This is a genomic window from Microbacterium sp. (assembly GCF_047972865.1).
Lineage (GTDB): Bacteria > Actinomycetota > Actinomycetes > Actinomycetales > Microbacteriaceae > Microbacterium.
Genome location: NZ_JBKEAY010000110.1, coordinates 1 through 52,423, shown reverse-complemented (window position 1 = coordinate 52,423; position 52,423 = coordinate 1). Strand labels below are relative to the sequence as shown.

General features: G+C 70.6%; 49 protein-coding genes and 2 pseudogenes. 25 read left to right on the top strand and 26 right to left on the bottom strand.

Translation table 11 applies throughout. The features are described from left to right. Positions 1–195: 195 nt before the first annotated feature. A pseudogene (locus tag ACK5KK_RS07080) lies at positions 196–384 on the top strand (IS1380 family transposase); the annotation flags it as partial. A 589-nt stretch (positions 385–973) separates the two neighbouring features. Here the strand turns inward: ACK5KK_RS07080 and ACK5KK_RS07075 are convergent. The 3 genes from ACK5KK_RS07075 to ACK5KK_RS07065 form a co-directional block, all read right to left on the bottom strand. Then, entirely contained in the window at positions 974–1,315 is a 342-nt protein-coding gene (locus tag ACK5KK_RS07075) for a hypothetical protein (protein WP_416889384.1), read from the bottom strand. Between the two features lie 218 nt (positions 1,316–1,533). Further along, positions 1,534–2,646, bottom strand: coding sequence for a hypothetical protein (locus ACK5KK_RS07070; protein ID WP_416889383.1), 1,113 nt, complete (start codon positions 2,644–2,646; stop codon positions 1,534–1,536). A 2-nt stretch (positions 2,647–2,648) separates the two neighbouring features. After that, complete coding sequence (locus tag ACK5KK_RS07065; protein WP_416889382.1) at positions 2,649–3,317, bottom strand: ATP-binding cassette domain-containing protein; 669 nt, start codon at positions 3,315–3,317, stop codon at positions 2,649–2,651. A gap of 1,014 nt (positions 3,318–4,331) precedes the next feature. Between ACK5KK_RS07065 and ACK5KK_RS07060 the strand changes: the two are divergent. Continuing rightward, positions 4,332–5,631: pseudogene (locus ACK5KK_RS07060) on the top strand (IS256 family transposase). A gap of 152 nt (positions 5,632–5,783) precedes the next feature. On the opposite strand, the gene ACK5KK_RS07055 reads toward ACK5KK_RS07060, so the two are convergent. Further along, entirely contained in the window at positions 5,784–6,281 is a 498-nt protein-coding gene (locus tag ACK5KK_RS07055; RefSeq protein WP_416889381.1) for a MarR family winged helix-turn-helix transcriptional regulator, read from the bottom strand. 63 nt (positions 6,282–6,344) lie between these two features. On the opposite strand from ACK5KK_RS07055, the gene idi reads away from it, so the two are divergent. From idi to ACK5KK_RS07015, 8 genes are all read left to right on the top strand, one after another. Next, positions 6,345–6,893, top strand: coding sequence for an isopentenyl-diphosphate Delta-isomerase (idi, locus tag ACK5KK_RS07050; RefSeq protein ID WP_416889380.1), 549 nt, complete (start codon positions 6,345–6,347; stop codon positions 6,891–6,893). Beyond that, the gene (locus ACK5KK_RS07045) at positions 6,890–7,954 is read left to right on the top strand and encodes a polyprenyl synthetase family protein (protein WP_416889379.1); all 1,065 of its coding nucleotides are present in this window, start codon (positions 6,890–6,892) and stop codon (positions 7,952–7,954) included. The genes idi and ACK5KK_RS07045 overlap by 4 nt, the downstream gene beginning before the upstream one ends. After that, positions 7,951–8,790 carry a phytoene/squalene synthase family protein gene (locus ACK5KK_RS07040; protein ID WP_416889378.1) on the top strand — a complete coding sequence of 280 codons (840 nt, stop codon included), beginning with the start codon at positions 7,951–7,953 and terminating at the stop codon, positions 8,788–8,790. The genes ACK5KK_RS07045 and ACK5KK_RS07040 overlap by 4 nt, the downstream gene beginning before the upstream one ends. Beyond that, positions 8,787–10,331 (top strand): phytoene desaturase family protein, encoded by a 1,545-nt coding sequence (gene crtI / locus ACK5KK_RS07035; protein ID WP_416889377.1) that lies wholly within the window; start codon positions 8,787–8,789, stop codon positions 10,329–10,331. Before ACK5KK_RS07040 ends, crtI begins: the two co-directional genes overlap by 4 nt. Before the next feature lies 1 nt (position 10,332). Further along, positions 10,333–10,647, top strand: a complete 315-nt coding sequence (locus ACK5KK_RS07030) for a lycopene cyclase domain-containing protein (RefSeq protein WP_416889376.1) — start codon at positions 10,333–10,335, stop codon at positions 10,645–10,647. After that, complete coding sequence (locus ACK5KK_RS07025; protein ID WP_416889375.1) at positions 10,644–10,952, top strand: lycopene cyclase domain-containing protein; 309 nt, start codon at positions 10,644–10,646, stop codon at positions 10,950–10,952. Before ACK5KK_RS07030 ends, ACK5KK_RS07025 begins: the two co-directional genes overlap by 4 nt. Beyond that, a complete protein-coding gene (locus ACK5KK_RS07020; protein ID WP_416889374.1) occupies positions 10,949–11,815 on the top strand; it encodes a prenyltransferase in 867 nt (288 codons plus the stop codon). The genes ACK5KK_RS07025 and ACK5KK_RS07020 overlap by 4 nt, the downstream gene beginning before the upstream one ends. A gap of 97 nt (positions 11,816–11,912) precedes the next feature. Then, positions 11,913–12,401: a hypothetical protein gene (locus tag ACK5KK_RS07015; protein ID WP_416889373.1), complete on the top strand. Its 489-nt coding sequence runs from the start codon at positions 11,913–11,915 to the stop codon at positions 12,399–12,401. Between the two features lie 72 nt (positions 12,402–12,473). Here ACK5KK_RS07015 and ACK5KK_RS07010 read toward each other — a convergent pair whose 3' ends face one another. Further along, positions 12,474–15,380: a UPF0182 family protein gene (locus tag ACK5KK_RS07010; RefSeq protein WP_416889372.1), complete on the bottom strand. Its 2,907-nt coding sequence runs from the start codon at positions 15,378–15,380 to the stop codon at positions 12,474–12,476. A gap of 42 nt (positions 15,381–15,422) precedes the next feature. Beyond that, positions 15,423–16,541 (bottom strand): PDZ domain-containing protein, encoded by a 1,119-nt coding sequence (locus tag ACK5KK_RS07005; RefSeq protein WP_416889371.1) that lies wholly within the window; start codon positions 16,539–16,541, stop codon positions 15,423–15,425. A 131-nt stretch (positions 16,542–16,672) separates the two neighbouring features. Between ACK5KK_RS07005 and ACK5KK_RS07000 the strand changes: the two genes are divergently transcribed. Next, on the top strand, positions 16,673–18,049 hold the full coding sequence (locus ACK5KK_RS07000) for a zinc-dependent metalloprotease (RefSeq protein ID WP_416889370.1): 1,377 nt from the start codon (positions 16,673–16,675) through the stop codon (positions 18,047–18,049). A gap of 757 nt (positions 18,050–18,806) precedes the next feature. Here the strand turns inward: ACK5KK_RS07000 and ACK5KK_RS06995 are convergent. Both ACK5KK_RS06995 and nudC read right to left on the bottom strand, forming a co-directional pair. Further along, positions 18,807–20,519: an ATP-dependent helicase gene (locus tag ACK5KK_RS06995; protein ID WP_416889369.1), complete on the bottom strand. Its 1,713-nt coding sequence runs from the start codon at positions 20,517–20,519 to the stop codon at positions 18,807–18,809. Beyond that, on the bottom strand, positions 20,512–21,405 hold the full coding sequence (gene nudC / locus ACK5KK_RS06990; protein WP_416889368.1) for an NAD(+) diphosphatase: 894 nt from the start codon (positions 21,403–21,405) through the stop codon (positions 20,512–20,514). Before nudC ends, ACK5KK_RS06995 begins: the two co-directional genes overlap by 8 nt. Positions 21,406–21,469: 64 nt before the next feature. On the opposite strand from nudC, the gene ACK5KK_RS06985 reads away from it, so the two are divergent. Beyond that, entirely contained in the window at positions 21,470–22,636 is a 1,167-nt protein-coding gene (locus tag ACK5KK_RS06985; protein ID WP_416889367.1) for a phosphotransferase, read from the top strand. Between the two features lies 1 nt (position 22,637). Here ACK5KK_RS06985 and ACK5KK_RS06980 read toward each other — a convergent pair whose 3' ends face one another. Together ACK5KK_RS06980 and ACK5KK_RS06975 are read right to left on the bottom strand one after the other, a co-directional pair. After that, positions 22,638–25,901 (bottom strand): UvrD-helicase domain-containing protein, encoded by a 3,264-nt coding sequence (locus tag ACK5KK_RS06980; protein WP_416889366.1) that lies wholly within the window; start codon positions 25,899–25,901, stop codon positions 22,638–22,640. Then, complete coding sequence (locus ACK5KK_RS06975) at positions 25,898–28,966, bottom strand: PD-(D/E)XK nuclease family protein (RefSeq protein WP_416889365.1); 3,069 nt, start codon at positions 28,964–28,966, stop codon at positions 25,898–25,900. The genes ACK5KK_RS06980 and ACK5KK_RS06975 overlap by 4 nt, the downstream gene beginning before the upstream one ends. Before the next feature lie 96 nt (positions 28,967–29,062). Here ACK5KK_RS06975 and ACK5KK_RS06970 point away from each other — a divergent pair, with 96 nt between their 5' ends. Together ACK5KK_RS06970 and ACK5KK_RS06965 are read left to right on the top strand one after the other, a co-directional pair. After that, positions 29,063–29,287, top strand: coding sequence for a DUF3107 domain-containing protein (locus ACK5KK_RS06970; RefSeq protein WP_416889364.1), 225 nt, complete (start codon positions 29,063–29,065; stop codon positions 29,285–29,287). 4 nt (positions 29,288–29,291) lie between these two features. Next, positions 29,292–29,579 carry a hypothetical protein gene (locus tag ACK5KK_RS06965; protein WP_416889363.1) on the top strand — a complete coding sequence of 96 codons (288 nt, stop codon included), beginning with the start codon at positions 29,292–29,294 and terminating at the stop codon, positions 29,577–29,579. A 111-nt stretch (positions 29,580–29,690) separates the two neighbouring features. Here ACK5KK_RS06965 and ACK5KK_RS06960 read toward each other — a convergent pair whose 3' ends face one another. Then, a complete protein-coding gene (locus ACK5KK_RS06960; RefSeq protein ID WP_416889362.1) occupies positions 29,691–30,410 on the bottom strand; it encodes a ferritin-like fold-containing protein in 720 nt (239 codons plus the stop codon). A 151-nt stretch (positions 30,411–30,561) separates the two neighbouring features. Here ACK5KK_RS06960 and ACK5KK_RS06955 point away from each other — a divergent pair, with 151 nt between their 5' ends. Next, positions 30,562–32,070, top strand: a complete 1,509-nt coding sequence (locus ACK5KK_RS06955) for a DEAD/DEAH box helicase (RefSeq protein ID WP_416889361.1) — start codon at positions 30,562–30,564, stop codon at positions 32,068–32,070. A gap of 10 nt (positions 32,071–32,080) precedes the next feature. On the opposite strand, the gene ACK5KK_RS06950 is transcribed toward ACK5KK_RS06955, so the two are convergent. Next, entirely contained in the window at positions 32,081–32,950 is an 870-nt protein-coding gene (locus tag ACK5KK_RS06950) for a PHP domain-containing protein (protein WP_416889360.1), read from the bottom strand. A gap of 61 nt (positions 32,951–33,011) precedes the next feature. On the opposite strand from ACK5KK_RS06950, the gene ACK5KK_RS06945 reads away from it, so the two are divergent. Together ACK5KK_RS06945 and ACK5KK_RS06940 are read left to right on the top strand one after the other, a co-directional pair. Then, the gene (locus ACK5KK_RS06945; protein WP_416889359.1) at positions 33,012–34,046 is read left to right on the top strand and encodes an endonuclease/exonuclease/phosphatase family protein; all 1,035 of its coding nucleotides are present in this window, start codon (positions 33,012–33,014) and stop codon (positions 34,044–34,046) included. Positions 34,047–34,077: 31 nt separating this feature from the next. Continuing rightward, positions 34,078–35,481, top strand: a complete 1,404-nt coding sequence (locus ACK5KK_RS06940) for an aminopeptidase P family protein (protein WP_416889358.1) — start codon at positions 34,078–34,080, stop codon at positions 35,479–35,481. Between the two features lie 61 nt (positions 35,482–35,542). Here the strand turns inward: ACK5KK_RS06940 and ACK5KK_RS06935 are convergent, their stop codons facing one another. Beyond that, complete coding sequence (locus ACK5KK_RS06935) at positions 35,543–36,847, bottom strand: flavin monoamine oxidase family protein (protein ID WP_416889357.1); 1,305 nt, start codon at positions 36,845–36,847, stop codon at positions 35,543–35,545. Positions 36,848–36,866: 19 nt separating this feature from the next. After that, positions 36,867–37,205, bottom strand: a complete 339-nt coding sequence (locus ACK5KK_RS06930; protein WP_416889356.1) for a cupin domain-containing protein — start codon at positions 37,203–37,205, stop codon at positions 36,867–36,869. A 101-nt stretch (positions 37,206–37,306) separates the two neighbouring features. On the opposite strand from ACK5KK_RS06930, the gene ACK5KK_RS06925 reads away from it, so the two are divergent. Then, complete coding sequence (locus tag ACK5KK_RS06925) at positions 37,307–37,879, top strand: TetR/AcrR family transcriptional regulator (RefSeq protein ID WP_416889355.1); 573 nt, start codon at positions 37,307–37,309, stop codon at positions 37,877–37,879. Between the two features lie 15 nt (positions 37,880–37,894). Here ACK5KK_RS06925 and ACK5KK_RS06920 read toward each other — a convergent pair whose 3' ends face one another. Further along, positions 37,895–38,572, bottom strand: a complete 678-nt coding sequence (locus ACK5KK_RS06920; protein WP_416889354.1) for an alpha/beta family hydrolase — start codon at positions 38,570–38,572, stop codon at positions 37,895–37,897. Then, positions 38,569–39,180: a general stress protein gene (locus ACK5KK_RS06915; RefSeq protein ID WP_416889387.1), complete on the bottom strand. Its 612-nt coding sequence runs from the start codon at positions 39,178–39,180 to the stop codon at positions 38,569–38,571. Before ACK5KK_RS06915 ends, ACK5KK_RS06920 begins: the two co-directional genes overlap by 4 nt. Before the next feature lie 65 nt (positions 39,181–39,245). On the opposite strand from ACK5KK_RS06915, the gene ACK5KK_RS06910 reads away from it, so the two are divergent. From ACK5KK_RS06910 to ACK5KK_RS06900, 3 genes are read left to right on the top strand one after another with little or no spacing between them, the layout of a single operon-like run. Beyond that, the gene (locus tag ACK5KK_RS06910; protein ID WP_416889353.1) at positions 39,246–40,505 is read left to right on the top strand and encodes a magnesium transporter MgtE N-terminal domain-containing protein; all 1,260 of its coding nucleotides are present in this window, start codon (positions 39,246–39,248) and stop codon (positions 40,503–40,505) included. Further along, on the top strand, positions 40,505–41,032 hold the full coding sequence (locus ACK5KK_RS06905) for a DUF1003 domain-containing protein (RefSeq protein ID WP_416889386.1): 528 nt from the start codon (positions 40,505–40,507) through the stop codon (positions 41,030–41,032). The genes ACK5KK_RS06910 and ACK5KK_RS06905 overlap by 1 nt, the downstream gene beginning before the upstream one ends. Next, positions 41,029–42,156 carry a P-loop NTPase gene (locus ACK5KK_RS06900; protein ID WP_416889352.1) on the top strand — a complete coding sequence of 376 codons (1,128 nt, stop codon included), beginning with the start codon at positions 41,029–41,031 and terminating at the stop codon, positions 42,154–42,156. Before ACK5KK_RS06905 ends, ACK5KK_RS06900 begins: the two co-directional genes overlap by 4 nt. A gap of 13 nt (positions 42,157–42,169) precedes the next feature. On the opposite strand, the gene ACK5KK_RS06895 is transcribed toward ACK5KK_RS06900, so the two are convergent. Further along, positions 42,170–42,544, bottom strand: coding sequence for a Sec-independent protein translocase TatB (locus ACK5KK_RS06895; RefSeq protein WP_416889351.1), 375 nt, complete (start codon positions 42,542–42,544; stop codon positions 42,170–42,172). A 72-nt stretch (positions 42,545–42,616) separates the two neighbouring features. On the opposite strand from ACK5KK_RS06895, the gene ACK5KK_RS06890 reads away from it, so the two are divergent. Then, positions 42,617–43,252 (top strand): O-methyltransferase, encoded by a 636-nt coding sequence (locus ACK5KK_RS06890; protein WP_416889350.1) that lies wholly within the window; start codon positions 42,617–42,619, stop codon positions 43,250–43,252. 53 nt (positions 43,253–43,305) lie between these two features. Here the strand turns inward: ACK5KK_RS06890 and ACK5KK_RS06885 are convergent, their stop codons facing one another. The 3 genes from ACK5KK_RS06885 to dapE form a co-directional block, all read right to left on the bottom strand. Next, positions 43,306–43,479 carry a DUF3117 domain-containing protein gene (locus ACK5KK_RS06885; RefSeq protein WP_416889349.1) on the bottom strand — a complete coding sequence of 58 codons (174 nt, stop codon included), beginning with the start codon at positions 43,477–43,479 and terminating at the stop codon, positions 43,306–43,308. Between the two features lie 98 nt (positions 43,480–43,577). After that, positions 43,578–44,813, bottom strand: a complete 1,236-nt coding sequence (locus tag ACK5KK_RS06880; protein WP_416889348.1) for a hypothetical protein — start codon at positions 44,811–44,813, stop codon at positions 43,578–43,580. Further along, complete coding sequence (gene dapE, locus ACK5KK_RS06875) at positions 44,795–45,871, bottom strand: succinyl-diaminopimelate desuccinylase (protein WP_416889347.1); 1,077 nt, start codon at positions 45,869–45,871, stop codon at positions 44,795–44,797. Before dapE ends, ACK5KK_RS06880 begins: the two co-directional genes overlap by 19 nt. Positions 45,872–45,943: 72 nt before the next feature. Here dapE and dapD point away from each other — a divergent pair, with 72 nt between their 5' ends. Further along, on the top strand, positions 45,944–46,888 hold the full coding sequence (dapD, locus tag ACK5KK_RS06870) for a 2,3,4,5-tetrahydropyridine-2,6-dicarboxylate N-succinyltransferase (RefSeq protein WP_416889346.1): 945 nt from the start codon (positions 45,944–45,946) through the stop codon (positions 46,886–46,888). A gap of 42 nt (positions 46,889–46,930) precedes the next feature. Further along, positions 46,931–47,713: a polyphosphate kinase 2 gene (ppk2, locus tag ACK5KK_RS06865; protein WP_416889385.1), complete on the top strand. Its 783-nt coding sequence runs from the start codon at positions 46,931–46,933 to the stop codon at positions 47,711–47,713. Between the two features lie 19 nt (positions 47,714–47,732). Here the strand turns inward: ppk2 and ACK5KK_RS06860 are convergent, their stop codons facing one another. The 6 genes from ACK5KK_RS06860 to ACK5KK_RS06835 all read right to left on the bottom strand — a co-directional run bounded on the left by ACK5KK_RS06860 (position 47,733) and on the right by ACK5KK_RS06835 (position 52,034). Beyond that, a complete protein-coding gene (locus ACK5KK_RS06860) occupies positions 47,733–49,025 on the bottom strand; it encodes a citrate synthase (protein ID WP_416889345.1) in 1,293 nt (430 codons plus the stop codon). 85 nt (positions 49,026–49,110) lie between these two features. After that, on the bottom strand, positions 49,111–50,235 hold the full coding sequence (gene dapC, locus ACK5KK_RS06855; protein WP_416889344.1) for a succinyldiaminopimelate transaminase: 1,125 nt from the start codon (positions 50,233–50,235) through the stop codon (positions 49,111–49,113). Further along, complete coding sequence (gene fdxA, locus ACK5KK_RS06850; RefSeq protein WP_416889343.1) at positions 50,236–50,556, bottom strand: ferredoxin; 321 nt, start codon at positions 50,554–50,556, stop codon at positions 50,236–50,238. Positions 50,557–50,565: 9 nt separating this feature from the next. Further along, a complete protein-coding gene (locus ACK5KK_RS06845; protein ID WP_416889342.1) occupies positions 50,566–50,970 on the bottom strand; it encodes a DUF6113 family protein in 405 nt (134 codons plus the stop codon). Between the two features lie 9 nt (positions 50,971–50,979). Beyond that, positions 50,980–51,294, bottom strand: a complete 315-nt coding sequence (locus ACK5KK_RS06840; protein ID WP_416889341.1) for an AzlD domain-containing protein — start codon at positions 51,292–51,294, stop codon at positions 50,980–50,982. Further along, positions 51,291–52,034: an AzlC family ABC transporter permease gene (locus ACK5KK_RS06835; RefSeq protein WP_416889340.1), complete on the bottom strand. Its 744-nt coding sequence runs from the start codon at positions 52,032–52,034 to the stop codon at positions 51,291–51,293. Before ACK5KK_RS06835 ends, ACK5KK_RS06840 begins: the two co-directional genes overlap by 4 nt. Positions 52,035–52,062: 28 nt before the next feature. Between ACK5KK_RS06835 and ACK5KK_RS06830 the strand changes: the two genes are divergently transcribed. After that, positions 52,063–52,401 (top strand): DUF2200 domain-containing protein, encoded by a 339-nt coding sequence (locus ACK5KK_RS06830; RefSeq protein ID WP_416889339.1) that lies wholly within the window; start codon positions 52,063–52,065, stop codon positions 52,399–52,401. Positions 52,402–52,423 lie beyond the last annotated feature (22 nt).

Here is a 52,423-nt window from a genome sequence, read left to right as displayed (position 1 = left end):
AACCACGGCCAGACACCCAGCATCCGCCCGCACAGGCGAGCGGACAAGAGGCGACCACCCTCTACTCTCGACCCCCACGACGCGGGTCACCCCACCCGACAGCTCAACTGCGAAGAGCCTGGAAAGTGCTCCTGGTCTGGGAGAATTGGAATTGCTTTAGAGACCAGTTCACCAAGAGCAAGGAGCACCTTCAAGGTGAAGACTACCGGCGTGTATCCGCGGCTTCATGTTGACACTGCGGACGTGTCCGCGGTCGGGCAGGCCGGCGGGGTGCTGCTGACGGGAACGGCCCGCGCGGCCGGTCTGGATCGGGTCATGTCGTCGGCGCTTGGCCCGTGGCGGAAACCCCTCGCGGTGCATGATCCGGGTAAGGTGGTCCTGGACCAGGAAAACCTCTGGAACGCATCGCAACACCACTCGAAACAAGACTCCGCCGGATCGACTCGCGTGGGACGCCGAGGGCGTTCGTGAGTGTTGTCAGAGAATCCCCAGCCTCGTAGCGGCGACGTGCGGTCGCGGCGATGTCGGGAGTGATCGGCTGGCGGCGGATCGGCGCACCTCGCTCGCGCAGCAGCTTGCGCATCGTGGACTCCGCGACGCCGAACTCCGAAGCAAGTGCGGACGAAGTCTCACCCGCGGCGTACCGGGCGACGACCTCGTTCACCTTGGACTCTCCCAATCGCCTGCGCACGTTGTGAATCACGCGAGGCGCCACGACGTCATGATCGTCCACCCCCACTTCGTCGAACCGCGCGACCAGCCGATCGACGACCCCCGGTTGCAGCGCAGGTGCGTAGTTGTTTGCGAGGGACGACACCGCGTCAACCAAGGTCGTCCGGGATACGCACTCGACTTTCGAGTGTTGCCGGGGATGACACCAAGAACCCTCGCCTTCGGGCGGGGGTTCTTGCGTTACGGCAGCCCGCCGCGGCATGGCCGGCATGGTCTTCCACCCCACCGCAGCTGTCGCCTCTCAATCGTGAAGTCCGAGAGCGCCGAGCAGACAGACAGCGACGAGGAACGCGCCGCCACCGAGGAGGATCGCGAGCTGCGGCCCCACCTCGGCGAGCGGCCACGCCCACGGCTGGACAGCTGAATCGATCCGTCCCACCAGCGCGCACAGCAGCACATACACGGCGGGCGCCACGCCTTGATAACGCGAACTCAGCACGATGCCCACCGCGAGTTGAAGGGCGAGAAGCCAGAGAAACATGCCTGCGTACACCGGTCCTTCGGGGGAACCGAGCACACCACAGACGCCGGCGATGAGGAGAACTGGCGTGATCTGCACCAGAACGACCAGTCCCGCGATCACCCCCGCGCGACGAGACGGATTCGTTCGTTCCGAGGGCCAGGCGTGAACCAGGGTCGGGGCAACAGCAAGAACGCCCAGAAGTGCAAGGAGAAGTGCAAGCGGAGTCCGGCCCCCGAGCCCCGGAAGCTCAAGGAAGACCGATCCCAGAGCACACCCGGTCGCCGCGAGGACGGTTTGCACGAGCGCGATGACGATGACCCGATGGGTCTTGATGGCAATTATCGTGGGCCTTCCGGCGGGGAGACGGCGCAATCGCGAACTGCTGAGATCGCTTCGTTCACCCATGCCGCTTGAGCCGCGCGCGGCAGCACGAGAAGGGCGTCGAGGGACGAACCCACTTCGGTGTCGAGGTCGCCGCTGTCGAGACGTTCCCGATCCCCGCCGAGCATGGTGATCGCAATCCACGCCACGGCCGTCGACCGGAACGTGTCGCGGGCGATCGCGACGTCGACGCGGTCTCCAGAGCACACCGGTTCGGGGAGGTCGCTCGCGAGCGACTGTGCAATCTGCTCCTCGGTCATCCCCGGCATGTAGCCCAGTCGAATGGTGTCCTCGTCGTAGACGACCGCCGAGGACGCGACGACCGAATCCGCCACACTGACACCTTCATGACGAACGTTGTGCACCATCGTCTGAATGCTCTGGAAGACGGCTGAGTCGACCTGCTCAGGAAAGAGGCAGACGCGCACCCGCCCGCCTGCGCACACCAGGTCGGCGCTGTCCCGGGGTTCGGCCGCACTCGGGCCGAGCCCTCGCGCCGCAGCGAACCCCGACCACACACCAGCGACCACCAGGGCGCCGCCGACGAGCGTGGCGAGCCAGGTCCGAGCCGCGACGATACGTAGTGCTGCCGCGGCGAGGAACAGAAGCCCCAGTCCAGCCAGAAGCGAGAACATGGTTGCTGCCAGCACCGACCTCGCGTCCGGTTGCCGATCGTAGGAACAGCATGTCTCGAGGACGAGCCCCGCAAGGTGCCGGAGCTCGAACGTCGACACCGTTCCGGTGAATCCGAGCCAGATGTAGCTCGAGGCGAGCGCCAGCGGGATGCCGAAGACGGGGTGTACCACGCTGCCCAGCGCGAATCCCAGACTCGTGTGGAAGAACAGCATCGCCGCGATCGCACCGACCATGCCCCAGGGAAATGCGCTCCCCCCGCCCCACGCGGTGAGGGAGACGAGAACGAGCAAAACGGAGTGACCGATCGTCCACGTCCATGATCCCGGGAAGGTGATCGCCGGCGACGAGAACTGGGCCACGATCGCGAGGAGAGGCAGGGCGGGAAGCAGCAGCCAAAGCACTGCCCGTCGGCGCAGCGGAAGAGGCGACCGCACCCTCACTCCTCAGGGACCATCGCGGCATAGGCCCGACGCACGCGATCCGCGTGCGTCAGACTCTCGTACCCTTCGACGAACGCAGCATACGGCCCCGTGAACCGCGTCTCACCCGACGACATCACATGCACCCGGGTGCCGGCGTCAATGAGGGAATCGGTGTCATGGGTCGACACCAAGACCGCGCGTTCCGCTTCGATCGGTCGCAGGATCTCGAGGAGGCGCTCGCGTTCGCGCGGGTCGAGGCCTGCGGTGGGCTCGTCGAGCAGCAAATACTGCGCGTCATGCACGAGGACCCCCGCGATACCGAGCCTGCGCGTCTGACCGCCGGACAGACGTGAAGCGTCATCCTTCCGATGTGACCCAAGACCCACGGCGTCGAGCGCTTGATCCGCCCGACGCCATGCACGCTTCATCGGCATCCCCTTCAGCCAGCCGACGTAGGCGACGTGCTCTCGAACGGTGAGGTTCGGAAACGGCACAACATTTTGGGGAAGCCAACCGACGGCGCGACGGAAGGACGCAGGACGACGAGCGGAGGTCGTGACGGCTTCGCCGCCGACCACAAGTTCGCCCTGATATCCCACGACGCCCGCAATCGCCTTCAGGAGTGTCGTCTTGCCCGCCCCGTTGGGGCCCAGCAGAGCGGTCCGGCCCTTCCCCAGTTCCACGTGAACATCACGCAGGAGATCCCGACGACGCCGGTAGGAGAATCTCTCCACGACAGCTCTCAACACAACAGGATCTCACTTCACTTGGACGAAAGGGTTCAGATGAGAGGGCCATGGTGTCGCCAGGATTGAGTCCTGGCGAGACCGGTCCACGGGATAGCGGCCAGGTACCTGGCAGGCTCGTAGCGCTCGAGCGTTAGTACTCCGTGCGAAGGCTGGTCACCGTCAACCGTCCTCCAGGGATCCACCTCTCACGGCCAGCCCCATCATAATCCGCGTACATCCGCCCGATTTTCCATTTGTAGCTGCCAACGGAGGTCATTCGCCCCCAGCTTGCGTAGGTGTTGTTGCATCTACTGGTGGCGGTGCTCTGATTGTGATCTGGGAAAATCCCATTGTCTCGCCACAAGTGCACGCGAACGCGCTTGATTGCGTACGTCACTTGAGGACCTGACGACAAGAATTGAATCGAACTCGCGTGCTCGCATTGTCACGGTTGTTATCGGTCCACCATCTCGACGAGAATCCAGTACCAACGTTCGACAGCTCTGAGGTCCACCTGCCTTCCGCGTACGATGGAGAGATGGCCATCCCCCACAGAGTCACTGTGGTTGCCACCAACGCCGATATCTTGCGCCTCCGAGTCAATCCCCTGACCGTTTTGAACCCCCTGCTCATTTCGTTTTCGTTCATCGCCCTTGGGGGACGATTAAGAAGAGTCTCAGAGATGTTGCGACTACTTGTCAACACTCTCTCTGCGGCCCGTTGCATCGAGTCAGCAGAATCAACGGCGTCAATGACGCCAGTTGCGCCAGATTCCGGCGGCGAGGGCGAGGTGGCCTTTCCACGCGAATCCGACCAGGAACTCATTCGCCTGGTGGTGTGGGAGGAGCTCTCCATCGCGGGAGGTTGTCCCGACTCTCGTGGAATTTGAGGTGGTGGTCCCCCGCCTGACGCCTGCCTTGCGGTAGGTGTTGGGCGTCGACCAAGACGACCCGAAGACAGGGGACCACCGTGAACAAGAAGTATCAGACGAACGAGATCGACACGAGCATGCTGGCCGTACCCGAGCGGGTGAGTGTGGTGATGGATGAGATCGCCGCCGACATGCGTGAGGGTCTGTTGGCCCTTGCGGTCGGTGCGGGGTTGCAAGTCATGCAGCAGTTGATGGAGGCGGACGTGACCGCGGTGTGGCCCGCGGGGCAGGCACGACCCGGACCGGAGGGCGACCCGGCACGGCACCGAGGCCGGGTCGGTCACCCTCGGTGGCCGGCGGGTCCCGGTGACCCGGCCGAGGGTCCGCACCGCTGACGGGTCCGGGGAGGTGCCGGTGCCCGCGTATGAGTTGTTCAACTCCACCGAGCTGCTCGGGAAGATGGCGATGGAGAAGATGCTCGCAGGCCTGTCGACCAGGCGGTACCGGGTCGGCTTGGAGCCGGTCGGCGAAGCGGTCACCGAAGAGGCGAAGTCGACCTCGAGGTCGGCAGTGTCGCGGCGGTTCGTGCAGTTGACTGAGACCGCCTTGACCGACCTGCTCGCCGCTAACCTGACAGGGCTGGACCTGGTGGCGTTGATGATCGACGGGGTGTACTTCGCCGAGCACCTGTGCGTCGTCGCGTTGGGCATCGGCATCGACGGGACCAAGCACCCGTTGGGGTTGGTGGAGGGATCGACCGAGAACACCACCGTGGTCAAGGCACTGCTGACCGGGCTACGCGAGCGAGGCCTGGACACCACCAAGCCCATCCTGGCGGTCCTGGACGGCGCCAAGGCCCTCGCGGCCGGAGTCACCGAGGTGTTCGACCACCCGGTCATCGCCAGGTGCCAGATCCACAAGCTCAGGAACGTGGCCGACCATCTGCCCGAGCACATGCGGGGCCCGGTGACCAAGCGGATGAGGAAGGCATACCACGCCGGCTCCGCCCTGGAGGCCGAAGCCCAGCTGACCGCGCTGACCACAGAGCTCGACAAGACCCACCCCGGCGCCGCCGGCTCGTTGCGCGAGGGCCTGCACGAGACGCTGACCGTGCTGCGCCTCGATGTCCCGCCCACCCTGGCCAGGACCCTGCGGTCCACGAACGCCGTGGAGTCGATGATCTCGATCAGTCGCGACCATGCCCGAAACGTCAAACGGTGGCGCGACGGTCAGATGGCGCTGCGCTGGTGCGCTGCCGGGATGGTCGAGGCATCCAAGCAGTTCCGCCGTGTGAACGGACACCTGCACCTGCCCGCCCTCCGAGCCGCGCTCGAACGGCACGTCGCTGTTGAAAGTGTCGGAGGCGACAGCAACACTCAAGACGTGAGCGCAGCCTGATGCTCACCGGACCGCCACCGAAGTTCCACGAAACCCGGGACATCCTCCATCGCGGAAACGGGACGCGTGATGGGGGTTGGCTCGATGAGATTCACGTTCGCGTTCTGGGGCGACAATCTGCATGCTGGCTCGAGGGCGCCACGAACGCGGCGTCACGCATCCTGCGCGGCGCCCGGTTCCAGAGCCACGGTCATGTCCCGCAAGAAGCGGATCACGACGCGCAACTCGTCGTCGTCGAAGGCGACCATGCCCGCGCGCATGCGCGCCAGCCGCTCACCGAAGTGCCGGTAGAACTCGGAGCGCGCACCCTCGGTCAGCGTCACCACCCGGGAGCGCCGATCGTTCGGATGCGGCAGCCGCGAAATGTGTCCGCTCCCGCTGAGCCGATCGAGCAGCTTCGTCGTCGAGGCGGTCGAGATCCCGAGGTGCTCGGCGATGTCGTGCGGCTTGACCGTCTCGCCGCGCTGCTCGCGGATGACGAGCATCCGCAACGCCGCCAGATCGGTCGCGTTCATCTCCATATCGCCGCGCATCGCGCCGTGCATGCGATCCATCGCATCACTGAACGCGCGGAACGCGAGCATCGAGTCCATGACCAGACGGTCGCGATCGGTGCGCGGCACCCATCTCTCCTGCATCGTGATGGACACCTCCGCACCCTATTCTGTAGCATTCCCAATATTGCTAGCTAAACTAGCGAAATGGAGGATGGAATGACAGACGTCAACCTGGTCGTCCTGCTCGACGATGCCGGCAACGAGATCGGTACGGCGCCGAAGGCCAGCGTCCACGGGAGCGACACGGCGCTCCACCTCGCGTTCTCCTGCCATGTCCGCAACAGCGACGGCGACGTACTCGTCACCCGTCGCGCGCTCGATAAGCGCACCTGGCCCGGGGTGTGGACGAACTCGTTCTGCGGCCACCCGCGGCCCGCCGAGCCCGTGCTCACCGCCGTCCACCGCCACGCAGACCACGAACTGGGCATCCGCCTGCGCGATGTCGAGCTCGCCCTCCCCCTGTTCCGCTACCGGGCCACCGACGCCAACGGCATCGTGGAGCACGAGATCTGCCCCGTCTACACCGCTGTGACCGACGACGAGCCCACGCTCAACCCGAACGAGGTGCTGGAAGCGCACTGGGTCACCCCGCAGAGCCTCGCCGCCGCGCTGGCCGCGACGCCGTTCATCTTCAGCCCGTGGCTCACCCTCCACGCCCGCCAGCTCGACCTCTTCCCGATCACCGAGCTCGAGCGCGCATCGTGATCACCCTGCCGCCACACCGCGCGGCGCGCATCGATGCTGCAGTCGACGACGCGCTCGACCGGCTCCGCGACCGCGCGACACGCCGTTCGGCGATCGGTGGTGACCTGGCCGCCGCAGCCGCGCGCGCCGCCCGCGACGGCAAGCGACTGCGGCCCGCACTCGTCGTCGCTTCGTTCGAGGCATTCGCACCGGATGCCATCGAGCAGACTCCTGCCCTGTGGCAGGTCGCCGCGGCGTTCGAACTGCTGCACACCGCCTTCGTCGTGCACGATGACCTCATCGACCGGGACACCCAGCGCCGCGGTGTCCCAAACGTGTCGGGCGAGTACCGCAAACGAGGGCTCGACCTCGGCGCCGCCCCCGAGCAGGCGATCCTCTTCGGGGACGCTGCGGCGGTCCTCGCCGGCGATCTACTGCTGTTCGAAGCCTCGCGCCTCATCGCCACCGCGCCCGTCGATACGCTCACCCGCGACGACCTGTTCAGCGTCCTCGAGGATGCCGTGGGATGGTCCGCGGCCGGTGAACTCGCCGACGTCGCGCACGCCGTCGCCGCCGAGGACCCCGAACCGGACGCGCTCCTGGCCGCCGCGCACGACAAGACCGCCGTCTACTCGTTCCGGGCGCCGCTGGCCGCCGGAGCCGCGCTGGCCGCAGCCGATCCCGCCGCGCGTGCCGCCGCCGAACGCGCCATCTCCCCGGTCGGGCTCGCGTTCCAGCTCGTGGACGACCTCATCGGCGCCTTCGGCACCGCCACGCAAGCCGGCCGCGAACCGGGAGCCGACCTGCGCGAACGCAAACGCACACCGCTCATCGCGTTCGCGCAGCAGAGCGCCTCGTGGCCGCACGTCGACTCCGCCCTCGGTGTCGCGGCGACCGGTCCCGTCGCTGTCCTTCGCGCCCAGCGGGCACTGGATGCCAGCGGCGCCCGGGAACGCATCGCGGGTCTCGTCGACGACCTGCTCGCCCATGCCCACGACCTGGCCGCCGACCCGGCGATCCCGGCCCCGGTGAGCGCCCTCATCCGCGGCATCGCCGCCCGCGTGACGGAGCGGATCCCGTGACCGGCCTGGCCCAGTACACCCGCACGGCCGATCGCGCCGCCGCCACCGTCATCGCGTCCTACTCCACTTCGTTCAGTCTTGCCTGCCGACTCCTCGGGCCGCGCGTACGACGCCACGTACGCAACGTCTATGCGCTCGTGCGCGTCGCCGACGAGATCGTCGACGGCCCCGGTGCCGAATCCGACACCGACCCCGGCGTCGCGCTGGATGCCCTCGAGAACGAGACGCTCCGCGCCATGGACACCGGGTTCTCGGCCAACCTGATCGTGCACGCCTTCGCCAACACGGCGCGCGTCTGCGGCATCGGCGGCGACCTGGTGCGGCCGTTCTTCGCCTCCATGCGCACCGACCTCACCGTCCGTCGGCACGACGCGGCCTCCCACGAGGCGTACGTGTACGGATCCGCCGAAGTCGTCGGCCTCATGTGCCTGCAGGTGTTCGCCGGCGCCGACACCCCCACCGGTACCCGTGCCACGCCCGCCCTCGAAGATGCTGCGCGACGGCTCGGCGCGGCATTCCAGAACGTGAACTTCCTCCGCGACCTTCCCGACGACACCGACCGGCTGGGCCGTGACTACCTCACCGGACTCGGCTCGCGCAGCGACATCCTCGACCGCATCGACGCCGACCTGGACATCGCCCGCGCCGCGATCGACGACCTCCCCGACGACTGCCGCCGCGCGGTCGCCGCCGCCCACGCGCTGTTCGCCGAACTCGCCCGGCGTCTGCGACGCGACGACGGCAGCGGGGGCCGCGTCAGCGTGCCCGGCTCCGTCAAAGCCGCACTCGCGCTGCGCGCCGCCGCAGGCCTGGCCCCACGGCGGCGGGTCGCATGAGGGTCGCCGTCATCGGTGCGGGCATCTCCGGGCTCGCCTCCGCCGCCCTCCTGGCACGCGACGGCCACGACGTCACCGTGTACGAAGCGCGGGACGACGTGGGGGGCCGGGCCGGCACCTGGACCACCGAGGGATTCCGGTTCGACCGCGGACCCAGCTGGTACCTCATGCCGGAGGTGTTCGAGCACTTCTTCCGCCTGTTCGGTACGAGCGCCGCCGCCGAACTCGACCTCGTCCCGCTGGCCCCCGCCTTCCGCGTCTACTCCGAACCGGGCGCCTTGCCGGGCCCCGTCGATGTCCACAGCGGACGGGATGCCGCGACCGCACTGTTCGAGTCCCGTGAACCCGGGGCCGGCGCCGCCCTCGATGCCTACCTCACCTCCGCCTCCCACGCGTACCGGCTCGCCGTCGACCGGTTCCTCTACGACTCCTACAGCACCACTGCGGGCCTCTGGGACCCGCAGCTTCTGAAAGAACTGCCCACCCTCTCCCCGCTGTTGACCACCTCGTTGGCCCGCCACATCGAGAAGCGCTTCACCGACCCCGTGTTGCGCCAGATCCTGGGGTACCCGGCCGTCTTCCTCGGCGGCTCCCCCTACGCCGTTCCTGCCCTCTACCACCTGATGAGCCACCTCGACCTCACCGACGGGGTGCGCTACCCGCGCGGCGGCTTCGGGACCGTGATCGACGCGGTGCACCGCTGCGCGCTCGGTGCCGGGGCACGAGTGCGCACCGGCGCGCGCGTCAGCGAGATCACCACCGCTGGCCGCCGCGTCACCGGCCTGCGCCTCGCCGACGGCGAGCTGATCGTCGCCGACCGCGTCGTGTCGACCGCCGACCTGCACCACACCGAGACCGCGCTGCTCCCGCCCCGGCGGCGCAGCCGGTCGCCGCGCTGGTGGCGGTCCCGAACCTCCAGTCCCGGCGCCCTGCTGGTGCTGTTGGGCGTCGACGGGCAGGTCCCCGAGCTCGCCCACCACACTCTGCTGTTCGCTCAGGACTGGCGCGGCGGGTTCGACGCGATCTTCGGTGACCGTCCCCGCATCCCCGACCCCGCCTCGATGTATGTGTGCGCGCCCAGCGTGACCGACGACACCGTCGCCCCGCCCAGTGACACGAACCTCTTCCTGCTGGTGCCGATCCCTGCCGATCCGGCCCTCGGCCGCGGGGGTGTGAACGGCGACGGCGACCCGGCGGTGGAAGCGGCCGCCGACCGGGCGATCGACCAGCTCGCGACCTGGGCGGGCATCGAGAACCTGCGCGAACGCATCCGAGTGCGCCGCACCATCTCCCCGGGCGACTTCGCGGCGGAGTTCGGCGCGTGGTGCGGCAACGCCCTCGGCCTCGCCCACACCCTGCGCCAGAGCGCACTGTTCCGCCCGCACAACACCTCCGCCCGCGTCGACGGACTGTTCTACGCGGGCGCGACCGTCCTTCCCGGCGTCGGCCTGCCGATGTGCCTCATCTCGGCGGAACTGGTCACCAAGCTGGTGCGCGGCGACCGCGCCCCCGGGCGCCTGCCCGAACCGGCGGTGCGCTGACGTGCCGGGCCTGTACCTGCTCGCTCTGGTCGTCTCCGCTGCCGGGGTCGCCGCTGTCGACATCCGCTTCCGGCTGGCGTTTCGGCGCGCACCGGCCCGGACCGCGGTAACCGTCGCGATCGGCACCGCCTTCCTGCTGGTGTGGGATGCCGTCGGCATCGCCGCGGGCGTCTTCGTGAAAGGCGGCAGCCCCCTGCTGATCGGCATCGACCTGGCCCCACACCTCCCGCTGGAGGAACCGGTGTTCCTCGCGTTCCTCACCTACCTCGCCCTCGTCGTCCACGCGGGCTGGTCGCGCGGTCGGGAGCGCGCGTGACCTACCTGATCCTCATCGTGCCGTTCACCATCGTGGCGGCGGCGGTCACGGTGCTGAGCGCGACCCGCCCCGGATTCGGCGCGCGCCTGCGCGCCTCGGCACTGACCGCCGCGGTCCTCGTCGTCCTCACCGCGATCTTCGACAACCTCATGATCGCCGCCGATCTGTTCACCTACCCGCCCGAGCATCTGTCCGGCATCCGGATCGGACTCGCCCCGATCGAGGACTTCGCCTACCCGGTGTGCATCGCCTTCCTCGCCCCGGGCGTCTTCGCGCTCCTTCCCGTCAAAGCTCGCGGCCGATGACGGCGCTGCGTCAGCTTCTGATCGCGTCGCGACCGGTCAGCTGGATCAACACCGCCTACCCGTTCGCCGCGGCCTACCTCCTGACGACGCGGCAGATCGATCTCGCGTTCGTGGTGGGCACCGTCTTCTTCCTCATCCCCTACAACCTCGCGATGTACGGCATCAACGACGTCTTCGACTACGAGTCCGACCTGCGTAATCCACGCAAAGGCGGCGCACACGGTGCCGTGCTGTCGCCGCACCTGCACCGAGCCACGCTGTGGACGGCCGCGCTGAGCTGCCTGCCGTTCGTCGTCGCCCTCGTCGTGCTCGGGTCGCCGATGTCCTGGCTGGTCCTCGCCCTGAGCCTCTTCTTCGTCGTCGCGTACAGCGCACCGCCGCTCCGGTTCAAGGAGCGCCCCTACCTCGACTCGCTCACCAGCAGCATCCACTTCTTCTCCCCCGCCGTCTACGCGCTCGTGCTCGCCGGGGCGACGTGGACATGGCAGCTCGTGCTCATCGTCGTGGCGTTCGCCCTGTGGGGCATCGCCTCGCACGCGTTCGGGGCGGTGCAGGACGTCACGGCCGACCGAGCAGCCGGCATCCACTCGATCGCCACCGCCCGGGGAGCCGCCCGGACGGTGCGGTTCTCACTCGCGTGCTACGCCGCGTCGGGCGTGCTCATGCTCGGCACAGCCTGGCCCGGCCCGCTCGCCGCGATCGTCGCCGTGTCCTACCTGGTGACCGTGTGGCCATATCGCAGCCTCGCCGACGCCGACAGCGCGCGCGCGACGGCCGGGTGGCGCCGATTCCTGTGGTGGAACCAGCTCGCCGGGTTCATCGTCACACTGCTCCTCATCTGGTGGTGGATGCTGACGAGGTGACGGCCGGTCGCGTCGGCGAACTGTGCATCCCCGATGAATCGGCTGAGAACAGGCGACTCTTGGCGCCGCCTTGGCACCGGCCTGCAACCGTGACGGCATGAGCAATCACAGCGACAGCGAGCCCTCCGGTCAACCGCTGCCACCCCCGGAACAGGCCACACCCTTCGTCCCTCCAACCGACCCGGCAGCGGCCACGACGCCGCTGGCCCCCGCGACCCCGACGGCCACGACCGACTCTGCGCCGGCCGCGAAGCCGTTCTGGCGGCGCCCCTGGGTCCTCATCACCGTCCCGGTCGTCGCCGCCGTGCTGATCTTCGGCACCGGCGCCGGCATCGGGTGGACCACCTCCCGGCTGTCGGACGGCGTTCGCAGCGGCTTCGTCTCGGGCGGGGACGGCGACCATGGCTTCCCTGGCGGTGGGCGCGGCGACCGCGGCGGGTACGGTGACCGCGGCGAGTACGGTGACCGCGGCGACCGGTCACGCGACGGTCATCGCGACGGCGACGGCGACAGGGGCGACACCGGCATGGGCGATACCGACGACGACGCGACGACGCCCGTCCCGAACCCCTCCGAGACCCCGTAGGCCCCGGATCAGAGCTTCCTCGACCCCGACACGCGGGAGCCGGGCGGCACCGCGCCGCCCGGCTCCCGCGTGTCACCCGGCCTCGTCGGCCAGTTCCAGCAGCTTCTGAACCGCCGCCGTCAGCCGCTCATCGGCCTCCGCGAACGCGGTCAGGTCACCGGCCTGTAGAGCGGCGTCGCGATCGGCCATGGCTTCACGCGCGTCCGCCAGCGCCTGCTCGTACTCCCCCGCCGGCGGCTCGGTGGGCTCGGTCGGCGTCCCTGGGTCGGTCGGGCTCGGCGACGGGGTCGGCGTGACCTCGCCGTCACCGGTCGTGGCTCCGGAGTCCCCGCCGAACAAATGGTCGAGCGCCTCCTGCAGCGTGTCCTCGAAGGCCACCTCGTCACCGAAGGCGACCAGCACCTTCCGCAGCGTCGGCAACTGCGTGCCGGTGGAGGCCTGCACGAACACCGGCTGCACGTACAGCAGTCCGCCACCGACTGGAAGGGTCAGCAGGTTGCCGTTGAGCACCTCCGACTGGCCCTGCTTCAGCAGGTTCAACTGCTGCGAGATGGTGTCGTTCGAGTTGAACGTGTTCTGCACCTGACCGGGGCCCGGCACGGTCGTCTCCGCGTTGATCTCCAGCATCCGCAGCGTGCCGTAGTCGTCGGCGACCTTCCCCGCTTCACTGCCCGCGTTGGAGTCGACTGCGAGGTACCCCATCAGCACGTTCCGGCTGCCGTCGCCCTCCGACGACGGGATGAACGAGGTGAACATCGAGTACGTCGGGACGTCCTGCCCCGGCATCTGCATCGTGAGGTAGTACGGCGGCTGCAGCACGTTGTTGGTGGCCACCGGGTCCTCGGGTGTCTTCCAGGCGTTGTCACGCTGGTAGAACGAATCCGCGTCGTCGACGTGGTAGGTGCCGAGCATCATGCGCTGCACCTTGAACAGGTCGGTCGGGTACCGCACATGGCTCATCAGCTCGGCCGACATGTCCGACACCGGCCTGATCGTCGTGGGATACACGTTCTGCCACGCCTGCAGCAGCGGATCCTCCTCGTCCCACGCGTACAGGGTCACGGTGCCGTCGTACGCGTCGACGGTGGCCTTCACCGAGTTGCGCATGTAGTTGACGTCGTCGAGCACGACCCGCGGCGACTCGTTGGTGGTGTCCGAGATCGCGTCGCGCAGACTCACCACCTGCGAGTAGGGATAGTCGGCGCTCATCGTGTAACCGTCGACGATCCACACGATGCGTCCGTCCACGACCGAGGGGTACGGGTCGTTGTCCAGCTCCAGGTACGGAGCCGCTTTCTGCACCCGCGCGCGCGGGTCGCGGTCGTAAAGGATCTGCGACTGGTCGTTGATCGCATCCGAGAAGAGGATGTCGGTGGACTGGAACTTCAGCGCGTAGATCAGCCGATTGAACACGTTGCCCACGTCGGGGCCGCCGTCGCCGGTGAACGTCGTGCGGGTCTCGTTGGCACCGTCCTCGCCGCGCGGGTAGTCCAGTTCCACATCGTCGGACCCCTCGGGAGCGCCCACGATCGAGTATGGCGGCGAGTTCTCACCGAAGTACACGCGCGGCTCGAACCCGTCGCCGCTGGTGGTCAGCTGGCCCGACGCGGGGATGCCGCGCTCGAGGAAGACCGGGTTGCCGTCGCTGGTGCGCTCGTTGCCCTTCGCGGCGACGATGCCGTATCCGTGGGTGTACACGAGTGTCGTGTTGTACCAGGATGCCGCCTGACCGAGCTGGGCGAGGTTGAGCTCGCGCACCGATACGACCGTGTCCTGCGACTGACCGTCGATCTCGTAGCGGTCCACGTCCAGCGGGTTGGTGAACTGGTAGTACGAGCGGTACTGCTCGAGCTGCCGCACGGTGGGGCTGATGATGGCGGGGTCCATGATGCGGATGGATGCCGTGGTGTCGGCGTCGGCCCGCAACTGGCCGGGTTCGGCATTGGTGACGGCCTGGAAGTCGCTCTTCTCCAGCCCGTCGATGCCGTACGCGAACTTGGTCGCGTCGAGGTTGCGCTGGTAGTACTCGGCCTCGATGGTGCGCTGGTTCGGGATGACCTGCACCGTCGTGACGAACCACGGGTAGGCCACCCCCACCACGAGCGAGGAGACGATCAGCAGACCGGTGGCGATGAGCGGGAACCGCCACCGGCCGATCGCGGCGGTGACGAAGAACAGCACCGCGACGATCGCGGCCGCCACCGCCAGGATCGTCTGCCCCGGGATGATGGCGTGCACGTCGACGTAGCTGGCACCGGTGATGCGGTCGCCCTCCGTCAGCAGGGTCTTGTACCGGTCCAGCCACAGGCTCGCCGCCTGAGTCAGCAGGTACAGACCCGCGATCACGGCCACCTGGATGCGGGCCGACTTCGAGATCTGCAGTTCACGTTGCCCGATGCGAACGGCGCCGTACAGATACGACACGAGCGCGGTCACGATCAGGCACACCAGCAGGACCGCGGACACGAAGCCCAGCGCGGCCGAGTAGAACGGCAGGTCGAACAGATAGAAACCGGTGTCGAGCCCGAACTCGGGGTCGGCGACGCCCGTGGCGACACCGTTCATCCACAACCACACCGTCTCCCACTGCGCGGCGGTCGCGAACCCGGCGAAGAAGCCGAAGAAGATCGGGATGCCCCACATCGCCAGTCGCCGCAGCGGCTCGACGACCTCCTGGTAGTGGTCCAGCTGTGAGCTGAACCTGGCGTAGACAGGTCGCAGCCGGTAGGCGAGCTGGATCGAGACGAAGACCGGGACCCCCATCGCGAGGAACCCCACGACGAACATGATCACCCGCGCGACCCACTGGGTCACCAGCACGCCGTCGAATCCGGCCTGGCGATACCAGAGCCAATCGGCGTACAGGCTCGAGAACGCGAAGAAGGCGACGACCAGCGCCGCCAAAGCGGCGAGCGTGATCGTGACGGCACGGCGGACGGGGCTCGGTGTGGCCGGGGTCGGCGCGGAGGTCGAGGTCACCTCACCATCCTAAGCGGCGCGGCAGCGGGCGGCCCGTCCGCGTCACGACGAACAGGTCGGCAGCGCGTCGAGATCGGCGCCGTCACGCACCGCGGCGAGCGCGTCGAGGGCGTCGTCGAGGGTGGCGACCGCGAACACGCGCACACCGTCGGGCACGTGCCCGACGACCTCGGCGCAGTTGCTCTCCGGCGCCAGGAAGTAGTCGGCTCCGGCCCCGTCGGCCCCGTAGAGCTTCTGCCGTATGCCGCCGATCGGGCCGACGGTGCCGGCGGCGTCGATCGTGCCGGTGCCGGCGATGATCTCGCCGCCGGTGAGTTGTTCCTCGGTCAGGGTGTCGATGATGCCCAGAGCGAACATCATGCCGGCCGACGGCCCGCCCACGTCGTCGATGCGCAGGGTCACGTCCACCGGGAAGTCGTAGTCCTGGCGCGTCGAGATCCCGATCAGCCATACGCTCTGACCGTCCACGGTCCCTTCGCGCGGGGTCACCTCCACCTCGAGGGTGTCAACCCCGCGCAGCACGGTCAGCGCGACGGGTGCGCCGTCGCCGGCGTTGATGATGTCGCGCAGCCGTGAGGTCTGATCGATCACGGTGCCCTCGGCGGCCACGATGATGTCTTCCGGGAGCAGCACCCCCTGCGCGGCCGAGCCGTCCAGCACCTCGACCACGGTGACGACCGAGGGCACGTCATAGCCGAGTTCGAGCAACGCGGCGGCGGTCGCCTCCTGCTGGGAGTCGACCATCATCGCCGCGCTCTGCTCGTCGCGCTGCTCGGTCGTGACGCCCTCGGGGTAGATCTCTTCGACGGGGATGACCGCGCGCGACGGGTCGAACCACGCGGTGGCCAACTCGAACCACGACGGCGTGTGCTCGCGGTTTCCGACGACCTGCACCGTGAGCAGATCCAGTTCGCCCTCCGTCGGGTAGGTCTGGGCGCCCGCCACGGTGATCAGCGGGGTCTGCCCCCCGTTGCGGTCGCTCGCGGTGCCGAGGGTGTCGTACACCGGCCCGGGTTGCTGGATGACGAAGGGCGTCGGCAGCAGCGTCAGGGCCAGCAGCGCGAACAGGGCGACCGTGACGGCCCAGATCCCCACGACCGTCGCCCGGGGGCGTTGACGCCGTTGCGGGACGATCGTCACGTTCTCGTCGAACAGTGCCACGGGGGACCTTCCTGGTCGCGTTCGCGACCGGCGTACAGGGGACCGGCGCCGGGCACGAAGAAACGCGCCGACCGCACCGGACGTGCCACTAGCGTAGGACGAAACCCGAGCACACGCGGAAAGGCGGCGCCATGACGGATGACGACCGTTCCCCCGAGGAAGAGTTCCAGGAGATGCTCCGCCAGCTGCTCGGCGGGCAGGGCGGACTCGACCCGGAGCAGTTGCAGGCCCTGTCGGCGATGGGCATGGACCCCGCGATGCTGCAGAGCATGCTGAGCCGCATGCAGGGCGCGTTCGCCTCGGGCAGCGACGAGATCGACTGGTCCTCGGCGAAGACCCAGGCGCTGCACCTGGCCAACCAGGACGGCCGCGGCATCACGAGCGGGTCGCAGCACGACCTGGAGCAGGCGTTCACGCTCGCGGCGCTGTGGCTGACCGAAGCGACCACGGTGTCCTCTCTTCCGACTCCCCCCACCGTGCTCACCCGTGGCCAGTGGGTCGAGGCCAGCCTCCCCGTCTGGCAAGAACTGGCCGAACCGGTCGCGAACTCCATCGCGGATGCGCTGACCGAGGCCCTGCAGACGCAGACGCCCGAGGAGATGCGCGGCATGATCGCCGGAGCCGGCCGCATGATCCGCACCGTGGGTGGCACGCTGTTCGCCGCCCAGCTGGGAAACGTCGTCGGACGGCTCTCCCGCGAGGTCGTCTCCGGCGGCGACGTGGGGATCCCGCTCATGCCGGCTGGCCAGGCGTCGATCCTGCCGCAGAACTTCGCGGACTTCGGGCGCGACCTCGAGATCGAGGCCGACCAGTTGGCGCTCTACCTCGCGACGCGCGAGCTCGCCCACGCCCGCCTGTTCCGTCATGCCCGCTGGCTGCGCCTGCACGTCATCTCCCAGGTCACCGACTTCGCCCGCGGCATCCACGTCGACATCGACGCGCTCGAAGACCTCGCGTCCCGGTTCGACCCGTCGTCTCCGCACGAGTTGCGGGAAGCCCTGGAAAGCGGCGCCCTGCTCCCCCAGCGCACCGAGGCGCAGACGGCCGCGCTGACACGCCTGGAGAACCTGCTGGCCACGATTGAGGGCTGGGTGGACGTGGTGACCGCGGATGCGGCATCCCGTCTGCCCGCCGCCGACCGGGTCGCCGAGGCGGTGCGCCGCCGCCGCGCGGTGGGCGGACCCGGCGAGCAGGCGATGGCATCGCTGGTGGGGCTGGAGCTGCGCCCACGACGGCTCCGCGAAGCGGCAGCGATGTGGCGCGCGGTCACCGACGCGGTCGGCGTCGGCGTGCGGGACTCGCTGTGGGACTACCCCGACCTCATGCCCACCGCCGACGACATCGATGACCCGAACGCGCTCGTCGCGCGGCTGGAGGCCCGAGCCCGCGGCGAACAGCCGGCACCCGATGCCATGGATGACGCGCTGGCGGCGCTGCTGAGAGAATCCGGGCCGCCCGACGACCCGCCCACCGGCGACGACGACGCATCCGGCCCGCACCCGGTGTGACCGGGTGCCGAGCGCACCTGTGGACAATCTCGGCGGGCTCGGCGGCAACCGGCCAAGATCGGGGGCATGCTCCGACTCGCGCCCTCCTTCCCGCCGCTGTGGCGGACGCCGACGACGCTGCAACTGGGCGTGGATGCGGCGCTTCGCGTCGAGGGCGTCGAGCCGTGGCAGGAGCGGGTCATCGATGCGCTCGTGAACGGCACCTCCCGGGCGGGCGTCACCGCGACCGCCCTCGCGTTCGGGGCCACCGCGGCCGATGCGGCGGCCTTCCTGGAACGGCTGCGCGGCGCGCTCCGGGAGCAGACCCCGGCGCCGAGCGTGCGGGTCGAGATCGCCGAGGATGTGCCGTTCGCCGACGCCGACGCCTACACGTCTGCCCTGAGCGCGGCCGGCGTGGAGGTCGTCGACGTGTCCGGCTGGGCGGGCGACGGTGATGGACCTCCCGTCGTCCTGGTCGCGCCGCGTCTGATCGATCCGCGCCGCGCGGCCCGCTTCGTCGCGCGCGACATTCCGCACCTGCCGGTGGTCCTTTCCGGGGATCGGGTGGACGTCGGACCGTACGTGCAGCCGGGCGACACCGCGTGCCTGGCATGCATGCACGCCGCCCGCACCGACGCCGACCCGCAGTGGCCAGCCCTGGCGGTACAGCTCCTCGCGCGCGGCCCCATCGACACGGACGGCGGGCTGCTGCTGGAGGCGGCGACCCTCAGCGGCCGGCTGCTGCAGGCCGGCGGCGGGGACGGGCTGGCCGCCGCGGTCACCTCGACGACGTGGCGTCGCGCCTGGCGGGCCCATCGCCCGCATCCGCGATGCTGGTGCCGAGCTCCCGGAGGAATCGCGACGGCAGACGCTCCCGCGGCCCCCCGGTACGCGACCAGCTCAGTCGCACCGACCGCGCTGCCCGCGTGATGCCCACGTAGGCGAGGCGCCGTTCTTCGGCGACCGCATCCAGGCTCGTCGCGTACCCGATCGGCAGCAGCCCCTCCGACAGCCCCACCAGATGCACCTCGTCCCACTCGAGCCCCTTGGCGGCGTGCAGCGTGGCCACCGTGACGGTTCGCATCGACGGCTCGTGGTGGTCTTTCGCCCGCGCGCGCAATGTGTCGGTGAACTGCCGCAGCGTCGTCGACGGCGGCGCCTCCTCGGCCAGTCGCAGTAGCGCGGCGCGCGCCTCCCACGCGTCCCGCAGCGCACCGCCCGCCGGCGGCGCCTGCTCCGTGAACCCGAGCGATCGCAGCACGTCGCGGACGGCGTCGACGAATCCGCCCTCGACGGGGGCGACCGAGGCCGCGCGCAGGGCGAGGAGCGCCTGCCGCACCTCGGGCAGGTCGAAGAACCGCGTGCCGCCGAGCACGGATGCCGGGATCCCCCGGGCCGCGAGAGCGGACAGCACCGCGGCCGACTGCGCGTGGGCGCGATAGAGCACCGCGATCTGCCGGGGGTCGGTGCCGGCGGCGATCTGCCCGGCCACCGCCGCGGCGACGCCGGCCGCTTCGGCGGAGTCGTCCGGGTACGCGTGCACGACCGGTTTCGCCCCCGCGGGCGAGTCGGAGGTGAGGGTCAGGGCTCCGGGCTGATCGCGCATCAGGGCGTTCGCCGCGGCGAGGACCGACGGGTCCGATCGATAGTTCCGCTCCAACCGGACCACGCGCGCGTCGGGGTGCCGCTGCGCGAAGTCCCTCAGGAAGCGCGGGTCGGCCCCCGCGAAGGAGTACACGGTCTGGCTGACATCCCCCACCACGCAGACATCGGCGCGGTCGCCCCGCCACAGCTCCAGCAGGTGGTTCTGCACCGGGGAGACGTCCTGGAACTCGTCCACCGTGAAGTGACGGTACTGCTCGTGCACCGCCGCGGCGACCCGCGGCTCGCTCTCCAGCATCCCGGCGCACGCCAGCAGCACGTCTTCGAAGTCGATCTGTCGCCGCTCGTCCTTGAGCCGCTCGTACGCGTGCTGCAGATCGACGAGCGCCGGCAGGTCCACCCCGCCGATCCCCTGCGGCCGATCCGCCGCATCCTCCTCGACCGTGCGCATCGCGACCTTGCGGCGTTCGATGCGGGCCGCGATGTCGCGCAGCGTCGCACCGTCGACGCGGACCCGGGCGGCATCGGCCGCCTGCGACAGGAGCCGGAGTTTGCTGTCGACGATCGCCGGGGCGCTGTCGCCGGCGACCTGCGGCCAGAAGAAGTTGAGCTGCGCGAGGGCTGCGGCGTGGAAGGTGCGTGCGGCAACGCCGCTCACTCCCAGGGTCCGCAGCCGACCCCGCATCTCGCCGGCCGCTTTCGTCGTGAACGTGACCGCCATGACGCGCGAGGGCGTGTACGCGCCGGTGTCCACCCCGTGCGCGATGCGATGGGTGATGACCCGCGTCTTGCCGGTCCCGGCGCCGGCGAGGATGCACACCGGGCCGCGCAGCGTCTCCGCCGCTTCCCGCTGGGCGGCATCGAGCGCGGCGAGGGGTCCCTCAGCCATCCACCATCCAGTCCCGGATCAGCGCGTGGGCGATGGAGGCCGCCCCCGGCAGCTGCACGTCGCCGCGCCCGGCGAACGCCTCCCGGACCGCGTCGCGATCGAACCAGCGCATGTCGACGATCTCTTCCCCGTCGGGGCGGGCGTCTGCTTCGTTGGTCGCGCGGGCGCGGAAACCGAGCATGAGCGACCTCGGGTACGGCCAGGCCTGAGAACCGCGGTACTCGAGGTCGGTCACCACCACCCCGGCCTCCTCCTCGACCTCGCGGACGATCGTCGCCTCCAGCGACTCCCCCGCTTCCACGAAACCGGCGAACGCCGAATACATCGGCCGGTCCCCCCAAGCGGCGTTGTGACCGAGCAGCAACCGCTGCCCGCCCGCGCTGGTGACCGCGACGATGACGGCGGGGTCGGTGCGGGGGAAGTGCTCGCGCCCGCACGAGGGGCACCGCCGAGCCCACCCGGCCTGCGTGAGGGTCGCACGAGCCCCGCATGCGGAGCAGAACGGTGCGTCGCGCAGCCACCGGCCCAGGCTGACGGCCGTCACGATCACCCCGAGGTCGTGCGCGGGCAGCGTGCCCCCCGCGACCCGCAGGAGCGGCCAGGACTCGTCGCCCGACGCGGGCTCGGTCAGCGCGGCCACGAGCACCGCCGTCCCCTCGCGCGTGCGACCGAGGAAGGCCCAGTCCGCCGAACCGGTCACCTCCGTCACCGGGACGCTCCGCAATCGCCCCTCGACGAGCTGGGGGGTGCGGTCCTCACGCACCACGATGGCGCGCGTTCGAGGGTCGGCCCGGAGACGTTCGAGGAGGTCGTCGGTGCCGCGCTCCGCGTCGCCGCGGTCGAAGTCGGTCCACTCGGACGGCAGGGTGCTCTCGTTGGTGGACATCCAGGACCTCTCTCACCGGGCGTGGCGCCGCGGTGTCGGATCATCGCCGACCTACTCTGGGACCATGGCACGCTCAGCTTTCACTCTAGCCGCGTCGGTGACGGCCGCTCTGCCCCGAGTGACGGTGGTGGGTGCCGCAGAGCTCACCGACGGCGGCACCGGCCGATTCGACAGCGCGATCGCCGCCCTCGACGACGGTCGGCGGGTGGTCGTGCGTGCGCCGGCCGACGAGCCCGCCGCCGCGGACCTCGTAGCCGAGGCGCGCGCGTTGCGCGCGCTTACCCCGGGTGTGCGCGCCATGCTGCCCGTGACCGCGCCCGAGGTGCTCGGCGAGGTGTCGCTGGGCGGACCCCGCGCGCTGGTCACGAGCTACCTCGCGGGCTACCGCGTCGAGGCGGCACACATTCCCGCCGGCCGCGGCGTGGCGACGGCGATCGGGGAAGCACTCGCCCGCATCCACGACCTGCCCACGTCGGTCGTGCGAGACGCGGGACTGCCGATGCGCACCTCCGGTCAGGTGCGCGACGAGGCCGAGCGCCTGCTCGACCGCGCCGAGGCCACCGGCCGGCTCCCGTTCGCGCTGCTGCGGCGATGGAGCACCGCCGTCGGCACCGACGACCTGTGGCACTTCGAGCCCACGGTGGTGCTCGGCGGCACCGACTCGACGTCCTTCGTCCTCGAAGACACCGACGACGTCCCCGCCGTGATCGGCGTGCTGGGCTGGCGCGGGCTGAGCGTCGGCGACCCCGCCACCGATCTGCGCTGGATCGCGTCGGCGACCGAGGCCCGCACCGACATCCTCGATGCATACACGCAACGCGGGCAGCGCCCCAGCGACGACCTGCTCGCCGAACGCGCGCGACTTCACGCCGAGTTCGAGTTCGCGGCCTGGCTGGTGCACGGCCACACGGTCGGGTCGGATGCCATCGTGGCCGACGCGGTGGAACTGCTCGAAGCGCTCGACGCCAACGTCCGCGACGAGCCCCCGTTCGTGCGGGCGCACGTCACCGCCGACGACGCCTTCGCGGCGAGCGACCGGGTCTCGCACGGTGCCGCCGCGCCCGTCGACACCTCGATGCAGACCGATGCGTACGCCGCGGAAGACCTCGCGGAGCTCGACGACACGACCGTGCCGATCGTTCGCTCGTCGTGGATGCCCGGCGCGGACGCCGACGACGATCCCGACGACGCGGCGCGCAACGCGCTGCGCCGGTGGACCAGCACCGCCTGAGTCACCCGCGCAGCACGAGATCGTCGGCGACGTAGTAGAGGGTGACGTCGATCGCCTCCAGCGGCACGCCCCGGTGGACGTGGTAGGCGCGGCGGTACAGCTCCAGCTGAGTCATCCGCTTCGCCCGCTCGGCCTCGCCGCGAGGCGGCCGCCCCGTCTTCCAATCGACGATCTCGATCCGCCCACCGCGGTCCTCGCGACGGTACACCGCATCGAGCTTGCAGATCACGACGTGCGTCCGGCCGTCACCGAACGCGTCCGTGGCCGTGAAGTCGATCTCGGTCTCGACTTCCAGCGGCTGCAGATCCGCCCACTCCGATGCGAGGAAGTTCGCCTTCAGCCGGTCCATCCCAGCATCCGCCGACGCGGTGACGGGGTCGTCGTCCCGTTCCCAGAGGGCGTCGTCGATCGACGACGCGCCGCCGGCGAGCCCGGAGCGCTCCTCCACCCAGGCGTGGAAGAGCGTGCCCAGCCGTGTCTGCCGATAGGGCCGCTCGGGCAGGGGTCGGACGATCGCATCCACGGCCGAACGGTAGTCGGCCGTGAAGTCGCTGAACCGGGATGCCGGGATACGCGCCGGCGCGCGCTCGGTCGGCGGGGATTCGCGAGCGGCGCGCTCGGCCAGCAGCAGACGCAGATCCCGCGCGGGGGATACGGCCGCGCGCCCGCGCGCGGCCGTAACGGCGGCACGAGCGGCGGCGACGCGGGTGCGCCGGGCGCCGAGCGGGTCCTGCGGCCACACCAGGGTCTGCACCCGGTCCAGGTAGGGGTTCTCACCCGGGTCCTGGTCGAGGTCGACGTCGAGCTCGAGGGCGCGCGCCGACGCACGGAGGAAGTCGCCGGGACGGCGCGCGGACGCGGTGCCCGCCCACGCCGCGGCCGTGAGCAGCAGGTGGTCGCGCGCCCGGGTCACCGCGACGTAGGCTAGGCGCCGCTCCTCCTGCATGTGCCGTTCCCGGATGCCCTCGCCATACGCCTCGAGCGCCGCTTTCAGCTCCTGCTGCGTCTGGGCCCGCTCCCAGTCGAACGCGGCCAGCCAGTCGCGGTCGCCTCGGAAGGCGTAGGGAAGGACGCCGAACGCCAGCCAGCCCTGCCCGTCACGCAACCGCGACGGCAGCTCGTCCTCGACCATCCGCACCACGGCGACGGCATCCCACTCCAGGCCTTTCGAGCCGTGGATCGTGAGCAACTGCACGACGTCGGCTTCGGCCGGTTCGGTGCGCGGGGCGAACTCGTCCAACCGCTCGGCGCGGTCAAGCCACGCGAGCAGGTTCGGCAGGGAGCCGGAGTCGTCCGTGGCGAGGAAGCCGTGCAGTTCGTCGACGAACGCGCGCAACTGATCGGACGCGGTGCGCGCCGGTCCCCGCGCCTCGTTGGCGGCCAGCTCGATGTCGAGCCGCAGCTCGCGTTCGATGAGCCGGACGAGCTCCGGGATCGGCACACCCGCTGAGCGGCGCAAGCCCGCCAGCACCGCGCCGGCCTCCCGCAGGCGCGTACGACCCACCGGGGTGATCTCGGCCAGCCACCCGTGGTCGGCGGGCTGGCGCAGAACGAACTCGAGGGCGTCGATCAGCGAAGCCTCCTCGCCGACGGCGTGGGCGGCGTCGGCGAGCGGTTGCAGCGCGGCATCGTGGCGACTGAGACGTCTGCCCAGCCGGGCGAGCGCGGCCAGATCGGCCAGCCCGATCGCCCACCGCGGACCGGCCAGGAGCCGGATGAGCGCGGAACCGGCGCGCGGATCGCTGATGACCCGCAGCGCGGCGACGACGTCGACCACCTCCGGAGTGGTCAGCAACCCGCCGAGCCCCAGGATGCGATGGGGGACGCCGGCCTGCCCGAGCGCGTCGGCGAAGCGCGTCATGTGCTTTTTGCTGCGGAACAGGATCGCCCCCGTCGTGGCCCGCCCTTCGCGGGTTCGCCGCGCACGCACCCGCGTGAACCACTCCGCGACCCGGGTGGCTTCCGCGTCGAGGTCGGCTTCGACGACCACCTCGACTTCTCCCTCCGGTGCGCCGGGCCGAGGCCGGAGGCTGTCGACGGCCACGGGGGCCGATGCGGACAGCGGCGCGGCCACCGCCTCCGCGGCGCGCAGCACGCGGCGGCTGTTGCGCCAACTGGTCGACAGCACGAACCGGCGGTACTCGGACGCCGGGGCGAACGCGCGCGCGAAGTCGCCCAGGTTGCCCGCGCTGGCGCCCCGCCATCCGTAGATCGACTGGTGCGGGTCCCCCACCGCCATCACCGCCGCGTCGGCGAACACGTCGGCGAGCAACCGCGTCTGCAGCACCGAGGTGTCCTGGTATTCGTCGAGCAGGATGACGCGGTACCGGTCGCGCAGGTCGTCACCCACGGCCGGGTGGGCGGCGACCGCGTCGATCGCGCCGGCGATCTGATCGGCGTAGTCGATGACGCCGAGGCGGCGTTTGGCCGCCGCGTACTGCCGGGCCAGCGGAACCAGCACCGCCAGCCCGCCGACTTTCTCCGCCGCCGCGGTGATCGCCGAGTACACCGTCACCCGCTTGTTCTCGGAGGGGCGTTCGGTGACCGCCCGGAACCGTTCCGGGAACGCCGCCAGCTCGTCGAGGTCGACGCGATGGTCGGCGGCGTCTCGCGCCAGTTGCAGCGCGCCGTCGATGATGCTCGACAGCGCCTCCCCCCGCGATTCCAGCGCCGGGTCCTCCGAGGTGAACACCACCCGCCTCATGAGCAACCACGCGGCCGAATCGGTGAGCACGTCGGCGGCCGGGTCTCGCCCGATGCGGACCGCGTGCTCGCGGGCGATCCCGTCGGCGAAGCTGTTGTAGGTGGCGACCTCGGGCCGGTGCAGGAGCCCGTCCGCGTCGGCCGGTTCCGGCGCGGCGCCGCCGGAGAGCCGGTCGAGCGCCGCGTGCCGCGCGCTGTCCGGGGCGCCGGCGCGCTCCAGGTCGCCGAACACGTCGAGCGCGCCGCGCCGATGAAGCTCCTCCAGGCCGGGCAGAAGCCCGCGCGCTTCGAACTCGGCGAGCCGGTGCAATCTCCGGGTGATGCGCTCGGAGAGTTCACCGGCGGCCTTGCGCGTGAAGGTCAGTCCCAGCACCTGGTCGCGGCGGACGATCCCGTTGGCGACGAGCCACACCACCCGGCCCGACATCGTCTCGGTCTTGCCGCTGCCCGCTCCGGCCACCACGAGCGCCGGCGCCGACGGCGCCCCGATGACGGCCGCCTGCTCTTCGGTGGGCGGAAACTGCCCGAGAGCGGCCGCGAGGGCATCCGGCGAGATCGTCACGTCGCGCTCACCGCCCGCACCGTGTGGATGCGGCACAGACCGTACGTGTGATCGTCGCGGCAGTGCTGCTCGAACGGCGCGACGAAGCCCTCGCCACGCATGACACGTACCGCCGCCGCCAGCCGTTCCAGGAACGCGCGTCGCGTCTCGTCGTCGAACGGCGGTTGTCTCGGGGTGACGTATACCTTGGACGCCGCGGTGGGCCGCAGCACCAGCAGCTTGGCACCCCCGCCGGCCAGCCCGCGGGCCGCGGGGATCGCGCCGGCTTCGAATGCCAGCTGATACGACGCCAGTTGGGGATGGTCGGCGACCTTCGCGTCGGTCTGTGGTTCGCGCTTTCCCGTCTTCAGGTCGACGATGACGACCGTCCCGTCGCCGTCGTGTTCGACGCGGTCGATGAACCCGTTCAGGGTGACACCGGCGCCGTCCGGGTCGGGGATCGGCACGCTGAACCGCGGCTCGGCGCTGAGCAGCGTCCCGCCGGCGGCGTCGAAGTCGCGCAGGTAGGCGGCAAGCCGGCGCACCAGGTCGCGCGTGCGCGCCTTCTCGGCGCGTTCGCGCCAGCCCGCTTCGAACTCGAGCTCACCCCATCTGGCCTCGACCGCCGCCCAGAGCCGGTACTCGTCCGCGGTGTCGGTCACCTCCAGCGCGGAGTGGACGAGCGTGCCCACCCCCGCGACCGTGCTGCCGGCATCGCCGCCCAGCTCGCCGATGACCCAGTCCAGGGGACACACTTCCAGGGTCTGCACGCGCGACGGCGACACCGACAATGTGCCCGCCTGCGCCACCGTCGCCGGAGAGCTCGGATCCGCGACGCCGTACCACTGTTCCGGGTCGGCTCCGTCGGCGCCCGCCTCCGCCAGCAGGCGCAGCTGGCCCGCAGCGGCATCCCGTTCGGCGTCGCTCGTTCCCGGCGTGGTCAGCGTCCGCCGGTGGGCGGCGACGAGTCCGCGCAGCGACAACGGGTGCGCGGCCTCGGCGGGGGCGGGAAGCGCCGGCGGGAGAAACTCGAACAGTCCGCTCGGTCCGGTGTCGTCGTCGGCGACCGCCGTCACCAGGAGGCGGCAGCGCGCTCGGGACACCGCCCGGGCGAACAGCCGCAGCTCGTCGTGGAGCACGGCGCGGCGGCGGTCCACGGCATCCGGCACCGGTTCGCCGGCGCTCGCGAGCCGCCACGTGTCGAGCAGGCTGCCGCGCGTGCGCAGGTTCGGCCAGACACCGTCCTGCACCCCGGCGACGACGACCGTGTCGAACTCGGTGCCGAGCGCAGCGGCCGGGGTGAGCACGCGCACGGCAGCGCCGGGCGGCGGCACCGCCAGTCGGTCTTCGGCGACGTCCGAATCGAGGATGCCCCGGATGAACGCGAGCGGTCCGGTCCCGTCGCCGCGTTCGCCGTGACGCTTGGCCGCCTGAAACAGCGCCACGACGGCGTCGATGTCGCGCCGGGCCTGTTCGGCGACCGGTCCGTGCCCGGCCGCCGTCTGCGGCCAGTCCCGCGATCTGCCGGTCTCCTCCCACACGGTCCACAGCAGTTCGTGCGCGGTGGCGTCGTCCGCGAGCTGTTCCCGCAGCCGCGCGATCGCACGCCCGACGCGTGCCGCACGCCTGCCCTCACGGATGTCGAGCGTCTCGAACTCGATCGGGTGCTCCAGTCCGGATGCCAGAAGCTCAGCCCCGGAGGCGATCGGCTCATCGCCCGCCGACCGCGCCGCGTCGTGACGCAGCGTCGCCCGGAGCCGCCGCAGCGCGACCGGGTCGATCCCGGCCCCGGTGAGGGCCGCCGTGACCGCCTCCGGCGACCACAGGTTGCGGGTCTGCGCTGCCATCAGCACCAGCTGCACCAGGTCGCGGACCGCCCGGCGGTCGGCCAGCGGGCGCCCGGCGGTGCCCGCCGTGGGCACGTCCCGGGCCGCGAGATCGCCCTCCAGCGCCGCGACCTGGCGGGTGTCGTGCGCGATGACGGCGCACTCGTGCCAGGCCACGCCGTCGTGGACGTGGCGTTCGCGCAGGAACCGCGCGATCGTGTCGGCCTCTTCCGAGACCGAGCGCAGCGCGTGTGCGCGCACCGACCCGTCGGCGGCGGCGCCCTGCGGTGCGCGCCGATGGTCGACGACCCCGGTCGCGCCGATGCGCGCGGTCACGGCGGCCAGCACGTCGCGCTGGAAGCCGGTGCCGCGATGCGCGCCGTCCAGCACGTGCAGCGCCGTGCCCGCGGCGAGTCGGGCGAAGTTCTCGGGACCGGCGCCCCGGAATCCCCCTGACCCCACATCGGGGTCGCCAAAGGCGAGCACCGCGATCCCGCGGGCCCGACAGGCCTCCAGCAGCTCCACCCCGCCCGCCGTCAGCTCCTGCGCGTCGTCGACGATGAGCACCCGCAGTCGCTCCAGGATGCCGCCCGCCGGGGCCTCCCGCATCCGTGCCACCGCCTCGCGGACCAGGCCCGCCGCGTCGCGGTGATCGGCGCGCATGCTCGCCCGGACGCGCTGGTAGTCCAGGGCGAACGACGCGACCGCAGACCACGCCTCGCGATCTTCCGCGACACCGAGGTCGGCGAGCCGTTCCGCGTCGATCCCGAGGGTCAGGCACTCGGCCAGGAACGCGCGCAGCTCGGCCCGGAACGCCCCGGTGGCGCGGATGTCGGGGCCGATCCACGCCGGCCAGCGGGACGGCGCGTCCGCCTCGTCCGCGGCATCGCCGTCGAGGAGGTCGTGCAGGATCTGGTCCTCGTCGGGCCCCGTGAGCAATTGCGGCGGGTTCGCGCCCTCGTGCACGACGGCGGCGCGGACCACCGCGAACGCGAAGGCGGACAGCGACCGCGCCAGGGCCCCGCGGGTGGCGACGTTCACCGTCATCGCCAGGCGGTCGCGCAACGCGGTGGCGGTGTGGCGGGTGGGCGTGAGCACGAGGATCCCGTCGGGCGGGAGCCCATCGGCCACCAGGCGCCGCACGCGCTGCACGATCGTCTCGGTCTTGCCCGATCCGGCCGCGCCGACGACGACGCCGGAAGCGTCCCGCGGCAGCTCGAGCACGCGTCGCTGAGCGAGGTCCGGTGTGGCGGCGGGCATGGTTTTCACGCTACCGGCGTACACCGACACCCGTCGCGCGCGCGTGTCGTAGAGTCGGAGTGCGCCGTCCGACAGCGGCCGAGAGAGGCAGACATCGTGGACATCCGCATCGGTATCACCAACACCGCACGCGAGCTCAGCTTCGAGTCCGCCGAATCGGCGGAGGCCGTCCGCGGCTCGGTCGCAACGGCGCTGGAAGCCGGCGCACCGTTCGTCGAGTTCGCCGATGCGAAGGGCAACGTCTACCTGGTCCCGACGGCGGGGATCGCGTTCGTCGAGGTGGGCACGGAAGAGTCCCGCCGCGTCGGCTTCGTGGCCTGATCCCGTGCAGATCCTGCTCGCGGTCATCTTCGGCGCCGCCTACGGGGCACTGCTCCACTATCTGATGCCGGCGCGCGAACTGCGCGGCGCCGCGCTGGCACCGATGGCGGGCGCCGTCGCGGCCGGCCTCACCTGGCTGGTCATGACGTGGCTGGGCGCGGTCATCACCGACCCCTGGATCTGGCTCGCTTCGATCGCGGTCCCGGCGGCCGTGGTCCCGGTGGTCCTGACCGTGCTGACGCGCACGCGCACCGCGCGCGATGCCCGCCAGCGGGTGCGGCTGGGCATCTGAGCCGCCGCCGGGCACGCGCAGACTCGGATCGTCACCGCAGATTCGGACCGCACCGGGCATCAGCATCCGAATCCGGCGTCAGCATCCGAACCCGGTACGCCCGGGCCTTGCCTACGCGTCGAGTCCCAGCGCGGCCATGCGCCGCGAGTGCGCCGCCATCAGGTCGGTGAACACCGGCTCGACGCGTTTCTCCTCGGCCTCGTCGAGCGCGGTGCGCCGCAACGCGGCCCGCGCGATCAGCAGAGTGTCGCCCACGAGCCGGCGCCCCCACATCGCCAGCAACGCACGCCACTGCTCGTCGCCGTCGATGGCCTCGGTCAGGATGCCCACGAGCGACTCGCGGTCGGACCGAGCGCGCAGCACATGCGCCGACCGGCGCCCGGCGTCGCCGTAGCTGGCCGACAGCGCGAGGTAGAAGTCATCGAGCATCCCGGCGGTGATGTGCACCGACAGCATCGTCTCCAGCGACCGGGCGCCGTGCGTGGCGCGTCGGAACGCGTCCAGCGGCTCCCGGAACGGCAGCATGACTTCCAGTGGGTCGTCGCCCCGATCGCGGATGATGGCCGTCAGCGCCCGGTGCTTGTCGAGCGCGGCGCCGGCCGCCGCCGACAGCGACTCCTTCTGGGCCAGTTCCGGCGTGGGCGCGATGAGGGCGCTCAACGTCTCGAAGTAGCCGAGCTGGAGGTACGCGGCCTGACCCAGGAACGTGTCGACGTCCGGGGCCAGCTCCTCGAAGTCGACCCGTCGCACATCGCCGTGGTCGCCACGCGCGCGCAGCTTGAGTGCGCGCTCTTCGGGACGTCTTCCCCGCTGCCAGAACCAGGTGACCACGCCTCCAGCCTAGGGTTGACGGGACGTTCGTGAGTACCAACCGGTAGGCTGTGAGGGGCCCGGCGATGGAACGGGACCACCGCGCCTGCGATCGGAAGAGGGCGTGGACCCACCTCACCGGCGGTTCCCTACCGCCAGACAGGCATGCATTGTGACGACTTTCGCCGAGATGGGCGTCGACGACGACATCGTCGAAGCCCTCGCCGCCAAAGAGATCGTGGACGCGTTCCCGATCCAGGAACAGACCATCCCGCTGGGCCTTCCCGGCCAGGACATCATCGGCCAGGCCAAGACCGGCACCGGCAAGACCTTCGGCTTCGGCATCCCCGTCGTGCAGCGGCTCGGGCCCGACCCGCAGCCGGGCGTGAAAGCGTTGATCGTCGTGCCGACCCGTGAGTTGGCCGTCCAGGTGTACGAAGACATGGACATGCTGACCTCCGGGCGCCCCACGTCCGTCGTGGCGATCTACGGTGGCAAGGCCTACGAGGGTCAGATCGACCAGTTGAAGGCGGGGGCGCAAATCGTGGTCGGCACTCCGGGCCGGTTGATCGACCTGAACAACCAGCGGCTCCTCGACCTCTCGCACGCCACAGAGGTGGTTCTCGACGAGGCCGACAAGATGCTCGATCTGGGCTTCCTCCCCGACATCGAGCGCATCTTCTCGAAGCTGCCCGCGATCCGGCACACGCAGTTGTTCTCCGCGACGATGCCGGGACCGATCGTGGCGCTCGCGCGCCGGTTCATGTCGAACCCGATCCACATCCGCGCCAACGACCCCGACGAGGGCCTGACCCAGGCCAACATCCGCCACCTCGTGTACCGCGCGCACGCGCTGGACAAGGACGAGGTCATCGCCCGCATCCTGCAGGCGGAGGGGCGCGGCAAGACCGTCATCTTCACCCGCACCAAGCGTGCGGCACAAAAGCTCGTCGACGAACTGAACGACCGCGGCTTCAACGCTGGGGCCGTCCACGGCGACATGAGCCAAGAGGCCCGGGAACGCTCGATGGCCGGGTTCAAGGCGGGCAAGAAGGATGTCCTCATCGCGACGGATGTCGCCGCGCGCGGCATCGACGTCGACGACGTCACCCACGTCATCAACCACACCATCCCCGAGGACGAGAAGGCGTACCTGCACCGAGCCGGCCGCACCGGACGCGCCGGCCGCACCGGCATCGCGGTCACCTTCGTGGACTGGGACGACCTGCACAAGTGGGCGCTCATCAACCGCGCCCTCGAGTTCGGGCAGCCCGAGCCGCTCGAGACGTATTCCTCCAGCCCGCACCTGTACAGCGATCTGGGGATCCCGGAGGGGACGAAGGGTCGTCTGCGCAAGGCTCCCACGACCGCGACGACGCCCACCGCGCGCCCCGGCCGTGCCGCGGATGCCGCCACTGACGGACAGTCGGGCGGATCGCGCCGGCGCCGCCGCCGCCGGGCGGGGAGCGAGCGCGTCGGTTCCACGTTCGCGGAAGGCGACCAGACCCCGTCCTCGGCATCGGACGGCTCCGGCACGGGTGACCGCGCCGCCGACGGCGCCGGCACCCACGACGGGGCCGGCAAGGAGCACCACGACGGCAAGCCGGCTCCCGCGCGACGGCGGCGCCGGCGCCGGGGTGGTGCCGGCGGGTCGAATCCCCCGGTCGCGACCGGGGCCTGACACCGCGGCGTCAGGGCCAGCGCGGTGCCGTCCCGGTGCCGAGCGCGATGATGCGGGCGACCATCTCGTCCGTGGTGGTGTTCTCGCCCGGGATGTTGGGTTTGCCGCTGCCGTGGTAGTCGCTGGAACCGGTGACGATGAGGTCGCGTTCCTCCGCCAGTGCGCGGAGGGTTCCCAGTCCCGGCTCCCGGTTCTCGCGGTGTCCCAGCTCGAACCCGGCCAGCCCGGCATCAAGCATCCGCCCGATGACCCGCGGCGACAGGATTCCGCCGCGACCGGCCGGATGGGCGATGATCGGCACGCCGCCGGCGTCGGCGATCGCGGCGACGGCCGTGACCGGGTCGGGGGCGTAGAGGGTGACGTAGTAGGGGCTCTGCGGATGCAGGATGTCCGCGAAGGCCTCTTCGCGGTCGCGGACGTGCCCCTTCGCGGCGAGCGCGTCGGCGATGTGCGGGCGCCCGATCGTCGCACCGTCTGCGGCGTGCGCGCGGATGTCGTCCCAGGTGATGTCGTAGTCCCGCGAGATGCGTTCGGCCATCGTGCGCGCACGGGTGAGCCGCGAGTCGCGGATGCGGTCGGTGAGGGCACGCACCTCCGCAGCCGCGGGGTCGAACAGGTAGCCGAGCACGTGCACGCTGCGGTGCTCGTGGCGGGCCGACAGCTCCATGCCGGGCAGGAACGTCATCACGAGCGACGCGGCGGCGGTGGCCGCGGCGTCCCAGCCCGAGGTGGTGTCGTGGTCGGTGAGCGAAACCGTCCGCAGGCCGTGACCGCGCGCCGCGGCCATGACGGCGGCGGGCGAATCGGTGCCGTCGGAGTGGTCGGAGTGCAGGTGTAGGTCGCTCGGTCCGTGAACCCTCGCCTCGTCACCCGCTTCCACCCGTCGAGCGTAGCGTGCCGCGTCGGTCGATCTCTCAGCCTGCTGGCCTAGAGTCGCCGGTGTGGCGCGCCTGTTCGGAATCCTGACGACGGTGGTGTTCGCCATCGGCGCGGCGATCGTGACCTGGCCGCAGTTCTTCCGGTTGGAACGGACCTTCCCGGTCGCGCAGATCGTGTCGTTGCGCGGCGTCGTCGTGGGGGTGTTCGCCGCTGTGGGCGTCGTCGCGCTGCTGATCGCGTTCGCCCGGCCGCTGCGGGCGTTCGCGGCATCGATCCTCACGCTCGCGCTCGTCGCGGCCGGCGCGAACGCCCTGATCCTGTCGGCTCGCGGACTCGGCACCGAGACGTTGCCGGACGCGACCGACACGAGCCTTCGGGTGATGACCTGGAACACGGCGGGAACGGCGACCGACCCGGAGATCATCGCCGAGACGGCGGTCGCGATGGGGGCCCGCATCGTCGCATTGCCCGAGACCACCATCGAGACCGGGGAGGCGGTCGCCATCGCGATGCGGGAGAAGGGCAGCCCGATGTGGGCGCACCACGAGACGTATCAGTACCGGGAGGACTACGCCCAGTGGGATGCGAATTCCACGACGCTGCTGATCTCGCCCGAACTCGGCGACTACGCCGTCGTCGCGTCCGCGTCCGCGTCGGGCAGCACCAACACCTCCGTCGTGCCGAGCGTGGTCGCCATGCCCGTCGACGGTGACGGGCCGATCGTCGTGGCGGTGCACGCGGTGGCACCCCGACGGGACGACATGACCAGGTGGCGCGACGATCTGCGGTGGGTGGCCGACCAGTGCGCGAGCGACGATGTCATCCTCGCGGGCGACTTCAACGCGACGGTGGACCACATGGCGCGGCTGGGCGTGGACGGCGCGTCGCTCGGTCGCTGCACCGACGCCGCCGCCCAGACCGGCAACGGCGGCGTCGGCACCTGGTCCACCGCGTGGCCGGAGCTGGTCGGCACGCCGATCGACCACATCATGGCCACCGACGCCTGGCGGGCGACGGGGTCGATCGTGCTGAGTTCGCGGGACTCGTCCGGCAGCGACCACCGGCCCTTGATCGTTCAGTTGGAGCCGATCGGCTGATCCGGCGCGCCGCCGGTGGGAGACTGGGAGGATGACCACGAGCGACAGCGACACCATCACCGACGGCACCCAGACGCCGCGGCACACCAACCGCCGCCAGCCGTTCCCGCAGGGGTTCCTCGACACGATCTCCACCGGGTGGGCAGAGCGTCCCGAGCTCCTGCCGGAGCCGCGCGAGCAGGCCCCGTTCGCCGCCGCACGCCGCGCTGCACTGTCGGCGGCCTTCCCCGGCGCCCGGCTCGTGGTCCCGGCCGGCGCCTCGCTACCGCGCTCCAACGACACCGACCACCCGTACCGGGCGCACTCGGCCTTCGCACACCTCACCGGCTGGGGGGCCGATGCCGTCCCCGAGTCGGTTCTCGTGTTCGACCCGGTCGACGGCGGCCACGCCGTCACGCTGTACCTGCGCGAGCGGGCCGATCGGACGACGGCGGAGTTCTACGCCGATTCCGAGATCGGCGAGTTCTGGATCGGGCCGCGCCCGTCATTGGCGGCGGTCGCCGCCGATTTGGCCGTCGCGACCGATCACCTGCACGCGTTCGCGCCCGTCGACGGCGACCTGGTCGTCGGCGACGACGACGACCTCACTCGGGCGGTGTCCGAGTTGCGCCTGGTCAAGGACGCGTACGAGATCGAGCAGATGCGGGCCGCCGTCGACGCGACCGCGCGGGGGTTCGACGACATCGTCGCCAGCATGGACCGGATCGTCGCGACGGCGCGCGGCGAACGAGCCGTGGAGGGCGTGTTCCACCAGCGCGCCCGCATCGAAGGCAACGGTGAAGGGTACGAGACGATCGCCGCCTCGGGCCCGCATGCGTGCTACCTGCACTGGACCCGCAACGACGGCCCGGTCGTTCCGGGTGACCTGGTGCTGGTGGATGCCGGCGTCGAGGTCGACAGCTATTACACCGCCGACATCACCCGCACTCTGCCGGTGTCGGGCACGTTCACCCCGATTCAGCGCCGCATCTACGAGACCGTGCGCGAGGCTGCGGATGCCGCCTTCGCCGCCGCGCGCCCCGGCGTGACGTTCCGGTCGGTCCACGAAGCGGCCATGCGCGTCATCGCGACCCGCGTCGCCGAGTGGGGACTGCTGCCGGTCACCGCCGAGGAGGCCCTCGACGCCGACGCCGGCGGCCAGCACCGCCGGTACATGGTGCACGGCACCAGCCACCACCTCGGCATCGATGTGCACGACTGCGCCCAGGCGCGGCGCGAAATGTACTACGACGGCATCCTCACGCCGGGAATGGTGTTCACGATCGAACCCGGTCTGTACTTCCAGATCGACGATCTCACCGTGCCGGAGGAGTACCGCGGCATCGGCGTGCGCATCGAGGATGACATCCTCCTGACCGAAGACGGACCCGTCAACCTCTCCGCCGGCATCCCCCGCACCGCCGACGAGGTCGAAGCCTGGCTCGCCCGCCGGTAACGACCTTCGCCGTCTGGAGCGCTCCCGCTGCGCACAAGGCGCCAGTCCACCGTGATGAGGCTCACACCGCGACGGGCGTCGTGGCCGTCACAATGGCGCTGGCGGCCTTCATGCCGCTCTCGATCGCTCCGTCGATGAAACCGCCCCACCCGTCGGCGATGTCGGCTCCGGCGAGCCGCACGCGCCCGTGCGGGGCCTGCAGCGCGGGCAGTGCGCGGGTGAGGTAGCCGGTGCGGTGCATCGGCCAGGTCTCCTGGGCGTACTCGTCGTCCACCCAGGAGTGCCCTACGCTGTCCACCACGACGGCGTCGGGAACCAGGCGGCCGAGCACGTCCTGGATCGCGGCGGTGTCGTCGGGGTCGATCGCGTGCGCGTCCCGGCCGAACCCGATCACGAAGGTCTTCCCGTCTGCGACGTACTCGGACTGGAAGAAGTTCAGCGGCCAGTCCGCCGCGCCAAGGGCGACGAACGGGGGCCGCTCCCCCTCGATCGTGAACCAGATCTTCGTTCCGAGACCGAGCTGCCCGCGCTGCGCGGCTTCGGTGACGGCGTCAGCGAGCGCGGGGGCGAACGAGATGCGCGGAAGCGTCTGGAGCGGCACGGCAAGGACGACGTCTCCGGCGTGGAAGACGGTGCCGTCGGCGATCGTGACGGCAACGCCATCCTCACTCTGCTGGATGCTGCGGACGTCGGAGCGCAGGTGGATGTCCGCGCGAATGTCGTCGCGCATGGCGTCGAGAAGTGCGCGGGTCCCGCCGGCGATCTTGTAGGTCGCGCACGCCTCGAACATCACCTTCCAGTCGCCGTTGGTCAGCGCCACCCATCGCAGCGCCTGTGTCAGGGCGGCATCGTCGATGCGACCGTTGACGTTGAGCGTCCAGAACGACTCCAGGAGCGATCGCTCCTGTGCTGACAGCGGGAGCCGACCGATCTGGTCGAGGAGTCCGACATCGTCCAGCTCGCCCAGGAGCGGCGAGCTCAGTGGCGCGAACGGCTGCGGAAAGACCTCTCGCGAGCGCGCCGCCAACAGGTCGTTCGGCCGGTCGAGCAGGGTGAGCAAGGCATCCGGGTCGCCGTCGACCGCGCGCGACCCGTCCCACCAGTAGGCGTTGCGGGGTTCGGGACTGGGGGCGAGGCCGATGCCGTAGCGGTGCAGTTCGGTCCACACGTACGGCTGCGTCCAGTGCACCCAGGTGCCGCCGAGTTCGAGGTCCAGACCGAGCCGCTCGTCGAGCCAGGTGCGGCCGCCGATCCGGTCGCGCGCTTCGAGCACGGCCACCCGCCGGCCCGCGTGCGACAGCTCCCGCGCGGCGGTCAGCCCCGCGAAACCCGCGCCGATGACGATGACGTCGAAGAAGTTGTCCATGGCGTGACTTCCTTTCGGTTCAGGAGTAGACGAAGAATTCGACGGTGGGCTCCAGAACCGTCCAGGTCGCCGGGACGCCCTTGTTCAGCGACACGACGCCGCCCGCGGACAGTTCCACCGGCGCACCGCCCTCGGGTTCGATGCGCACCCGTCCCGACACGATATGGACCGTCTCGTCGGCATGCCCCACCACGACCATCGGATCGGGTGCGTCGGCGGGGGTCACGAACCAGTACCCCGCCGACAGGTCCGCGCGGTCGCCCTCCCCCGCACGGCGGAGCCACTGCACGACCCCCACCTCGAACGGTTCGGCGGCGCCGCGGTCCAGCGATCCGGCCGTCATGAAGTTCTGAGACATCTTCGTCCTCCTCATCGGGTGACGCGTCGGTACGTCAGGAAAAGCTAAGCATATGCTTAGTTTAGACGCAAGAGCGGGCGCACGATGGATAGCATGGAGAGGTGGCACGCACGGTCCCCTATGGCGAAGGACGCGATCAGCTCATCGCCGCAGCCGTTCAGGTCGCTGCGGAGCGAGGTCTGCGCGGCCTCACCTTCCGCGCGGTGGCCGAGCGGGCGGGGGTGAACAACTCCTTGATCGCGCACCACTTCGGGACCCGGGAGACGCTGCTGTCGGCGGCACTGGACTGGGCGGTCGAGCAGTCGATCGACACCACCGCCCTGCCCGAGATGGCCTCCGACGAGGCGTTCGCCGATTCGCTGCTGCGCACCATCTCACAGCGGCCCGAACTCCAGGTCTTCCAGTACGAGATGATTCTGGAAGCCCGCCGCAACGAAACCTACCGCCCCGCCGTCTCCCGACTCTACGCGCGGTACCAGGAGGCGATCGCGGCGAGTCTGCGCCCCCTCGTCGCGACAGACGACACGGATGCCGTCGCCCGCGCCACCTTCGCTGCACTGGACGGCCTCGTCCTCCAGTACATGGCCGGCGTCGATCCGGACGAGATTCACCGGGCACTGCGACAGGTGTGGGAGGGACTGCGCGCCCTGCCTCAGATCGCGGGCACCCGCTGAGGACCGTCGCCGCCGTCAGCCGATCGTGCGCGCGCGCATCCAGTCCGCAACGGTGCTGACCAGGCCCGCACCCACCTCCTCGGCGGGCCGCTTGTTGCCCTTGACCTCGAACGAGTGGCCGGCGCCGGTGATCCAGGAGATCTCCGCCGCCGGGCACGCCGCCACCGCCTCCTCCAGCTGCGCGAGCGGATGAATGAAGGGGTCCGTGGTTCCCTCGACGAACAGTTGCGGCACCGTGACGGCGGGCAGGTGCGCCGTGCGCGCCTTCTCCGGTTTGCCGGGCGGATGCAGCGGATAGCCGAGGTAGACGAGCCCCGCCGGTGCGATGCGCCCCTCGGTCGCGGCCATCGAGGCCATCCGGCCACCGTACGATTTGCCGGCGGCGAACCACGGCGCACCCGCGATCAGCCCGTCCGCCACCGCCGCGACCGCCGCCCAGGTCTCGATCGCGTGCGACGCGGGGCCGGGCAGGCGGCGACCGGCCGCCCGGTACGGGAAATCGAAGCGCAGCGTCGCGATCCCCACCGCGTTGGCGGCCACCGAGAACCCCGTCAAGAACGGGTGCTCGCTGCCGGCCCCGGCCCCGTGCGCGAGGGCCAGCACAGCCCATGCCCCGTCCGGGATCGCCACGAACGCGGGGACCTCGACGGCGCCGGTGGGCAGCGCCACCGCGATCCGCGTCCGGTCCGTCATGCGGAGCGGTCCTGCTCCGGTTCGGCGGGCGGGGACGGCGCCGGATCCACCCGCTCACCGTATTGCGGCGGCCCAGCGTCCGGGTCGATGCGCTCGCCGTACTGCGGCGGGGCGGCCTCGGCCGGCGACGGCGCCGGCGGTGGCGCGGCGGCGGGACCGCCTCGGCCCAGCACCTCGCGAGCGCGGGTGAAACTGCGGTGCAGCACCGTCACCTCGTAGTCGTCCGCGATGATCTGTGTCATCGACGTGTAGTCACGGCGGCGGCGCAGCAGTGAGTAGGTGATGAGGCTCATCAGCATCCCGAGCGCGATGCCCACCAGCATCACCCCGATGAAGACCTGAACACCGGCGTTGGGCGAACCGAGCACGAAGATCGCCGAGAACAGCAACCCCAGCAGGATGCCGTTGATCGCACCCGACCGCGCGGCCGCCGCATACCCCAGCCTGCCCGTCACGGTCTCGACCGAGCGCAGACCTCGGCCCACGATCGCGATGTCCTTGGCGGGGATGTCCGCCGCGATGAGCGAGGACACCGCCTTCTGTGCCGCCTCGTAGGAGGGGAAGTCCGCGATCTTCTCGCCGTGCTCCCGGGGTGTGCCTCCGACCATGCTCACGACACCATCTTGTCACGCCGTTCCCGGCTGTTTGCCGTGACCGCCAGTACGCTGGTCGCGTGAGTACGCAGAGGGTTTTCGTCGCGCGCCTGACCGGGTGCTCGGTCTTCGACCCTGCGGGCGACCGGCTCGGCAAGGTTCGCGACGTCGTCGTCATCTACCGAAAGGACGATCCGCCGCGCGTGGTCGGGCTGGTCGTCGAGATCCCCGGCCGCCGGCATGTCTTCCTCTCCATCGGCCGGGTCACCTCGATCGCGACCGGTCAGGTGATCACCACCGGCCTCATCAACGTGCGGCGGTTCCAGCAGCGCGGCGGTGAGGTGCGCGTCATGGCCGAACTGCTCGGCCGGCGGGTCTGGCTGCGCGACGGTTCCGGGTACGCCGAGATCGAAGACGTCGCGATCGAACGAAATCGGCTCGGCGAGTGGGACATCGGGCAGCTGTTCCTGCGGCGCCCGAAGACCAGCGCCTCCCCGTTCGCGAAGGGCGCGACGACGTTCGCGGCATGGAACGACGTGCGCGAGAACCAGGCCCCCGGCGAGGCGCAATCGGCAGAGCAGCTGGTGGCGACCTACTCCGAGCTGAAGCCGGCCGATCTGGCCAACACACTCCTGGACCTGCCCGAAGAGCGCCTCCTGGAGGTCGCCGAAGAGCTTCCCGACGACCGGCTCGCCGACGCGCTCGAAGAGATGCCCGAGGACGAACAGGTGCACATCCTGGAAGCGCTCGGTGAGGATCGCGCCGCCGACATCCTCGACCAGATGGAACCCGACGACGCCGCCGACGTGCTGGCGCAGCTGACCGAGGAGCAGCGCGAGGAACTGCTCGAGCTGATGCAGCCCGAAGAGGCCGAGGACGTGCGCGAACTGCTCAAGTACGGCCCCGACACCGCCGGCGGCCTCATGACCAGCGAACCGATCGTGCTGCCCGCCGACGCCACGGTCGCCGAGGCGCTCGCGCTCATCCGCCGCCACGAGCTGCACCCCGCGCTGGCGGCATCCGTGTTCGTCACCTTGCCGCCCTACGAGACGCCCACCGGACGGCTACTGGGCACCGTGCACTTCCAGCGGATGCTGCGCTACCCGCCCCACGAACGCATCGGCGCGATCATCGACGACACCGTCGACCCGGTCTCGGCGACGGCCTCGGCCGCCGAGGTGGCCCGGTTACTGGCCAGCTATGACCTGGTCTCGCTGCCGGTCATCGATCAGGCCCACCGCCTCGTCGGCGCCGTGAGCGTCGACGACATGCTCGACTATCTGCTGCCGAAGGACTGGCGCTCGCAGGAGGAACAGCCGGCGCAGGGAGCGCGCGTATGATGGCCCGCGCCCCCCGCGTCTCGCTCGACGCCCCGCGCGGGCGCCGTTCGAGCATGCTGGGCCGCACCCCGCAGCCGTCCCGCGACCGGTTCGGGCGCTTCACCGAGTGGATCGCGCGCGCCATGGGAACGCCCGCGTTCCTGCTGATCCTCACCCTGTTCTGTGCCGCCTGGATCGCCTGGAACACGCTCGCTCCGCCCGCTCTGCGCTTCGACGACGCCGCGCTCGGGTTCACGGCGCTCACCCTCATGCTGTCGCTGCAGGCCTCGTACGCCGCGCCCTTGATCCTCCTCGCCCAGAACCGGCAGGACGACCGCGACCGGGTGCAGATCGAGCAGGACCGTCAACGCGCCGAGCGCAACCTCGCCGACACCGAGTATCTGGCGCGCGAGGTCGTGGCCCTGAGGATGGCGCTGACCGAGGTCTCCGAACACGTCGTCACCCGGGAGGCGCTCCGCGATGAGCTGGACGACCTGCTCGACCGCTGGGAGGAGCGCCGCGACCGGTCCGAGGACGACCAGTCATGACCGCCGACGCCGCGCGCGCGGCCGTCGCGGCGGTCCTCGACCCGGAGCTGCGCCGCCCGATCGGCGAACTCGACATGGTGCGATCGGTCCACGTCGTGGACGGCGCGGCCACGGTCTCGATCGAACTCACGATCGTGGGATGCCCCGCTGCGGACCGCATCGAGCGCGAGGTGCACGCGGCGGCCGCTGGCGTGCCGGGAGTGCGTGAGGTGCGGGTCGACGTCGGCGTCATGTCACCGGAGCGTCGCCGAGCCCTGACCGAGAAGCTGCGCGACGGGCGCCCCCGTCGCGAGCCCTTCGGGCCCGACTCGCTCACGCGGGTCGTCGCGGTCACCAGCGGCAAGGGGGGCGTCGGCAAGTCGACGCTGACCGCCAACCTCGCGGTCGCGGCCGCCGCCGCGGGGCTGCGGGTGGGGCTGATCGATGCGGACGTGCACGGCTTTTCGATTCCCGGCATCCTCGGCCTGGTCGGTCCCGATGGCCGGCCGCCGCAGCCGACCCGGATCGACGACCTGATGCTGCCTCCGGTCGCGCACGATGTGAAGGCGATCTCGATCGGCATGTTCCTCCCGCCCGATGCCTCCGCGGTCGCGTGGCGAGGGCCGATGCTGCACCGGACGGTGCAGCAGTTCCTCAGCGACGTGTACTTCGGGGACCTCGACCTGCTGTTGCTGGACATGCCGCCCGGTACCGGCGATGTCGCGATCTCGGTGGGTCAGCTGCTCCCCCACGCCGACGTGATCGTGGTCACGACGCCGCAACCTGCGGCGTCCGACGTGGCCGTGCGCAGTGGCCAGGTGGCGCGGCAGACCGGCCAGCACGTGATCGGCGTCATCGAGAACATGGCGCCGATGACCCTCCCCGACGGCACGCGCCTGGACCTGTTCGGCGACGGCGGCGGCGCAGAGGTGGCCGCGGCGCTCACGACGGCCGATGAGGCCGTCCCCCTGCTCGGCCAGGTGCCGCTGTCCCCCGCGCTGCGCGTCGCCGGCGATGCGGGCGCGCCGGTCGTGATCTCCGCTCCCGACGATCCCGCCGCCCGGGCCATCGCCGCCGTTGCGGACACGCTCGTCTCACGCCCCCGCGGGCTGGCTGGCCGCGCGCTGCCGGTCACCCCGCTCTGACCGCGTCGGCGCCTCAGGTGGCCTCGGAGTCGAACGGCACCTCGCCGGAGGTCACCGGCGGTTTCAGCGGCGACGGCGACGTGCTCGCGACCGCGGCGCCGACCCCCGCCGCCTTCACCTTCGGGACGGGCGCGTCGTCGAGCAGCGCGTCGCGGACGATCCGGCGGGGATCGTACTGACGCGGGTCGAGTTTCTGCCACTCGATGTCGTCGAAATCCTCGCCCATCTCGTCGCGCACACGCGATTTGGCGCCGTTGAGCCACTCCCGTGCCCGCACCGTCAGACGGGCAAGCGCCTCCGCATAGCGCGGCAATCGTTCGGGGCCGATGAGCAGAGCGGCCACGAAGAGGATCAGCAGCAGCTTCTCCCCGTCCAGACCGAAGAACATGCCCCCAAGATTACCCGTGCGCCTGGCCGGCGCACGACCCCCGGCCGCGTACGCTGGCCCGTGGAGGTACACATGCGCGACCACGACGCGATCCAGCGTTTTGCCGACGAGGCGACGCTCGAGCCCGACCACATCGCCCACGCTCGTGCGCATGCGCTCGAGCTGGGCGCCGAGCCGGTCAGCCCTGCCGTGGGCGCGCAGATCGCCGTGCTGGCAGCCGCGACCAACGCCCTCAACGTCGTCGAGATCGGCACCGGGGCAGGTGTGTCGGGGTTGTGGCTGCTCCACGGCTCGCCCCGCGCGACCGTCACCACGATCGACAACGAACCCGAACACCTCGCGGCCGCACGCAAGGCGTTCCAGGATGCGCGCATCCCGCCCGCACGAGCCCGGTTCATCACCGGCCGCGCCGCGGACGTGCTCCCGCGGATGAACGAAGCCTCCTACGACATCGTCCTGGTCGACGCCGACGCCGAACACGTCATCGAATACGTCGAGCACGGTCTGCGACTGGTCCGCACCGGCGGCACCGTGCTCGTTCCCCGGGTGCTGGCCGGCGGTACGGTCGCCGACCCGGTCAAGCGCGACCCCGTCACGGTCGCGTACCGCTCGCTCATCCATGAGACACAGGCGTCGCCGGCCGTCCTTGGCGCCCTGTCCACCGTCGGCGAGGGGCTGCTGCAGCTGACCGCCATCGCTGGGCGCTGACACGACGAACGGCCGACCCCGTACGGTGCCGGCCGTTCGTCAGGAACGTGTCGTCAGGCGGTGCTCACGACCTCGCTGAGGACGTCGTGGAGTTCCTTGGCTTCGTCGTCGTTGACCGAAACGACGAGCCGGCCCCCGCCCTCCAACGGGACGCGCACGATGATCAGGCGCCCCTCCTTGACGGCTTCCATAGGTCCGTCCCCGGTGCGCGGCTTCATGGCTGCCATTTGCGGTTCCCTTTCGTCATAGGACTACCTGGCAAGTTTAGCCGTTGCCCCGCCGCCCCCGTCGCCGTTGTCCACCTGACGTCGCCGGACGCGTCCCGCTACGGGATCTGGGTGTACGTGTTGCCGAGCGCGTACATGTTGTAGATCCACCACCACTGCCCGATCAGCCCGACCGCCAGAACCCCGCCGCGCCACAGCAGAGAACGCGGCGCGGCCAGTGCGCCGTACAGCGGGGACAACGGCAGCAACAGCCGGAACAGGCTCGACTGCGGGAAGAAGACGGCGAGCAGATACAGCACGTACGACGCGCTCCACAGCCGCACCACGGGCCCGAGCGCGCGCACGAGCGGATGCCACAGCAGCAGCGCGAAAAAGGTGCCCACCACGACCGCCAGCACGACGTACCCGAGCCACACCGGCCATCCCCATAGCGGCGCCCAGATCGCGGCGGCCTGCAGCACCCCGGCGAAAGGCACGAACCCGTTCTCGGTGTCCCCCGTCCAGCCCCGCCGCCAGGCCAGCTCGGTCTCGAAGTAGGCGGAGGGATCGCCCGTGACGGCACCGACGATCACCGGCCACGAGAAGCCGACGGCCGCCGCCAGCAGGCCGAGCGCGACGATGTGTCCGATCTCGCGCGGCGGGAGCGGATCACGCTCCCGCCGCGCGAAGCGCCAGATCCCGTACAGCGCGAGCAGCAGCGCGAACGGGAGCACTCCGGGGCGGGTGTAGCCCATGAGCGGCACGAGCGGATACAGCCACCACCACGTGCGCCGCTGCACCGACAGCAGCGCGAGGAACAGCCACAGCAGGAACAGCGCCTCGGCGTACCCGACCAGGAACATCGCCGCCAGCGGGCCCGCGGTGAACATCGCCACGGCGGTCAGCGTCGCCGCCGCGTCGAGCCGCGGCCGCAGCAGCGCGTACAGCGCCAGACAGGCGAGGTAGCCGGCCACGATCGTCACGATGATCGCCGCCGGCGGGTAGAAGCCACCCCACACGGTAGCCAGTGCCTTGGCGATCGTCGGGTACACCGGCATGAACGCCCACGCGTTCTGCTGGACCGCCCCGCTCTCATCGGTGGGCACGTCGCTCGGATAGCCCTCCTCGGCCACCAGCCAGTACCACTGGGCATCCCATCCCATCAGCAGGGTGCCCACCGTCGGCGCGACGCCGAAGCGCGACGACGTGCCCGACAGCTGCGCCGCCGCGAGGAAGAACGCGACCGTCACCAGTCGCGCGAGCAGGTAGACGACCGCTACCTGCAGGGCGACGAACACGCGACCCTGGCGCGGCGCGCTCGGCGCCGTCGCCGCGCTCACGCGCTGGTCAGCCACGCCCGCAGGCCGCGTTCGACGTCCTCGATCTGAGAGATCGGCACCCGCTCCTGGTCGTGGTGGGCCAGGTGGGGGTCGCCGGGGCCGTAGTTCACGGCGGGGATGCCCAGCGCCGAGAACCGTGCCACGTCGGTCCAGCCGTACTTCGGGCGCGGCTGGGCGCCAACGGCGGCCACGAACTGGCGGGCGACCGGCGCGTCGAGCCCAGGGCGCGCCCCCGGTGCCAGATCGGTGACGGTCACGTCGAAACCGTCGAAGACGTCGCGCACGTGCTGCTCGGCCGCGGCGGCGTCCCGGCTGGGCGCGAACCGGTAGTTCACCTCGACCTCGCACGCGTCGGGGATCACGTTCCCCGCGATCCCCCCGTGGATGCGCACGGCGTTGAGACCCTCGCGGTAGACGAGCCCTTCGACGGTGATCTCGCGCGGCCGGTACTCGGCCAGCCGACTGAGGATCGGGGCCGCCTTGTGGATCGCGTTCTCACCGACCCAGGAACGGGCGCTGTGGGCGCGCACGCCCTCGGTGCGCACGACGGCGCGCAGCGTGCCGTTGCAGCCACCCTCGACCTGCCCGTTGGAGGGCTCGCCCAGGATCGCGAAGTCCGCCGCGAACAGGTCGGGGCGATTCGCGGCGAGTCGGCCCAGGCCGTTGCGCTCGGACTCCACTTCTTCGTGGTCGTACCACATCCAGGTCAGGTCGACGGCCGGTGAGGTCAGTTCGGCGGCGAGCTTGAGCTGGACGGCCACCCCCGCTTTCATGTCCACCGTGCCGCGCCCCCACACGAACGCTTCGCCGTCGATCTCGATGTCGCGCGTGGGCACGTTGCCGTTGATGGGCACCGTGTCGATGTGCCCGGCGATCACCACCCGTTGCGCCCGGCCCAGGCTGGTGCGCGCAACGATCGTGTCGCCGTCGCGGTGCACGTCGAGGTGCGGAAAACCACTGATCGCCGCGAAGATCGCATCGGCCAGCGGGGTCTCGTCGTCGGACACGCTGGGGATGTCGCAGATCGCCCGAGTCACCTCGACGGCGGGGGCGGTCAGATCGAGTCGGGGCATGCCGCCGAGTCTACCGACGTCGCCCCGCATTGGCGGCGGAAGCGAGGCGGCACGGACCGATAGCCTGGAACGATGAGCGAACATCGATGGGTGTGGGGCGCAGGCCTGGCCACCCACGCCACCGACGGCACGATCCTGGACACCTGGTTCCCCGAGCCGGAGCTGGGTGCGGCCCCCGCCGACGCCGACGCCTCGGCCCTGGCGACCTACGCGGTCGCGGATGAGCGCCGCGCCGTCACCGTCGAGACGGTGGTCGTCGCCGCCGACCTCGACGCGCCTCCGGCCGGCACGTCGGATGCCTACCTGCGACTGCACGCTCTCTCCCACCGCCTGGTACGCCCCAACGAGGTCAACCTCGACGGCATCTTCGGCCACCTCCCGATCGTCGCCTGGTCGACGGCGGGACCCATCCACCCCGACGACGCGACCCGGCTACGCCCCGCGCTGGTGCGGGCCGGCATCCAAGTGCACAGCCTGGACAAGTTCCCGCGGCTGGTCGACTACGTCACCCCGACCGGGGTGCGCATCGGCGATGCCTCCCGCGTGCGCCTGGGTGCGTACCTCTCCCCCGGCACCACGGTGATGCACGAGGGGTTCGTGAACTTCAACGCCGGCACCCTGGGCGCCTCGATGGTCGAAGGTCGCATCTCGCAGGGTGTCGTCGTCGGCGACGGCAGCGACATCGGCGGCGGCGCGTCGATCATGGGCACGCTCTCCGGCGGGGGCAGCCACCGCGTCTCGATCGGTTCCCGGACGCTGCTGGGGGCCAACGCCGGTATCGGCATCTCACTCGGCGACGACTGCATCGTCGAGGCCGGCCTGTACGTCACCGCGGGCTCGAAGGTGCTGCTGGCCGATGAGCCGCTGCGCGCCGACGGCAGCCGCCCGGTGGTCAAGGGCGCCGAGTTGTCCGGCCGCGACGGCATCCTGTTCCGCCGCAATTCGCTCAGCGGCGCCGTCGAGGCGGTGCGCCGCAACGGCGTGGGCGTCACCCTCAACGAAGCCCTGCACGCCTGACCGCACGCCCGTGATCGCTAGGCTCGAAGCATGACGGAGCGGATGCCGAAGAAACTCTACGAACGCGAACTCAAGGAGCTCCAGGAGCGCCTGGTCACGATGCAGGCTTGGGTCCAGCAGACCGGAGCGCGCATTGTGGTGATCTTCGAGGGACGGGACGCGGCCGGCAAGGGGTCGACGATCAGCCGCGTGCAGCAGTATCTCAATCCCCGGGTGACCCGCGTGGTGGCGCTGCCCACACCCACCGAGCGCGAACAGTCGCAGTGGTACTTCCAGCGCTACGTCGCCCACCTTCCTGCCGCCGGCGAGATCGTGCTGATGGATCGCTCCTGGTACAACCGTGCCGGAGTCGAGCAGGTCATGGGGTATTGCACGAATGCGGAGTACCACCGCTTCCTCCATCAGACGCCGATCTTCGAGCGGATGCTGGTCGAAGACGGCATCCTGCTGCTGAAGTACTGGTTCAGCGTGTCCGACGTGGAGCAGGAGGCACGGTTCCGCTCCCGTAACGACGACCCCATGCGCCGGTGGAAGCTCTCGCCCAACGATGTGCTGTCGATCACGAAGTGGGAGGACTACTCCCGCGCCAAAGACACCATGTTCGTCCACACCGATATCCCCGAGGCGCGCTGGTTCGAGGTCGACAACGAGGACAAGCGTCGGGGCCGGATCAACATGATCCACCATCTGCTGTCTCAGGTGCCGTACGAGATGGTGGTGCGCCCGCCCATCGAGATCCCGGAGCGTCCCCGCACGGGTGGCTATGCACGGCCCCCCAGGGAGCGGCAGAACTACGTGCCGGATTACGCGGCGTCGCTGTCCTGAGCGCGGCGCCCGGGCCCGCTCACAGGCCCGGGTAGTTCCGTTCGGTCGCGCCGGTGTACAGCTGCTGCGGACGACCGATCTTCGTCTGCGGGTCCGCGTGCATCTCGCGCCAGTGCGCGAGCCACCCCGGGAGCCGTCCGATGGCGAACAACACCGTGAACATGCGGGTCGGGAAGCCCATGGCCTTGTAGATGACGCCGGTGTAGAAGTCGACGTTCGGGTAGAGCCGGCGCTCTTTGAAGTAGTCGTCGTTGAGCGCGATCTCCTCGAGCTGCTTGGCGAGGTCGAGCAGCGGATCGCTCACGCCGAGCTCGGCGAGCACCTCGTCGGCGGACTCCTTGACGAGTTTGGCGCGCGGGTCGTAGTTCTTGTACACCCGGTGCCCGAAGCCCATGAGCTTGACGCCGTCTTCTTTGTTCTTGACCCGCTCGACGAACCGCTCCACGCTCTCGCCGGAGTCGCGAATACGGGCGAGCATGTCGAGCACGGCCTCGTTGGCGCCGCCGTGCAGCGGCCCGTACAGCGCGTTGATGCCCGCCGAGATCGACGAGAACTGGTTGGCGCCGGTCGAGCCCACCAGCCGCACCGTCGAGGTCGAAGCGTTCTGCTCGTGGTCTTCGTGCAGGATGAGCAGGCGCTCCAGCGCCCGCGACATCACCGGGTCAACCTGGTAGATCTCGGCGAGGACCCCGAAGTTCAGCTTCAGGAAGTTGTCGACGAAGCTCATCGAGTTGTCGGGGTAGAGGAAAGCCTGACCGATGCTCTTCTTGTGCGCGTAGGCGGCGATGACCGGCAGCTTGGCGAGCAGACGGATCGTGTTGAGTTCGATGTGCTCGGGGTTGTCCGGGTCGGACTGGTGCTCGTAGTAGGTCGACAGCGCCGCGGTGGCCGCCGAGAGCATCGACATCGGGTGCGCTGTGGACGGCAGCGCCGAGAAGAAGCGCTTGAGGTCTTCGTGCAGCAGCGTGTGGCGCCGGATCTTGTCGTCGAACGCCAGCAGTTCGTCGGGCGTCGGCAACTCCCCGTACAGCAGCAGCCACGCCACTTCGAGGTACGTCGAGTTCTTCGCGAGTTGCTCGATCGGGTAGCCCCGGTAACGGAGGATTCCCTGATCACCGTCGATGTAGGTGATCGACGACTTGGTGGCGGCGGTGTTCACGAACCCGTAGTCGAGCGTGGTGTGGCCCGTCTGCCGCGTGAACGTCGCGAAGTCGACGCTGGGGACCCCTGCCGCTCCCGGGAGCACCGGTAGTTCGGCGTGGATGTCGCCGATCGTGACGGTTGCTTTCTGGGGTGTGCCCGTTTCGCTCACGAAGCCTCCTCGCAGTCACCTGGTTCGGTGGGACTACAGCATATCGGGCCGCGCGGCCTACTCATGACGGCGCCATAGGATCGACTCACGAGCCGGAGGAATCCTCCAAATCGGACAGTCGTCGCGCCGCTTCCCGTACCCGCTCATCGGTCGCCGTCAACGAGAACCGTACATGGTTCGGGTAATGCGTGCCGTAGAAGTGACCGGGCCCGGCCAGGATGCCGCGCTCGGCGAGCCAGCCGAGGCTCTCCCAGGCGTCTTCGCCCCGGGTCGCCCACAGGTACAGCCCGCCCTCGCTGTGGTCGATGCGGAACCCAGCTGCCGCGACGGCCGGCAGCAGCACGTCGCGCCGGGCCCGGTACCGCTCCTTCTGGCGTTCGACGTGCTCGTCGTCGCCGAGCGCGACGGTCATGGCCGCCTGCACGGGGGCCGGCAGCATGAGGCCGAGATGCTTGCGCGCCGTGAGCACGCGCTCGACCAGCGCAGGGTCGCCCGCCAGGAACGCCGCGCGGTAACCGGCGAGGTTGGACTGTTTGCTCAGCGAATACACCGCCAACACATCGGTCGTGTCACCGGCGACGACGGCGTCGTCGAGGATGCTGGGGATGCGGGCCTGGGCCCACGGGCCGGACCAGCCCAGCTCCGCATAGCACTCATCCGACGCGATGACCGCGTCGAGCTCGTGGGCCCGGCGCACTGCCGTGGCGAGCTCGTCGACGCCGAGCACGCGGCCGTCGGGGTTGCCCGGCGAGTTGACCCACACCAGCCGCGTGCCGCCCGGCCAGTCCGCGGGATCGTCCGAGGCGAACGGCTCCGCCCCGACGACCCGCGCACCCGCCTCGTACGTCGGATAAGCGGCGGTCGGGTGCACGACGACGTCCCCCGGCCCCAGACCGAGCAGCAGCGGCAGCAGCGCGACCAGTTCCTTCGACCCGATCGTGGGCAGCACGTGGGCGGGGGTGAGCCCGGTGACCCCGCGGCGACGTGCGAACCAGGCCACGACGGCCTCCCGCAGTGCCGCCGTCCCCACCGTCTGCGGGTACGCGTGCGCGTCGGTGGCCGCGCGCAAGGCGTCGGCGATCACCGCCGGAGTCGGGTCGACCGGAGATCCGATCGAGAGGTCGACGATACCCCCCGGGTGACGGCGTGCGCGCTCCTGGTAGGGCGCGACGGCATCCCACGGGTAGTCGGCGAGGTCGCGGACTCCCATTCACTCGCCCTGCGGCGGGAGTGCGGCGATGATCGGGTGATCCTTCTTGATGACGCCGATCTTGGCGGCACCGCCCGGCGAGCCCACGTCGTCGAAGAAGTCCACGTTCGCGGTGTAGTAGTCCTGCCATTCCTCGGGCAGGTCGTCCTCGTAGTAGATGGCTTCGACGGGGCACACCGGCTCGCAGGCGCCGCAGTCGACGCATTCGTCCGGATGGATGTACAGCGAGCGCTCCCCCTCGTAGATGCAGTCGACGGGGCACTCATCGATGCACGCGCGGTCCTTGACGTCCACGCAGGGCAGGGCGATCACATACGTCACCCCAGCAGTCTAGTTCGACACGCGCGGGTCGTCGTCGCGGGCCGCCCCGCCGGCCGGCGACGGCCAGGCCGCCACGACGGCGACCAGCGCCGGGACGGCGAGCGTCCAGACCACGGCGGTGGATACCGCCCCCGGCTCGGGCGCGGGGACCACGATCGAACCCCCCGGGCCGGGCCCCGAGAACGCGAGGATCGTGATCATCATGCCCGCCCCCGCAGCCACCGCCGCCCAGCGGTCGCCGGTGAGCGCGCGCATCCCGATCAGGAGCGCGCCCGAGCCGACGAGGGCGACCATCAGCCCCGCGGGGATCACCCCGATTGTCGAGGCCTGTCCGATCGTCCCGGCAACCCCGTACACAGCACCCACGACGGCGGCGACGCCCCACGAGGCGACACGTGTCCACGACCAGCTCACCCCGCGAGTCTATGCGGCCCACCCCCACAGCCGGAGCGCTGCCGCCACGGCCGCGGCGGCGATCACCACCACCAGAAACGGGGCGCGCAGAAACAGCAGGCCCGCCGCGACCAGGAGCGCAGGAACCCGGGCATCGACCTCGATCGCTTGCCCCACGCCCAGGGTCTGCACCGCGACGAGCGCCGCCAGGAGCGCGACCGTCAGCAGGTCGGTGATGCGCGCCAGAGTCGGCGCCTCGAACCAGCGCGGCGGGATGAGATAGCCGACGGCCTTCAGTGCGACGCACAGGATCGACGCGATCAGCACGGCGTTCCACAGCGTCACGGCAAGCCCTCCCGCTCCGGCACGTCATCCGGCTCCGGCGCGGGCGTGTCACGGCGGCCGAGCCAGTTCGTCCACCCCACCACGACGGCGACGCCGGCGGCAATCAGCACCGGCATCCCGGGCATGACCCACGGCGTGGCCAGCGTCGCCACGACGGCCGCGGCGGCGCCGACGGCGATGGCCTGGCGCTCGCGCAGCCGCGGCCACAGCAGCGCGAGGAAGGCGGCGGCCGCGGCAGCGTCGAGCCCGTAGGCGCGCACGTCGCCGAGCACGTCGCCCAGGAGCGCCCCGGCGAGGGTGGACAGGTTCCAGCCCGCGTAGATCCCCAGGCCAGTGACCCAGAAGCCGATCAGGCGCGCGCGCCGGTCCTGCTGTGCGAGCGACACGGCGGTCGACTCGTCGATCGTGAACTGCGCGGCAGCGGTGCGCAGCCAGGGGTCCGGGCCGATCACAGGCGACATCCGCAGGCCGTAGGCGACGTTTCGCACCCCGAGCAGAGCGGCCGAGGCGATCGCAGCGGGGACGGCGGCCAGTCCGCCGCCGGCGACCACCCCGACGAACGCGAACTGGGAGCCGCCGGTGAACATCACCAGGCTCAGCACGCACGTCTGCCAGATGTCCAGGCCCGCCGCGACGGCAAGGGCGCCGAACGAGACGCCGTAGGCGCTCGTGGCGACGGCGACCCCCAGCCCGGTGCGCCACGCGCGACGCGCCTCGTTCTCGGAGGTCTGCTGCGGCATCCCCCCATCATGGCGGTACCGTGGCGGGATGGAGCGCATCTTCGCCATGCCATTCGCATCGGTGTACCCGCTATACGTCCAGAAGGCCGAACGCAAGGGGCGCACGCAGGCCGAGGTGGACGAGATCATCACGTGGCTCACCGGGTTCGACGCCGCCACCCTGGCCCGGCACCTTCAGGACGAGACGACCTTCGCCGATTTCTTCGCCGATGCGACCCTCAATCCGCGGGCGGACCGGATCACGGGTGTGGTCTGCGGCATCCGCGTGGAGCAGATCGCCGACCCGCTCATGCAGAAGATCCGCTTCCTCGACAAGCTCGTCGACGAACTCGCCCGCGGCAAGGCGCTCACCCGCATCCTGCGTTGACGGCCGTCCCGACGCACCGGGA

Excerpts from the sequence above, each read along its gene's own strand:
- idi (WP_416889380.1), top strand. The coding sequence starts at position 6,345 with ATGACAGACGTCAACCTGGTCGTCCTGCTCGACGATGCCGGCAACGAG.
- crtI (WP_416889377.1), top strand. The coding sequence starts at position 8,787 with ATGAGGGTCGCCGTCATCGGTGCGGGCATCTCCGGGCTCGCCTCCGCC.
- ACK5KK_RS07020 (WP_416889374.1), top strand. The coding sequence starts at position 10,949 with ATGACGGCGCTGCGTCAGCTTCTGATCGCGTCGCGACCGGTCAGCTGG.
- ACK5KK_RS07015 (WP_416889373.1), top strand. The coding sequence starts at position 11,913 with ATGAGCAATCACAGCGACAGCGAGCCCTCCGGTCAACCGCTGCCACCC.
- ACK5KK_RS07000 (WP_416889370.1), top strand. The coding sequence starts at position 16,673 with ATGACGGATGACGACCGTTCCCCCGAGGAAGAGTTCCAGGAGATGCTC.
- ACK5KK_RS06995 (WP_416889369.1), bottom strand. The coding sequence starts at position 20,519 with ATGGCTGAGGGACCCCTCGCCGCGCTCGATGCCGCCCAGCGGGAAGCG.
- nudC (WP_416889368.1), bottom strand. The coding sequence starts at position 21,405 with ATGTCCACCAACGAGAGCACCCTGCCGTCCGAGTGGACCGACTTCGAC.
- ACK5KK_RS06985 (WP_416889367.1), top strand. The coding sequence starts at position 21,470 with ATGGCACGCTCAGCTTTCACTCTAGCCGCGTCGGTGACGGCCGCTCTG.
- ACK5KK_RS06975 (WP_416889365.1), bottom strand. The coding sequence starts at position 28,966 with ATGCCCGCCGCCACACCGGACCTCGCTCAGCGACGCGTGCTCGAGCTG.
- ACK5KK_RS06940 (WP_416889358.1), top strand. The coding sequence starts at position 34,078 with ATGACCACGAGCGACAGCGACACCATCACCGACGGCACCCAGACGCCG.
- ACK5KK_RS06935 (WP_416889357.1), bottom strand. The coding sequence starts at position 36,847 with ATGGACAACTTCTTCGACGTCATCGTCATCGGCGCGGGTTTCGCGGGG.
- ACK5KK_RS06930 (WP_416889356.1), bottom strand. The coding sequence starts at position 37,205 with ATGTCTCAGAACTTCATGACGGCCGGATCGCTGGACCGCGGCGCCGCC.
- ACK5KK_RS06920 (WP_416889354.1), bottom strand. The coding sequence starts at position 38,572 with ATGACGGACCGGACGCGGATCGCGGTGGCGCTGCCCACCGGCGCCGTC.
- ACK5KK_RS06915 (WP_416889387.1), bottom strand. The coding sequence starts at position 39,180 with ATGGTCGGAGGCACACCCCGGGAGCACGGCGAGAAGATCGCGGACTTC.
- ACK5KK_RS06905 (WP_416889386.1), top strand. The coding sequence starts at position 40,505 with ATGGCCCGCGCCCCCCGCGTCTCGCTCGACGCCCCGCGCGGGCGCCGT.
- ACK5KK_RS06900 (WP_416889352.1), top strand. The coding sequence starts at position 41,029 with ATGACCGCCGACGCCGCGCGCGCGGCCGTCGCGGCGGTCCTCGACCCG.
- ACK5KK_RS06895 (WP_416889351.1), bottom strand. The coding sequence starts at position 42,544 with ATGTTCTTCGGTCTGGACGGGGAGAAGCTGCTGCTGATCCTCTTCGTG.
- ACK5KK_RS06890 (WP_416889350.1), top strand. The coding sequence starts at position 42,617 with ATGCGCGACCACGACGCGATCCAGCGTTTTGCCGACGAGGCGACGCTC.
- ACK5KK_RS06885 (WP_416889349.1), bottom strand. The coding sequence starts at position 43,479 with ATGGCAGCCATGAAGCCGCGCACCGGGGACGGACCTATGGAAGCCGTC.
- dapE (WP_416889347.1), bottom strand. The coding sequence starts at position 45,871 with ATGCCCCGACTCGATCTGACCGCCCCCGCCGTCGAGGTGACTCGGGCG.
- dapD (WP_416889346.1), top strand. The coding sequence starts at position 45,944 with ATGAGCGAACATCGATGGGTGTGGGGCGCAGGCCTGGCCACCCACGCC.
- ppk2 (WP_416889385.1), top strand. The coding sequence starts at position 46,931 with ATGCCGAAGAAACTCTACGAACGCGAACTCAAGGAGCTCCAGGAGCGC.
- dapC (WP_416889344.1), bottom strand. The coding sequence starts at position 50,235 with ATGGGAGTCCGCGACCTCGCCGACTACCCGTGGGATGCCGTCGCGCCC.
- ACK5KK_RS06835 (WP_416889340.1), bottom strand. The coding sequence starts at position 52,034 with ATGCCGCAGCAGACCTCCGAGAACGAGGCGCGTCGCGCGTGGCGCACC.
- ACK5KK_RS06830 (WP_416889339.1), top strand. The coding sequence starts at position 52,063 with ATGGAGCGCATCTTCGCCATGCCATTCGCATCGGTGTACCCGCTATAC.